The sequence below is a fragment of the Haloferax sp. AS1 genome, from assembly GCF_014530665.1.
GTDB classification, from domain to species: domain Archaea; phylum Halobacteriota; class Halobacteria; order Halobacteriales; family Haloferacaceae; genus Haloferax; species Haloferax volcanii.
This window is the reverse complement of sequence record NZ_SPSA01000001.1, coordinates 131,292-186,161: the sequence shown is the minus strand read 5'-3', so window position 1 is coordinate 186,161 and position 54,870 is coordinate 131,292. Positions and strand designations below refer to the sequence as shown.

57 protein-coding genes (1 of these 57 cut by a window edge) are annotated in these 54,870 nt (G+C 67.4%); 35 read left to right on the top strand and 22 right to left on the bottom strand.

All coding sequences use genetic code 11. The annotated features are described in order from the left end of the window. Positions 1-95 precede the first annotated feature (95 nt). Positions 96-650, bottom strand: coding sequence for an RNA 2',3'-cyclic phosphodiesterase (thpR, locus tag E4P24_RS00915; protein ID WP_008605908.1), 555 nt, complete (start codon positions 648-650; stop codon positions 96-98). Positions 651-676: 26 nt separating this feature from the next. Next, the gene (locus E4P24_RS00910) at positions 677-1,291 is read right to left on the bottom strand and encodes a histidine phosphatase family protein (RefSeq protein WP_188147984.1); all 615 of its coding nucleotides are present in this window, start codon (positions 1,289-1,291) and stop codon (positions 677-679) included. A 91-nt stretch (positions 1,292-1,382) separates the two neighbouring features. On the opposite strand from E4P24_RS00910, the gene E4P24_RS00905 reads away from it, so the two are divergent. Both E4P24_RS00905 and E4P24_RS00900 read left to right on the top strand, forming a co-directional pair. Then, positions 1,383-2,123: a tetratricopeptide repeat protein gene (locus E4P24_RS00905; RefSeq protein WP_188147983.1), complete on the top strand. Its 741-nt coding sequence runs from the start codon at positions 1,383-1,385 to the stop codon at positions 2,121-2,123. After that, positions 2,124-2,426 carry a DUF424 domain-containing protein gene (locus E4P24_RS00900; RefSeq protein WP_004065714.1) on the top strand — a complete coding sequence of 101 codons (303 nt, stop codon included), beginning with the start codon at positions 2,124-2,126 and terminating at the stop codon, positions 2,424-2,426. It abuts the gene before it with no gap. A 45-nt stretch (positions 2,427-2,471) separates the two neighbouring features. Here E4P24_RS00900 and E4P24_RS00895 read toward each other — a convergent pair whose 3' ends face one another. Further along, positions 2,472-3,605, bottom strand: a complete 1,134-nt coding sequence (locus tag E4P24_RS00895) for a PAS domain-containing sensor histidine kinase (RefSeq protein ID WP_188147982.1) — start codon at positions 3,603-3,605, stop codon at positions 2,472-2,474. Between the two features lie 213 nt (positions 3,606-3,818). On the opposite strand from E4P24_RS00895, the gene sufS reads away from it, so the two are divergent. From sufS to sufU, 3 genes are all read left to right on the top strand, one after another. Beyond that, on the top strand, positions 3,819-5,093 hold the full coding sequence (sufS, locus tag E4P24_RS00890) for a bifunctional cysteine desulfurase/selenocysteine lyase SufS (RefSeq protein WP_345776369.1): 1,275 nt from the start codon (positions 3,819-3,821) through the stop codon (positions 5,091-5,093). Positions 5,094-5,203: 110 nt separating this feature from the next. Further along, positions 5,204-5,791, top strand: coding sequence for a mechanosensitive ion channel domain-containing protein (locus E4P24_RS00885; protein ID WP_115802010.1), 588 nt, complete (start codon positions 5,204-5,206; stop codon positions 5,789-5,791). A 72-nt stretch (positions 5,792-5,863) separates the two neighbouring features. After that, positions 5,864-6,292 carry a Fe-S cluster assembly sulfur transfer protein SufU gene (sufU, locus tag E4P24_RS00880; protein WP_004045199.1) on the top strand — a complete coding sequence of 143 codons (429 nt, stop codon included), beginning with the start codon at positions 5,864-5,866 and terminating at the stop codon, positions 6,290-6,292. A gap of 56 nt (positions 6,293-6,348) precedes the next feature. Here sufU and E4P24_RS00875 read toward each other — a convergent pair whose 3' ends face one another. The 5 genes from E4P24_RS00875 to htpX all read right to left on the bottom strand — a co-directional run bounded on the left by E4P24_RS00875 (position 6,349) and on the right by htpX (position 10,943). Beyond that, on the bottom strand, positions 6,349-6,762 hold the full coding sequence (locus E4P24_RS00875) for a DUF1641 domain-containing protein (RefSeq protein ID WP_115802009.1): 414 nt from the start codon (positions 6,760-6,762) through the stop codon (positions 6,349-6,351). A 10-nt stretch (positions 6,763-6,772) separates the two neighbouring features. Further along, positions 6,773-7,918, bottom strand: coding sequence for an NAD(P)/FAD-dependent oxidoreductase (locus E4P24_RS00870; protein WP_006600821.1), 1,146 nt, complete (start codon positions 7,916-7,918; stop codon positions 6,773-6,775). 241 nt (positions 7,919-8,159) lie between these two features. After that, positions 8,160-9,191 carry a DNA repair and recombination protein RadA gene (gene radA / locus E4P24_RS00865; protein WP_008605306.1) on the bottom strand — a complete coding sequence of 344 codons (1,032 nt, stop codon included), beginning with the start codon at positions 9,189-9,191 and terminating at the stop codon, positions 8,160-8,162. 258 nt (positions 9,192-9,449) lie between these two features. Continuing rightward, positions 9,450-10,055 carry a hypothetical protein gene (locus tag E4P24_RS00860; protein WP_006600823.1) on the bottom strand — a complete coding sequence of 202 codons (606 nt, stop codon included), beginning with the start codon at positions 10,053-10,055 and terminating at the stop codon, positions 9,450-9,452. 6 nt (positions 10,056-10,061) lie between these two features. Beyond that, entirely contained in the window at positions 10,062-10,943 is an 882-nt protein-coding gene (gene htpX, locus E4P24_RS00855; RefSeq protein WP_006600824.1) for a zinc metalloprotease HtpX, read from the bottom strand. A 124-nt stretch (positions 10,944-11,067) separates the two neighbouring features. Here htpX and E4P24_RS00850 point away from each other — a divergent pair, with 124 nt between their 5' ends. Both E4P24_RS00850 and E4P24_RS00845 read left to right on the top strand, forming a co-directional pair. Then, entirely contained in the window at positions 11,068-11,706 is a 639-nt protein-coding gene (locus E4P24_RS00850) for a phosphoribosyltransferase (protein ID WP_115891725.1), read from the top strand. A 77-nt stretch (positions 11,707-11,783) separates the two neighbouring features. Further along, positions 11,784-12,911: a 60S ribosomal export protein NMD3 gene (locus tag E4P24_RS00845; protein ID WP_006600825.1), complete on the top strand. Its 1,128-nt coding sequence runs from the start codon at positions 11,784-11,786 to the stop codon at positions 12,909-12,911. Between the two features lie 136 nt (positions 12,912-13,047). Here the strand turns inward: E4P24_RS00845 and E4P24_RS00840 are convergent, their stop codons facing one another. The 3 genes from E4P24_RS00840 to E4P24_RS00830 all read right to left on the bottom strand — a co-directional run bounded on the left by E4P24_RS00840 (position 13,048) and on the right by E4P24_RS00830 (position 15,842). Beyond that, on the bottom strand, positions 13,048-13,242 hold the full coding sequence (locus tag E4P24_RS00840) for a UPF0175 family protein (RefSeq protein WP_004045182.1): 195 nt from the start codon (positions 13,240-13,242) through the stop codon (positions 13,048-13,050). A gap of 404 nt (positions 13,243-13,646) precedes the next feature. Next, a complete protein-coding gene (locus E4P24_RS00835) occupies positions 13,647-15,557 on the bottom strand; it encodes a helicase C-terminal domain-containing protein (protein ID WP_115891724.1) in 1,911 nt (636 codons plus the stop codon). An 81-nt stretch (positions 15,558-15,638) separates the two neighbouring features. Beyond that, positions 15,639-15,842 (bottom strand): hypothetical protein, encoded by a 204-nt coding sequence (locus E4P24_RS00830; protein WP_004045177.1) that lies wholly within the window; start codon positions 15,840-15,842, stop codon positions 15,639-15,641. 117 nt (positions 15,843-15,959) lie between these two features. Here E4P24_RS00830 and E4P24_RS00825 point away from each other — a divergent pair, with 117 nt between their 5' ends. The 3 genes from E4P24_RS00825 (at position 15,960) to E4P24_RS00815 (ending at position 18,700) form a co-directional block, all read left to right on the top strand. Continuing rightward, positions 15,960-16,844, top strand: a complete 885-nt coding sequence (locus E4P24_RS00825) for a YkgJ family cysteine cluster protein (RefSeq protein ID WP_188147980.1) — start codon at positions 15,960-15,962, stop codon at positions 16,842-16,844. 124 nt (positions 16,845-16,968) lie between these two features. After that, positions 16,969-17,901 (top strand): NAD(P)H-binding protein, encoded by a 933-nt coding sequence (locus E4P24_RS00820; RefSeq protein ID WP_115802004.1) that lies wholly within the window; start codon positions 16,969-16,971, stop codon positions 17,899-17,901. A gap of 103 nt (positions 17,902-18,004) precedes the next feature. Next, positions 18,005-18,700 (top strand): hypothetical protein, encoded by a 696-nt coding sequence (locus E4P24_RS00815; RefSeq protein ID WP_115802003.1) that lies wholly within the window; start codon positions 18,005-18,007, stop codon positions 18,698-18,700. Positions 18,701-18,727: 27 nt separating this feature from the next. Here the strand turns inward: E4P24_RS00815 and E4P24_RS00810 are convergent, their stop codons facing one another. Beyond that, positions 18,728-18,904: a DUF5786 family protein gene (locus tag E4P24_RS00810; protein WP_004045169.1), complete on the bottom strand. Its 177-nt coding sequence runs from the start codon at positions 18,902-18,904 to the stop codon at positions 18,728-18,730. 165 nt (positions 18,905-19,069) lie between these two features. On the opposite strand from E4P24_RS00810, the gene E4P24_RS00805 reads away from it, so the two are divergent. After that, the gene (locus E4P24_RS00805) at positions 19,070-20,077 is read left to right on the top strand and encodes a DUF5784 family protein (protein WP_004065752.1); all 1,008 of its coding nucleotides are present in this window, start codon (positions 19,070-19,072) and stop codon (positions 20,075-20,077) included. A 162-nt stretch (positions 20,078-20,239) separates the two neighbouring features. On the opposite strand, the gene E4P24_RS00800 is transcribed toward E4P24_RS00805, so the two are convergent. Then, a complete protein-coding gene (locus tag E4P24_RS00800) occupies positions 20,240-20,524 on the bottom strand; it encodes a hypothetical protein (RefSeq protein ID WP_004045161.1) in 285 nt (94 codons plus the stop codon). Between the two features lie 132 nt (positions 20,525-20,656). Between E4P24_RS00800 and E4P24_RS00795 the strand changes: the two genes are divergently transcribed. Together E4P24_RS00795 and E4P24_RS00790 are read left to right on the top strand one after the other, a co-directional pair. Then, entirely contained in the window at positions 20,657-21,451 is a 795-nt protein-coding gene (locus E4P24_RS00795; RefSeq protein WP_188147979.1) for a PHP domain-containing protein, read from the top strand. A gap of 75 nt (positions 21,452-21,526) precedes the next feature. After that, positions 21,527-21,691: a DUF6757 family protein gene (locus E4P24_RS00790; protein WP_004045157.1), complete on the top strand. Its 165-nt coding sequence runs from the start codon at positions 21,527-21,529 to the stop codon at positions 21,689-21,691. Positions 21,692-21,771: 80 nt separating this feature from the next. On the opposite strand, the gene E4P24_RS00785 is transcribed toward E4P24_RS00790, so the two are convergent. After that, the gene (locus E4P24_RS00785) at positions 21,772-22,284 is read right to left on the bottom strand and encodes a DedA family protein (RefSeq protein WP_004065754.1); all 513 of its coding nucleotides are present in this window, start codon (positions 22,282-22,284) and stop codon (positions 21,772-21,774) included. Between the two features lie 105 nt (positions 22,285-22,389). Between E4P24_RS00785 and hemB the strand changes: the two genes are divergently transcribed. From hemB to E4P24_RS00755, 7 genes are all read left to right on the top strand, one after another. Then, complete coding sequence (gene hemB / locus E4P24_RS00780) at positions 22,390-23,373, top strand: porphobilinogen synthase (protein WP_188147978.1); 984 nt, start codon at positions 22,390-22,392, stop codon at positions 23,371-23,373. Between the two features lie 340 nt (positions 23,374-23,713). Next, positions 23,714-25,132: an ammonium transporter gene (locus E4P24_RS00775; protein ID WP_115891721.1), complete on the top strand. Its 1,419-nt coding sequence runs from the start codon at positions 23,714-23,716 to the stop codon at positions 25,130-25,132. Further along, positions 25,129-25,488 (top strand): P-II family nitrogen regulator, encoded by a 360-nt coding sequence (locus tag E4P24_RS00770; protein ID WP_004045143.1) that lies wholly within the window; start codon positions 25,129-25,131, stop codon positions 25,486-25,488. Before E4P24_RS00775 ends, E4P24_RS00770 begins: the two co-directional genes overlap by 4 nt. Positions 25,489-25,867: 379 nt before the next feature. After that, entirely contained in the window at positions 25,868-27,238 is a 1,371-nt protein-coding gene (locus E4P24_RS00765; RefSeq protein WP_115802000.1) for an ammonium transporter, read from the top strand. A gap of 3 nt (positions 27,239-27,241) precedes the next feature. Beyond that, positions 27,242-27,613 carry a P-II family nitrogen regulator gene (locus tag E4P24_RS18940; protein WP_004045139.1) on the top strand — a complete coding sequence of 124 codons (372 nt, stop codon included), beginning with the start codon at positions 27,242-27,244 and terminating at the stop codon, positions 27,611-27,613. Positions 27,614-27,805: 192 nt separating this feature from the next. Further along, positions 27,806-28,510: a type II CAAX prenyl endopeptidase Rce1 family protein gene (locus E4P24_RS00760; RefSeq protein ID WP_115860675.1), complete on the top strand. Its 705-nt coding sequence runs from the start codon at positions 27,806-27,808 to the stop codon at positions 28,508-28,510. A 142-nt stretch (positions 28,511-28,652) separates the two neighbouring features. Next, positions 28,653-29,990: a glutamate-1-semialdehyde 2,1-aminomutase gene (locus tag E4P24_RS00755; protein ID WP_115801997.1), complete on the top strand. Its 1,338-nt coding sequence runs from the start codon at positions 28,653-28,655 to the stop codon at positions 29,988-29,990. A 33-nt stretch (positions 29,991-30,023) separates the two neighbouring features. On the opposite strand, the gene E4P24_RS00750 is transcribed toward E4P24_RS00755, so the two are convergent. Next, positions 30,024-30,209 (bottom strand): hypothetical protein, encoded by a 186-nt coding sequence (locus E4P24_RS00750; protein ID WP_223173859.1) that lies wholly within the window; start codon positions 30,207-30,209, stop codon positions 30,024-30,026. A gap of 123 nt (positions 30,210-30,332) precedes the next feature. Then, positions 30,333-30,722, bottom strand: a complete 390-nt coding sequence (locus tag E4P24_RS00745) for a hypothetical protein (RefSeq protein WP_115801996.1) — start codon at positions 30,720-30,722, stop codon at positions 30,333-30,335. A gap of 124 nt (positions 30,723-30,846) precedes the next feature. Here E4P24_RS00745 and hemC point away from each other — a divergent pair, with 124 nt between their 5' ends. From hemC to E4P24_RS00720, 5 genes are all read left to right on the top strand, one after another. Further along, complete coding sequence (gene hemC / locus E4P24_RS00740; RefSeq protein ID WP_188148645.1) at positions 30,847-31,920, top strand: hydroxymethylbilane synthase; 1,074 nt, start codon at positions 30,847-30,849, stop codon at positions 31,918-31,920. A gap of 1 nt (position 31,921) precedes the next feature. After that, positions 31,922-32,803, top strand: a complete 882-nt coding sequence (gene cobA, locus E4P24_RS00735) for a uroporphyrinogen-III C-methyltransferase (protein WP_115801994.1) — start codon at positions 31,922-31,924, stop codon at positions 32,801-32,803. Further along, the gene (locus E4P24_RS00730; RefSeq protein WP_188147977.1) at positions 32,800-33,543 is read left to right on the top strand and encodes a uroporphyrinogen-III synthase; all 744 of its coding nucleotides are present in this window, start codon (positions 32,800-32,802) and stop codon (positions 33,541-33,543) included. The genes cobA and E4P24_RS00730 overlap by 4 nt, the downstream gene beginning before the upstream one ends. 1 nt (position 33,544) lies before the next feature. Further along, positions 33,545-34,750 (top strand): MFS transporter, encoded by a 1,206-nt coding sequence (locus E4P24_RS00725; protein WP_188147976.1) that lies wholly within the window; start codon positions 33,545-33,547, stop codon positions 34,748-34,750. A 163-nt stretch (positions 34,751-34,913) separates the two neighbouring features. After that, complete coding sequence (locus E4P24_RS00720) at positions 34,914-36,344, top strand: DHH family phosphoesterase (protein ID WP_188147975.1); 1,431 nt, start codon at positions 34,914-34,916, stop codon at positions 36,342-36,344. Here E4P24_RS00720 and ppk2 read toward each other — a convergent pair. Next, complete coding sequence (ppk2, locus tag E4P24_RS00715) at positions 36,341-37,171, bottom strand: polyphosphate kinase 2 (RefSeq protein ID WP_188147974.1); 831 nt, start codon at positions 37,169-37,171, stop codon at positions 36,341-36,343. The genes E4P24_RS00720 and ppk2 overlap by 4 nt on opposite strands. A 779-nt stretch (positions 37,172-37,950) precedes the next feature. On the opposite strand from ppk2, the gene E4P24_RS00710 reads away from it, so the two are divergent. From E4P24_RS00710 to E4P24_RS00695, 4 genes are all read left to right on the top strand, one after another. Then, positions 37,951-38,172, top strand: a complete 222-nt coding sequence (locus E4P24_RS00710) for a hypothetical protein (protein WP_004065778.1) — start codon at positions 37,951-37,953, stop codon at positions 38,170-38,172. A 158-nt stretch (positions 38,173-38,330) separates the two neighbouring features. Next, entirely contained in the window at positions 38,331-38,648 is a 318-nt protein-coding gene (locus E4P24_RS00705) for a DUF5783 family protein (RefSeq protein WP_115801990.1), read from the top strand. Positions 38,649-38,692: 44 nt separating this feature from the next. After that, positions 38,693-39,070, top strand: coding sequence for a NifU family protein (locus tag E4P24_RS00700; protein ID WP_004045112.1), 378 nt, complete (start codon positions 38,693-38,695; stop codon positions 39,068-39,070). Positions 39,071-39,148: 78 nt separating this feature from the next. Further along, the gene (locus E4P24_RS00695; RefSeq protein ID WP_006600839.1) at positions 39,149-40,696 is read left to right on the top strand and encodes a sulfatase; all 1,548 of its coding nucleotides are present in this window, start codon (positions 39,149-39,151) and stop codon (positions 40,694-40,696) included. Positions 40,697-40,727: 31 nt separating this feature from the next. On the opposite strand, the gene E4P24_RS00690 is transcribed toward E4P24_RS00695, so the two are convergent. Continuing rightward, the gene (locus E4P24_RS00690) at positions 40,728-41,624 is read right to left on the bottom strand and encodes a ketopantoate reductase family protein (RefSeq protein WP_188147973.1); all 897 of its coding nucleotides are present in this window, start codon (positions 41,622-41,624) and stop codon (positions 40,728-40,730) included. 70 nt (positions 41,625-41,694) lie between these two features. Further along, positions 41,695-41,982 carry a rubredoxin-like domain-containing protein gene (locus tag E4P24_RS00685; protein WP_004065787.1) on the bottom strand — a complete coding sequence of 96 codons (288 nt, stop codon included), beginning with the start codon at positions 41,980-41,982 and terminating at the stop codon, positions 41,695-41,697. Positions 41,983-42,158: 176 nt separating this feature from the next. Here E4P24_RS00685 and E4P24_RS00680 point away from each other — a divergent pair, with 176 nt between their 5' ends. Continuing rightward, the gene (locus E4P24_RS00680) at positions 42,159-43,421 is read left to right on the top strand and encodes a PQQ-binding-like beta-propeller repeat protein (RefSeq protein ID WP_188147972.1); all 1,263 of its coding nucleotides are present in this window, start codon (positions 42,159-42,161) and stop codon (positions 43,419-43,421) included. 157 nt (positions 43,422-43,578) lie between these two features. Here the strand turns inward: E4P24_RS00680 and E4P24_RS00675 are convergent, their stop codons facing one another. The 3 genes from E4P24_RS00675 to E4P24_RS00665 all read right to left on the bottom strand — a co-directional run bounded on the left by E4P24_RS00675 (position 43,579) and on the right by E4P24_RS00665 (position 47,858). Then, complete coding sequence (locus E4P24_RS00675) at positions 43,579-47,184, bottom strand: DNA polymerase II large subunit (RefSeq protein ID WP_115801987.1); 3,606 nt, start codon at positions 47,182-47,184, stop codon at positions 43,579-43,581. A 2-nt stretch (positions 47,185-47,186) separates the two neighbouring features. Continuing rightward, entirely contained in the window at positions 47,187-47,606 is a 420-nt protein-coding gene (locus E4P24_RS00670) for a PPC domain-containing DNA-binding protein (protein ID WP_004045093.1), read from the bottom strand. A gap of 84 nt (positions 47,607-47,690) precedes the next feature. Continuing rightward, positions 47,691-47,858 (bottom strand): hypothetical protein, encoded by a 168-nt coding sequence (locus tag E4P24_RS00665; RefSeq protein WP_004045091.1) that lies wholly within the window; start codon positions 47,856-47,858, stop codon positions 47,691-47,693. 235 nt (positions 47,859-48,093) lie between these two features. Between E4P24_RS00665 and E4P24_RS00660 the strand changes: the two genes are divergently transcribed. From E4P24_RS00660 to E4P24_RS00640, 5 genes are all read left to right on the top strand, one after another. Next, complete coding sequence (locus tag E4P24_RS00660) at positions 48,094-49,932, top strand: ABC transporter substrate-binding protein (protein ID WP_004065794.1); 1,839 nt, start codon at positions 48,094-48,096, stop codon at positions 49,930-49,932. 212 nt (positions 49,933-50,144) lie between these two features. Further along, the gene (locus E4P24_RS00655) at positions 50,145-51,194 is read left to right on the top strand and encodes an ABC transporter permease (RefSeq protein ID WP_004065796.1); all 1,050 of its coding nucleotides are present in this window, start codon (positions 50,145-50,147) and stop codon (positions 51,192-51,194) included. 6 nt (positions 51,195-51,200) lie between these two features. Next, positions 51,201-52,640 (top strand): ABC transporter permease, encoded by a 1,440-nt coding sequence (locus E4P24_RS00650; protein ID WP_004065798.1) that lies wholly within the window; start codon positions 51,201-51,203, stop codon positions 52,638-52,640. After that, entirely contained in the window at positions 52,637-53,716 is a 1,080-nt protein-coding gene (locus E4P24_RS00645) for an ABC transporter ATP-binding protein (protein WP_115801986.1), read from the top strand. The genes E4P24_RS00650 and E4P24_RS00645 overlap by 4 nt, the downstream gene beginning before the upstream one ends. Further along, a protein-coding gene (locus E4P24_RS00640; protein ID WP_115801985.1) for an ABC transporter ATP-binding protein crosses the window boundary here: on the top strand, positions 53,713-54,870 show its 5' portion. The gene runs 177 nt beyond the window's last position; the window shows 1,158 of its 1,335 coding nt (coding positions 1-1,158); the start codon lies at positions 53,713-53,715; its stop codon lies beyond the right edge, outside the window. The genes E4P24_RS00645 and E4P24_RS00640 overlap by 4 nt, the downstream gene beginning before the upstream one ends.

Here is a 54,870-nt window from a genome sequence, read left to right as displayed (position 1 = left end):
GTGTGAGGGGCGTCCGCACGCCCGAATCGGCTGAAACGCGGCTCTCCGCGGGGGTCGGCGTCGCGGGCGGCCGACCGACCGACGACTGACGCGCCTCACAGCGAGACCCGCGCCACCGTCTCGTACTCGGGGCCGTCGGGGCCGAGGTCGCTCTTCTTCAGGCGTACCTCGCGCACGCGAAACGACCCGACCGTCGGTGACTCACCCCCGACGACGCGCCGCACGAGGTCCTTCCCGCGGGCGTCGTCCATGCGGGCGAGCGTGACGTGCGGCGTGAACTCGTGGTCTTCGGGGTCGAAGCCGAGTGCCGTCGTCTCGCGCTCGATGGCCTCGTGGAGCCGCGTCAACTCGGCCCCGCCGTCGTCGACGCCGAGCCAGACGACCCGGATGTAGTCGAGCGAGGGAAAGACGCCCAGCCCGTCGACCGAGGCGTCGAAGGGGCCGACCCCGGCGGCGTCGACGGCCGATTCGACCGCATCCTCCACCGCTCCGACGCGGTCCGGCGCCACCTCGCCGAGGAACTTCAGGGTGACGTGCGCACTCTCGGGGTCGGTGAACCGAAGCCCGTCCGCGTCCGAGAGCCGGTCTTGTACCGCGGCGACGCCCGCCGCGAGCGAGTCGGGGAGGTCGACGGCGAGAAAGCAACGCATGGCAGGTGGTTGACCCGAACCGGACGTTAACGTTCCGCCGGGTCGCGGTCGGCGTCGGCGCGGTCGTCCTCCTCGGGCGTCCACGTCCGGGCGATGCTGAACGCCTCGCCGCCCACGAACGTCACCTCGTACACGTCGGGCGTCGTCAGCCCCGTCCAGAACTCGCGGCCGTAGCGCGGGTCGTAGGCGTTGAACACGAGCGCCATGAGCGTGGCGTGGGTGCCGACGACGACGTGGCGGTCGGGGTACGCCTCGACGAGGCGGTCCACGGCGGCGACGCCGCGGGCCTGCGCCTCGGCGTGGGACTCGCCGCCGGGGTGCGACGCGTTCGGGTTCGCCCAGAGATGTTCGACGGCCTCGTCGAAGTCTTCGATGGGTGAGTCAGCGAGTTCGCGTTCGCGGAGGTCCTCGTCGACGATGAGCGGGGCGTCCGCCGCGTCGGCGACGCCCTCGACGGTCGCGCGGGCGCGCTCGGCGGGGCTGGTGGCGACCACGTCCGCGAGGTCCGCGAGGCGGGCGGTGACGCGCGCGGCGTCGCGGCGGCCGTGACGCGAGAGGCCGGGGGTGCGCTCGGCGTCGGAGACGGACGGGACGTGGGCGTGCCGGACGAACGACACGACCGTCGTCGGGGGCGCGGACATTCGGAGACGCTCGCCCGCGGGAGGCTAAAAAGCGGTCGGTGTCGTCCCGCTGACGCAGCGTTTAACCGCCGTGACGCCCAAGCGCGGCTATATGACCGACGACGGCAATCGACCCCACCGCTTCTCCGAGGGACAGGGGTTCGACGAGGACTACTCCGACTTCTCGCTCGACCCGCCCGAACTCTCGGTGGACCCGACGAAGGTCGACCCGGTCGACTCGCGCGTCCTGACCGACATCCTCGACCAGCGGAACATCGACCCCGAGGACGTCGACGTCGAGAAACTGCTCGACGTGGCGCTCTCGTACATGCAGATTAACCGCTTCGAGGAGGCCACCGAGGCGTTCGAGCGCGTCGCTCGGTTCGCCGGCGACGACGAGGACATCGCCCAGGAAGCGTGGGTGAACAAGGGCGCGGCCCACGGCCAACTCGAAGAGTGGGACGAGGCCATCGGCTCCTACCGGGAGGCGCTCAAACTCGACGACGACAGCGAACACGCCGCGACGGCCCACACCAACCTCGCGTACGCGCTCTGGGAGGCCGGCCAGACGGCCGACGCGCTCGACCACGCGGAGCGCGCCGTCGAACTCGACCCGCGGTTCCCGCAGGCGTGGTACAACCGCGGCTTCTTCCTCCACGAGCGCGGCCTCAACGAGGACGCCGTCAACGCCTTCGACAACGCCATCCGCCTCGGGATGCGCACCCCCGGCGTCCACGAGGAGAAGGCGCGCGCGCTCGAAGAACTCGGGCGCGACGAGGAAGCAGAACAGGCCCAGCAGCAGGCCGACGACCTCCGCGAGCAGGCCGAAGCGGAACTCGTCGAGGAGTACTAGATGCTCCTCCGCGAGCGGGAGACCCCCGAGGGGCTCCTCGTCTCGGTCTGCGACCCCGACTGCATCGGCGAGACCTACACCGACGACGGCGTCTCGCTGGACGTGACAGAGGACTTCTACGGCGGCGACGAGGCCGAGACCGCCGACGAAGACGCCGTCGTGGACAGCCTCACCCGCGCGACCGTCGCCAACATCGTCGGCGAGGAGTCCGTCTCGGTCGCCATCGACGCCGGCCTCGTAGACGAGGAAACCGTCCTCGAAGTCGACGGCACGCTCCACGCGCAACTGCTCTGGCTCCGCTGAGCCGCCGTCGAAAATCGGTGTGCTCCGCGCTTCCGCGCCGGTACGTTACGCCGGGCGCTCGACGCCCGTTATCTCGAAGCGAGCGCCGCCGTTTTCGGCCTCGGTGACGTCGATATCCCAGTCGTGCGTGTGAACGGCCTGCGCGACGATTGACAGGCCGAGTCCCGTCCCTTCTTCACCCGTGGTGTAGCCGGCCTCGAACACCTCGTCGCGCTCCTCCGCGGGGATGCCGACGCCGTCGTCCTCGACGTAGAACCCCGTCTCGTCCGCGTCGCCATAGAGCACGCCGACCGTCACGGTCAGGTCGTCGCTCGCGCCGTGCTCGACGGCGTCACCAGACGCAGTCTGGTTGCCCGTGGAACCGTGTTCGACAGCGTCGTCGGGAGTATCCCGACTGCCCGTGGAACCGTGTTCCACGGCGTTCCGAAACAGGTTCTCGAACACGTGTCCCAACAGACTCGGGTCCGCGCGGAACTCGACGGTGTCGGCGACGACGAGGTCGGTCGAGCCGGTTGCGACGTGCTCCCACGCGGTCGTCGCGCGCGTTTCGAGGTCGACGGTCGAGAGCTCCTCGACCGCGTCGTGGCGGGCCAACACCAGCGCGTCGGTGATGATGTCGTCCATCCGGTCGAGCGCGCCGGCGACCTGTTCGAGTCCGTCGGCGGCGACCACGTCGTCGAGGAGCGATTCGACGTAGCCCACGGCGACCGAAAGCGGGTTTCTGAGGTCGTGCGAGAGCATCCGCGCGAGGTTCCGGAGGCGCTCGGCCTTCTCTTCGGCCTCCAGTTCCGCGCGCTTCCGGTCGGTGATGTCGAGGTGTGCGATTTGAACGTACGTCTCGCCGTCGTCGGTGAATCGAGTCGCCCGCATGGTGAACCAGAGGCGCTCTTCGGGCGTCTCGCAGGGGTATTCGAAGGAAAACTCGTCTCTGTCGTCGTCGATGACGGCGCGGATGCCCTCGCTGGCCGTCGTCGCGTCGGCGTCGGCACTGAGGTCGCAGACGCCGAGGTAGTTCATGCCGACGGAGCTACTGTCGCCCTGATAGCCGTGTTCGTTGCCGAACTCCTGCCACGCGCGGTTGGTGTAGACGATGACGCCGTCCTCGTCCAGAATCGCGAGTTGCGTCGGAAGCGCGTCGAGGCTCGAAAACGCGAGCGAGGACGAGGTGACGTGCGACATTGTTACACAAACGAACGTGAGCTACTTGATTCGTTCGGGTGGGGAGCCGACACGTCCCCGCCGCGCCGCGGTCGCTGTCCTCGTCGCCGTTGCGTCGCCGTCGCGTCACCGTCACCGGCCACAGTTGCCGGCTGACGAAACCGAAATCGGTTGCAGCGCCGCGTGCGGACCGAAGACGTGTTGTGCCTACGGGGGTAACTCACACCAATGAGAGTGCAGGAGTCGTACCCCGTCGACGTCGACGCCATCCGCACGGATTTCCCCATCCTCCAGCGGAAGGTCGGCGGCGACATCTCGACGCCGGGTGAACACGACGACGACACCACGCCGCTGGTCTACCTCGACAACGCCGCGACGAGCCACACGCCGGAACAGGTCGTCGACGCCATCGTCGACTACTACCACGGCTACAACTCGAACGTCCACCGCGGCATCCACCATCTGAGCCAGGAGGCCTCGGTCGCCTACGAGGACGCCCACGACCGCGTCGCGGAGTTCATCGGCGCGTCCGGCGGCCGCGAGGAGGTCGTCTTCACGAAGAACACCACCGAGTCGATGAACCTCGTCGCCTACGCGTGGGGCCTCGACGAACTCGGGCCGGGCGACTCGGTCGTCATGACCGAGATGGAACACCACGCCTCGCTGGTCACGTGGCAGCAAATCGCCAAGAAGACCGGCGCTGAGGTGCGCTACATCCGCGTCGACGACGACGGCCGCCTCGACATGGAGCACGCGAAGGAGCTCATCGACGACTCCACGAAGATGGTCTCGGTCGTCCACGTCTCGAACACCCTCGGAACCGTCAACCCGGTCTCCGAACTCGCGGACATGGCCCACGAAGTCGGGTCGTACATCTTCGTCGACGGCGCGCAGTCGGTCCCGACCCGCCCCGTCGACGTGGAGGCCATCGACGCCGACTTCTTCGCCTTCTCGGGCCACAAGATGTGCGGCCCGACCGGCATCGGCGCGCTCTACGGCAAGCGCGACATCCTCGACGAGATGGGGCCGTACCTCTACGGCGGCGAGATGATTCGGAGCGTCACCTACGAGGACTCCACGTGGGAGGACCTCCCGTGGAAGTTCGAGGCCGGCACGCCGCCCATCGCGCAGGGCGTCGGCTTCGCCGCGGCCGTGGACTACCTCGACGACATCGGCATGGAGAACGTCCAGGCCCACGAGGAACTGCTCGCGGAGTACGCCTACGACCGCCTCACCGAGTTCGACGACATCGAAATCTACGGCCCGCCGGGCGACGACCGCGGCGGCCTCGTCGCGTTCAACCTCGACAGCGTCCACGCCCACGACCTCTCCAGTATCCTCAACGAACAGGGCGTCGCCATCCGCGCCGGCGACCACTGTACCCAGCCGCTCCACGACAAACTCGGCGCAGCGGCCTCGACGCGGGCGTCGTTCTACATCTACAACACGCGAGAGGAAGTCGACGCGCTGGTCGACGCTATCGATACGGCCCGCGAACTGTTCGCCTGAGAGCGAACCGTTCCGCGAACCAACAGTTCGCCTGAGTACGGCCGCGTTCCCCTTTTTCCCGCCCGGCCGCCCCCAAATACCTTTGTCCCGCTGACACGTCGTCGGAGCGTATGCTTCAATCGCTGACCGGCTTCCTCGTCGAGACGCTCCGGGAGACCGTCGCGGAGTTCGGGACGGCGGTGCAGGACGCCGCGCCGAAGGTGCTCACGGCGGTCGTCTTCCTCGCGCTCGCCTACGTCGGCATCAGGGCGATACTGTTCGTCGTCCGGGGCGTGCTCGACGGGCTGTACCCCGAAGAACAGGACCTCGTGGTCGAACTCGGCGTCGCCGTCGCGGGCGTGTTCCTGTGGTTCGGCGCGGCGCTCGCGCTGTTGAACATCGTCGGCATGACCGAGGTCGCCGCGAGCCTCGGCACCGCGACCGGCTTCGTCGCGCTGGGCGTCTCCTACGCGCTGTCGAACATGATAGCCGACACGGTGGCGGGCGTCTACCTACTTCGGGACCCCGATTTCAACCCCGGCGACCGCGTGAAATCGGACCCGGTGACGGGGACGGTCAGCTCCATCGAACTCCGAAAGACACGCTTCGAGAGCGACGAGGGCGACACCGTCGTCGTGGCCAACCGCGACGTCGAAAAGAAGTGGACGAAGTACGACGCGCCGGCGGCCGAAGACGCGTCAACGGCCGACGCGACGTAAGCGACGAATTCGGCCGAATCGCCGGCCCCGGAATCCTTTTACGGCGCTCGGGCGTACCCCCGACGAACACCAATGGGCATTGGCTCAGACATGTATCGTCAGCAGATAATGGACCACTACAAGAACCCCCGGAACCACGGTCGGCTGGAGTCGCCGACGTTCACCCACACCGGGGAGAACCCCTCCTGCGGCGATACGATTACGATGGACGTGCAGCTCGCCGACGACGGCGAGACCATAGAGCGCGTCGCGTTCTCCGGCGATGGCTGCGCCATCAGTCAGGCGTCCGCGAGCATGCTCACCCAGCGACTGCCGGGCACGACGCTCTCGGAGCTGGAAGCGATGGACACCGACGACATCACCGAGATGCTCGGCGTCGACATCTCGCCGATGCGAATCAAGTGCGCCGTCCTCGCGCGACAGGTCGCACAGGACGGCGCGAAGATTCACGACGGCGAGATAGAAATCGAGAAAACGAAGACCGAAGACGGCGACGACTGAGCCGGCTTCGGCCGACTTCGGCCGGCAGCGGCACGGCGAACCGAACGCGATTCGAGTTATTCTTCGTCCGTCCCCGCGCCGAGCGCCGCCGCCAGCGCGACGAGGTAGCCGAGCCCCGCCTTGACCTCGGGGTCGCGAGTGGCCCGCAGGAGGCCGACCGCGCCCACGGGCGTCGCCTCCGCCTCCTCCGCGTCGCCGACGGCGCGGAGCAGGCGCTTCATCCCGGCGACGGTGTCGGGGTCGGAAGCGTCGTCTGCGACTTCCGCGAGGGAGGTGCCGGTCCGCGCGAGCGACCGGACCATTTCGTCGTCGAGCGCGCCGACGCCGAGTTCGAGCACGTCGATGAGGTCGTTGACGAGACCCATCCGCTCGACGAGGAGCGCGACCTCCTCGGGGTTGTTCTCGATGGCCCGTACGAGTTCGTCGGGCACCTGCTGTTCTGTCGTCGTGGTTGGTTCGTGGTCCTGCATTGGTCTCACCTCAGAGCATCCCCCTGGCGGTCAGCCAGTACGATTCGTTGTAGGCGTGTTTCGCCCAGTGGACGGGCTTCGACGGCTGGCGCATCGTCGCGGGCGTCTCGTAGTCGAACGAGACGAACGACGCCTCGTCGAGGCCGGTCTCGACGAAGCAGACGGTCTTGCCGTCGTAGCGCTTCGTCGGCGTGCGACCCCGGACCTCCGCGGCGATGCGCTCCGCGACCGCAAAGGCCTGGAAGTGCGCCGCGCTCCCGGCTTTCGGGATGGGCAGCGCCGCCGTGTCACCGATGGCGTACACGTCCTCGGCGGCGGTCGCGCGGAGGGTCCGCTGGTCCACGTCGACCCAGCCGGCGTCACCGAGGCCGGAGTCGGTGATGAGTTCGTCACCGCGGTGCGGCGGGATGCCGACCAACAGGTCGTAGTCCACCTCCGCGCCGCTTTCCGCCGAGACGACCCGTTCGTCCGGGTCGACGGCGTCGACGACGAAGTCGGTCTCGACGCGGACGCCCCGTTCGGCCAGAATCGGGTCGGCCCACTCCGCGACCTCGGGCTTCCCGTGGCTCCGCTCCATCGGGTAGGTGTAGACGAGGTCCGTGTCCTCGCGCAGCCCGCGGCTCCGGAGCCAGTCGTCCACGATGAACGTGAATTCGAGCGGCGCGGCCGGGCACATGTGGGGCGTCCCGACGACGCTCAACACGAGGCGACCGCCCTCGAACTCCGCGAGCGCGTCGCGGAGCCGTTCGGCCCCATCGGCGTTGTAGAAGTGGTGTGCGCCCTCCCGGAAGCCGGGAACCGCGTCGGGGTCGAGCTTCGCGCCGGTCGCGAGGACGAGCGTGTCGTAGTCGAGTTCCTCGTCGCCGTCCTGACAGTAGAGGCGCTTTTCGTCGGTGTCGACCCGGCGGACGCGGTTGGTGACGATGTCCACCCGCTCGTCGACGAGGTCCCGCAGGTCGCGGACGCCGTCGTCCGGCTCCGCGACTCCGAACGGGACGTACAAGAACACCGGCTTGTAGACGTGTTTCGTATCGTCGGAGACCAGCGTTACCTCCACGTCGCCGTCGTCTATCTCCGATTCGAGTTCCTCGGCGAGACGGTTCGAAACGACCGTCCCACCCGTGCCACCGCCAACGACTACGATTCGGTGCGTCATGGAGTTCACCTACCTAAACGGTGGGCCGCCGACGGGATAGTATTGCAATCTGTTTCCAACATTGTGAGAACCGCGAGATGGGGCGGCCGCTCTGAGGAACGAGACGACGAGGAGAATGTGGTGGGGTGGGGAGGGGTGGAGTGGAGTGGAGTGAGACGGAGGGTGTGGGGGAACGGGGACCGCGGAGTCGTGTGAAGTCGGCCGGCCGAGCGAGTGATTGAGCGGCCGACCGAGCGACGGTTTACTCGGGCTTGAGACCGGCGTCCTGTACGCGCATGATGGCCTCGCCGTCGGCGAGGTTCGGCGCGTCCACGAGGCGGACGATACGCTTGTCGCCCTTGGACTTGCGGAGGTAGATGCGGAACGTCGAGGTGTGGCCGAGGATGTTGCCACCGATGGGCTGGGTCGGGTCGCCGAAGTAGGAGTCGGGGTTCGACGCGACCTGATTCGTCACGAGGATGCCCGTGTTGAACAGGTCGCCGATGCGCATCAGGTCGTGGAGGTGCTTGTTGAGCTTCTGCTGGCGCTCTGCGAGTTCGCCGCGGCCGACGTACTCGGCGCGGAAGTGAGCGGTGAGCGAGTCGACACAGAGGAGGCGGACCGGCCACTCGGTGTCCTCGTGCTCGCCGGCGAGCTCCTTGGCCTTCTCGGCGAGGAGAATCTGGTGGTTGGAGTTGAACGCCTTGGCGACGTGAATCTTGTCGAGGAAGTCGTCGACGAGCGCCTGCATCGTCTCCTCGTCGTCGATGGAGCCCTCCATCTCGCGGTCTTCGAGCGTCGCTTCGAGCGCCTCGTCTTCGAGCCCGCGGACCATGTCGTCGATACGCTCGGGGCGGAACGTGTCCTCGGAGTCGATGAAGATACAGCCGCCGCCGAGGCCGCCCTGTTCGGGCGGAAGCTGGACGTTGACCGCGAGCTGGTGGGTTATCTGGGACTTCCCGGCACCGAACTCGCCGTACACCTCGGTGATGGACTGCGTTTCGAGACCGCCGCCGAGGAGTTCGTCCACTTCGTCGATTTGCCAGCTCAGCTTGCCGATCTGCTGGCGTCGTTCGAGGACCATCGAACCGGTCTCGAAGCCGCCCACGTCGGCCGCGTCGCGGGCCGCGTTGATGATGTCGGAGGCCGTGCTGGAGCCGATGTCGGCCTTGTTCGACAGTTCGCCGGGGCTGGCGACCGCGATGGACTGGTAGCTGTCGTAACCGCTCTCGACGAGTTTGTCGGCCGTCGCCGGGCCGACGCCGGGGAGACTTTCGAGGTCGTCTTCTGCCATACCCAGTCGTTCCGCCTATACCCTCATAAACCCTCGTTAACAGCAAGGTGAAAGTGAAAACGGGGGACGTGGTGGGGTCGGCAATCGGGCCGGTGCGGAGATTCAAGGGCGATATCGCGAGGACGGGGGCGGACGGGAGAGACTGGGTCGGCTCCGAACTCGGCTGAGAGCGCGGGCTGGCGCGGAAGTAGAATCGAACAGAAAGGAAAGGGGGCGGGGGCTGACGACGAGAGCGTCAGGCGCGACGGGCGAGCGCGGTTAGTCCCACGGATGGCCGTTCGGCGTCGACGGCCACAGCGGGTACCAGTAGCTCTCGTCGCCCTCGATTTCGAGTTCGCCGTCGAGGACGGATTCGAGTTTGAACTCCAGACTCTGGTTCCGCGAGGAGGTGCCCTGCGGGGCGAAGGGATAGTACGCGCCGCGGCGGAACGAGTAAATCCAGTAGGCGCGGTCGCCGTCGCGCTCGAAGCCGAACAGGGCGGCGAGCAGGCGCGAGCCGTAGCCGCGCTCGATGAACTCGTCGGCGGCGAAGTGGACGCTCGTCACGAGGTCCTCGGGGTCGTCGTCGGCGAGGACGACCCAGTTGTAGCCGTGGCCGTCGGTGTGGCGGCTGAACTCGGTCCCGGTCTCCTCGCTTCCGGCGGTGAGGATGTCTTCGACGGCGTCGACGGTGTCCGCGAAGTCGGTGCTATCGACCGAGGAGAAACACAGGGCCGCCTCGTCGGCCGAGTCGAACCGGAGGTCGGCCTCCATCGTGAGGTACGCCGTGCTCATCCCGAAGAGGTCCTCGGGGTCCGCTTTCGTGGTCGCGTCGGACTCGGCGCTGATGCCGAGCATGGCGCGGAATGAATCGAACAGCCCCATCGGAACTCAGGCGGTCTCCATCTCGCGCTCCAGGTCGCGGAGGCGCTCGACGCGGTTCTCGGTGGAGGGGTGGGTGCTGAACAGGCGACCGATGAAGTCGGACTTGATGGGGATGATGAAGAACGCGTTCATCTCCGAGGTGTCGCGCATGTCGCGCTTCGGGACGTTGTCCATCCGACCCGAAATCTTGAGGAGCGCGGACGCCAGCGCCGAGGGGCGGCCGGTGATGACGGCGGCTCCGCGGTCGGCGGCGTACTCGCGGTAGCGCGAGAGCGCCCGAATCAGGAGGTACGAGATAATCCAGACGACGAGCGACGCGATGATGGCGACGATGACCGGCGCGTTCTGGCGGTTGTCGTCGCCGCCGAAGAGCCAGCCCCAGCGGACGATGAGGAAGGCGATACTGGAGAGGAACGACGCGATGGTCATGACCATCACGTCGCGGTTCTTCACGTGCGCGAGCTCGTGGGCGATGACGCCCTCCAGTTCGTCGTCGTCGAGGGTCTCCATCAGGCCGGTCGTGACGCAGACGGCCGAACTCTTCTGGGAGCGCCCCGTGGCGAAGGCGTTCGGGACGCGCGTGTCGGCGATGGCGACTTTCGGCTTCGGGAGGTCGGCCTGCTGAGAGAGCCGGCCGACCATCGCGTGGAGCTTCCGCGCCTGCGGGCCGTCGTCCTCGTCGACGACGCTCGCGCCCATGCTGTACAGCGCGATTTTGTCGCTGAAGAAGAACTGCGCGAAGAGGAAGACGCCCATGAACCCGGCCATGACGGCGAGGCTCTGGAAGTAGGCGAACAACACCCCCGCGAAGACGATGTAGAGGGCGAACAGGAGGAACATCGTGAGCGCCATCCGCCCGCGAAGTCCCCAGTCCGGTTTCCAGTTCATACCACGTGATTAGTAATCCGGCTAATAAACGCTGTTGGAGTGCGAAGCCCTCGCACGCGACCGCCCCAGTCGTGAAGAATCGGGATATACCGTTTTGCCGCCGGAGCGCGTAGCTCCGGGTGACATGTTCGCCGATAGGGAAGACGCGGGCCGCCGGCTGGCGGACCTGCTCGACGAGCGAGAAGAGACGGCGGACCTCGTGTTGGCCATCCCGCGGGGCGGTCTCCCCGTCGGTAGGGAGGTCGCAGACCGCCTCAGAGCGCCGCTCGACGTGGTGGTCGCCTCCAAGGTCGGCGCGCCGGACAACCCCGAACTCGCCGTGGGGGCGGTCGCCGGCGACGGGAGCGCGTGGTGGAACGAGGACCTGCTTTCGTACCTCGACGTGGGCGAGGACTACCTCGACCGCGAGCGCGAGCGCGAGGCCGAGGCGGCCAGAGAGAAGGTGTCGCTGTACCGCGGCGGCGACCCGCTTCCCGACGTGGCCGAAAAGCGCGTGGTCGTCGTCGACGACGGCGTCGCCACGGGTGCGACCGCCCGGGCGTGTCTCCGTCAGGTCGCCGCCGGCGGCGCAGAGCGCGTCGTTCTCGCGGTCCCGGTCGGCCCGCCGCACACGCTCTCGGAACTCGAAGCCGAGTGTGACGCGGTCGTCGCGGTCGAGTCGCCGGAGACGTTCGGGGCCGTCGGCGCGTTCTACCGCGACTTCGCGCAGGTGTCCGACGAGGAGGCCGCGACGTACCTCCGCGACGGGGCGGGCGAGCACTGAGGCGAGTTGCTGACGGCCGAGGTTCACCGGCGCGCCGTGACGCCGAACTTAAGCGGTCGAACGGACTAGAGCCGTCAATGAGCGAATCCCGCGACTTCTGCCCTCGGTGCGGCGACCCGGTTCCGGAGCGACCGGAACCGCTCCCCGGGATGCCGCGCGAGCGCGACGACGTGCTCTGCGACTCGTGTTACTTCGAGGACTTCGACCTCGTGGACGCGCCCGACGAGGTGCAGGTCCGCGTCTGCGCGCAGTGCGGCGCGATTCACCGGGGCAACCGATGGGTCGACGTCGGCGCGCGCGACTACACCGACATCGCCATCGAGGAGGTATCGAACTCCCTGGGCGTCCACCTCAACGCCGAGGAGGTCCGCTGGGGCGTCGAGCCCGAGCAGGTCGACGAGAACAACATCCGGATGCACTGCCACTTCTCGGGCGTCGTCCGCGGCACGCCGCTGGAGGAGTCCATCGTCGTCCCGGTGAGCATCGCCCGCGAGACGTGCCAGCGCTGCGGCCGCATCGCCGGCGGCTACTTCGCCAGCCTCGTTCAGGTCCGCGCCGACGACCGGACGCCGACGACCGAGGAGGCCGAGACGGCCATCGAAATCGCCGAGTCCTACATCGCGGAACGCGAGGACAAAGGCGACCGCAACGCCTTCATCACGGAGGTGAATCGGACGCCCGACGGCCCGAACATCAAGATATCGACCAACCAGATGGGAAGCGGCGTCGCGAAGCAGATTCGCGAGCGCTTCGGCGGCACCATCGAGGAGCACCCGACGCTCGTCACGGAGGACGGCGACGGCAACGAGGTCTACCGCGTCACGTTCGTCGCCCGCCTCCCGCGGTACACCGCCGGCGACGTCATCGACCCCGAGGACGGCGACGGGCCGGTCCTCGTGCGGAGCAACCGCGGCCGACTCAAAGGAACGCGGCTCACTTCCGGCGACCTCTACGAATCGGAGTTCGAGGAGGGCGAACGACCCGAGGCCGAAGACCTCGGCTCCGTCGAGGACGCGGCGGAGACCACCGTCGTCACCGTCGAGGACGAACACGCCGTACAGGTGCTCGACCCCGAGACGTACGAGGCGAAGACCATCCCGCGGCCGGACTACTTCGACCCCGACGCGTCGATGGTGCCGGTCCTCAAGAGCCCGTCGGGGCTGCACATCCTCCCCGAGGAAGTCGTCGACGACGACGAGGAGTAAGCGAGAAGCGGCGAGGAGAGAGGCAGAACACGACGAAATCGTCGTTTTCGATTTGTACGACTCGCGGTCCGAGCCAGCGAGAGCGCCCAGAGAGCGGTCGCTAAGAGACGGGCGATAATCGAACGACGAAGCAGAATCAGTCGGCGCTGGCCGGCCGGTCAGCCGAGAGGGACGCGGCCGGAGCGTCGTCTTCGTGCACGGGCACACCGTGGCGCTGGAGGGCGAGGAGCAGGTCGTCTTCGGAGTAGCCGGAGCGAGCGGCCGCCTGCGAGAGTGTGAGTGCCCCACTACGATACAGTGTCATCGCCGTGGCGAGTGCGTTGGTGTGCATGACCGATACTCCACCATTCAGGGGCATTGGTGTTAACTATTTCGTGAGAAAGCGTATCAAAGACAAAGTTAGTGGAAATATAGCTTTACAAACGTTGCGCTATTCCCCATCTACACTCTCTAAACGGTTAAACGCATTAACAATCATTGAGGAAACGTGGCGGAGGCGGCGGCTCTCCTGGACACTATGGCGATTTTTGCCGGACAAACGAGATGTGATGGCATGACATCGTGAGGATGGCACCGACTGTCGGGCGGGGTTATCACTCGTGGGAACCGGTTCAGAAACGTTAATTACCGGCCGACCGACCCACACCCATGGATAGACAGCAGTTCCTCGCGTTGACGCTCGTCGCGCTCATGATCGGGTCGACGCTGTTCTCCGCGGCCAGTGTCATTCTGTAATCACTCGCCCCACACGTCGGAAAGCGGGTGATTACTCCGGCCGCTGTCGTCAGCGCTCCCGTCCGAGCCACCGGTCTCGCGGCCGTCGGAACCGCCGGACGACGTACCGCCGGAGCCGCCCGCGCGACTCCCAGCGGACCTCGAACCGCGAGTCGAGTCGCGCCGCGAGTCGGAGCCGGGACCCGACGCTCCTCGCGACCGACCCGTCGAGCCGCCGAGATTCGCGGTCCCGCCGGTTGCGTTGCCCGCGTTGCTCCCGCGGCCGCCCGCCGCGACGGGGTCGAACTCGGGGAGGTCGGGGTTCGTCATCCGGTCGACCTGCGCCGCGAACCAGTCGGGCATGTCGGTCCGCGTCTTGTCGAACAGTTGCAGCAGACTGCTGTCGGCGACGTAAGTGTCGCCGTAGTCGTCGGGCGCGCGCACGACCCGGCCGCAGGCCTGAATCACGGTTCGGAGGGCGGCGCGGCGGTACCACGCCCACTGGCCGTCTTCGAGGCGGCGGGCGACTCTGGAGTCGTTCGTGTTGAGGTAGGGCGCTTTGCAGAGCACCTGCCAGCGACAGAGGTCGCCGTTCAGGTCCAGCGCCTCCTCCATCTTCACCGAGAGGAACACCTCCGGGCGGTCGGTCGCCTTCCACGTCTCCAGTTCCGCGTTTCGGTCGTCGCGGTCGTGGCCGCGGACGCGGTTGCCGAGGCCCATCTCGGCGAGTCGGCGGCGAAGCTCCGCCTGAATCGCATACGAGTGGCAGTGAATCAACCCCTTCTCGTCGGGATGTTTCGCCATCAGGCGAACGACGAGGCGGGCGATTTTGGGCAGCGTCTCGTCGCGGTGCTCGTAGGTCATCTTCCCCCGCGTCACGTCGTACAGCGGCCGGTTCTCGACGGGGAAGGTGTGCTCGACGTCCACGAGCGCGACCTTCGAGGGGTCGAGACCGACCGAGCGGCAGAACGCCGCCTTGTTGAGGATGGTCGCAGACAGGAGCGCGAACTTGTTTCCGCGGTCCCAGACGGTGTGTTTGAGGTACTTCGCGGGGTCGAGCGGCTTGATGGCGATGGGCGACCCCTCGCCGTCGTGCTGGTCGACGACCCACGTCGTCGGGCTCTGGGGGTCGCGGTAGTCCTCCACGAACCAGTTCAGCTCGCCGATGAGCTCCTGTAAGCGGTCGCGGCGGGCGGCCTCCTCGGGCGTCAGTTCGGACTTCGTCAGCAGCTCGTCTTTCTCGCGCTTGCAGACGCCGACGAGCGTCTCCGCGAAGCGCGAGGCGCGCTCGACGGGGTCGCCCGCGGCCGCCACGTCGGGGACGCCGATGTCGTCCCACACCGGGACGGTCCGGGGTTTCAGGTCGATAGTCGCGTACATCTCGGCCCACTCGGCCAGTCCGTGAGCCTCGTCGACGACGACCACGTCGCGCTTTCGGAACACGTCGGAGCCGGCGGTCTGCATGAAGTACGCGAGCGTCATCGCCGCGATTTGGCGGTTCGAGGCGATGGCGCGGTCGGAGAAGTACGGACAGCGGTGCCGAACCGAGCAGTCGAAGCCGCGCTTGCGGGCGCAGGGGGCGCGGTCGACCGGCGTGTCTTCCTCGCCGCGGATGATGCAGTTGTAGTTGGACTTGCCGCGGATTATTTTGAGGTCCGAAAGCAGGTCGTCTTCGGCCACGTCGTCCAGTTGCGACACCTGCGGGGTCGTGTAGTAGGCGTCGGTCGCCTGCGCGGGCGAAGTCTCGTCCACGGTCGCCGCCGACCCCGCGATGGCGCGGGCGAGAAGCGACTTGCCGCTCCCGGTCGGCGCGCGGACCAAGACCACGTCGTTGCCGTCGGCGAAGGCGTCGCGGATGTCGCGCAGGGCCTGTTCCTGCGCGCCGCGGAAACTGGGGGCCGGAAACGAGTCGATGATGCGCGACGGGTCCACGGTCGATGGAGTCCTCGGACGGGCCTAAATCCACCGCTCCGGGGTGCGGTCGCGGCATCGACAAGGCCGAGAAATCGGAGCCTAAAGCGCCGCCACGTCCTCGGCCGTCGGTTCGCGGTCGCCCGGCAGTCGCTCCATGCAGTCGAAACAGAGGAAGTGCTCGGAGCCGTCGACGAGTTCCAGCGTCATCCCGCCGGACGAGGAGGTGGGGAAGTTCCAGAGGTCGCCGATGCCGCCGGCGATGCGGACGCCCTTCCCGCAGGCGTCGCACGGTTCGGAGGTCATGAGGGAACCGAAGAGCCGAGGCGGCAAAAGCGCCCCGCCGCGTCGGCGGAAACGTAATCGGCCGGCGCCGCCGACCCGGCGAGAGGTTCTTGTCGGTTGGCGTATAACTTTCGTCCCATGCGCGTCGACTGCGAAGGCTGTGCGGGCTGCTGTATCGACTGGCGGCCGGTCGCGCCGGTCGCGCTCGACCACGAGCGCCGCGGGCCGCGCGCGCCGCTCGACGACACCTACAACCTCGTCCCGCTGACCCGCGACGAGGTTCGCGACTTCGTCGAGGCCGGGTTCGGCAGTGCTCTCTCCCCGCGGCTGTGGGAAGCGCCGCCGGGCGAGGGCGTCGAAATCGACGGCGTCGAACTCGCGGCCGTCGACGGGAAGCCGGCCTTTTTCGTCGGCATGCGCAAGCCGCCGAAGCCCGTCGCGCCGTTCGGACTGGAACGGACGTGGCTCCGCGCCTGCGCGTTTCTCGACCCCGAAACCCTCCAGTGCCGCATCCACGACACCGACTTCTATCCCGACGAGTGCGCCGAGTACCCCGGGCACAACCTCGTCCTCGAACAGGAGACCGAGTGCGAGCGCGTCGAGCGACACCACGGCGGCGAGCGCCTGCTCGACGACGCGGCCCCGGACGACCTTCACGGCCTGCTCCTCGGCCCCCACGCCCTCGGCGCGAAACTGTTCGTCCACCCGGATCCCGAGCGGTTGGCGGGGACTATCGACCACCTCAAAACCCGCGAACTGACGCCCGAAGACCGCGCGGAGTTCGTCGGCGTCGCGGTCGGGTCGCACCCCGGTTCGACCGAGGTCGACGACGACCGCGCCTCGCGGGCGCGTGCGAAGACGCTCGAAAGCGAGTCGTGGGCGGGCGAAGCGGTCGCCGCGTGGGACGCGGTCGCCGGTCGCCTCGGGAGCGCGGCCGGCGACGCGCCCGGCCCCGACGAGGTCGAAGTCGCTCGCGGCGCGCCCGAAACCCCCGGCTGGGACGCGGTTCGCGACGACGGCTGAGTCGCGGGCGGCGAGCGGCGGGGGAGACGGCGGTCCGCGGTCAGGTCAGCGAGCAGTCGGTGGTCGGTCGGTGGTCGGTCGGACGGGCGATACGTTAACATCGTGAGCGGCGCTACCGTATGGCATGAAAGTGCTCGTGACCGGTGCGACCGGGTTCGTCGGCCGGCACCTCGTACCCCTCCTCCTCGACGCCGACCACGACGTGATCGTCTTCGTCCGCGACGCGGCGCGCTACGACGGTCCGCCCGGCGTGGAGGTGGTCGAGGGCGACATCTTCGAACCGGCGACGCTCGACCCCGCGATGGCGGGGGTGGACGCGGCGTACTACCTCATCCACTCGATGCACGCCGGCGGCGACTTCGAGGCGCGCGACCGGCTCGCCGCCCGCAACTTCGTGGACGCCGCCGGGTCCGCCGGCGTCGAACGACTCGTCTACCTCGGCGGCCTCGGCGAGGACCGCGACCAACTCTCGGCGCATCTGCGGTCGCGCCGCGAGGTCGAACACATTCTCGCGTCGGGCGCGCCCGCACTCACGACGCTCCGGGCGGCCATCATCGTCGGCGCGGGGAGCGCGAGCTTCGAGATGGTCCGCCAGCTCGCCACGCGTCTCCCGGTCATGGTGACGCCGCAGTGGGTCGAGACGCGGTGTCAGCCCGTCGCCATCGCGGACGTGGTCGCCTACCTCGCGGGCGTCCTCGACCACCCCGAGACGGCGGGCGAGACCTACGAAATCGGCGGCCCCGACGTGCTCACCTATCGGGAGATGCTCCAGCGCGTCGGCGCGCAGTTGGGCCACGCGCCGCGAATCGTCCCCGTGCCCGTGTTGACGCCGCGGCTCTCGTCGTACTGGATCGGCCTCGTGACCGACGTGGACACGGGCGTCGCCCGCCCGCTCATCGAGGGGCTGAAAAACCCCGTCGTCGTGGGCGACGACCGCATCCGCGACATCGTCGCGGTGGACGAGACGCCGTTCGACGCCGCGGTTGAGCGGGCGCTCCGCGGGGAGCGCGAGCAGCGGGAGAAAACCGTCGAACCGGCGTCGACGACCCCGACGTGAACGGGACCCGGACCGCCCGTCCGCGCGCCTCGACCGCCCCGACCGCCCCGAGCATCCCGAGCGCGGCGGCGATTGATATACCGCGGGGCCGTAGGAGCGGGACATGAACGACGCCCCGGAGTACGGCGAGACGTGGGTGTACGAGAGCATCGTCGGCGCGCTCCCGGGCGTGAACATCGGTGAGGCGGGCGCTATCGCCCTCCAAATCGCCGTGTTCGAGGTCGCGGTGCTCGTCTTCGCGTGGGTGTACGACCTGTGGGCCGCGGCGGTCGCGGGCACCGCGGCCATCGTCGTCGCGGCCGCGGGGAGCGTCGTGATGCTCCGCATGGGCGAGTGGACCCGCGCCGCGAGAGTGCCCGCTCCCTATCGACGCCTGCTGTTCGGGTCGAGCATCGAAGTCGTGCTGGGCGTGCTCGCGTTCGTCGCGCTCGTGACGCATCTGTTCGTCTTCGACCCGCGACAGCCGGGGACGCCGCTCATAACGACGCTGTTCGGCCCCGAGCCGCCGGTCGTGGTCGTCTACCTGACGCTGCTCGTCCTCTGGGACCTCTGTTACCGAATCGGCACGTCGTGGTGGGCGGCCGTCGTCGGCCTCTGGGGGGCCGTTCGCTACCGATTCGACGGTCCGACCGCCGAGACAGTCAGGCGAGTGAACCTCCTGAACGTCGGCTTCGCGGCCGCGCAGGTGCTGTTGCTCCCGTTCGTCGCGGACCAGCCGGTGCTGTTGCTCGCGGTCGGCGGGCACGTCGTCGCCGTGACCGTCGTCTCGGTGACGGCGGCGGCGCTGACGAGGACGTGAGGGACGCAGGAACAGGAGAGGGACGGGTCAGTCGTCGGACTTCATCCGCTTGAACTGTTCGAGCAGCGCGTCGGTCGAGTCGCCGGAGTCGTACTCGACGCTGCCGTGGTACGTCTTCCGGTCGTCGTCGGTACCGGGTTCGACCTGACTCGTCATCCGCTCGCGGCGTTCGTGTTCGGCTTCGTCGTATGCCCCCATTGACATGGTTCGACTTACCATGTGGTAGAGTACCACATATAACTATCGGAGACGTTCACAATCGTGATATTCTGGAGACGGGGGACCGGAGCGCCGAACCGAGCGGGGATGGAGCCGAAATTCGGGGCTGTCGCAGGAAAGCGTAAAAACAATCGCCGAACTACACCGTGTGTGGCACGCCCGCTTCGCTTTCGTTACGCCCCCGGTCGCTGGGACGAGTCGCGCATCGGCCGCGACGTCTTCCAGCCGCTCGACGCCAACCTCGGTGCCGAGATGGGTGCGCCGTGGTACGCACCGCCCGACGGCTACGAGGCCCGACGGTTCGATATGGACAACGGCGACACCGCGCTGTTCGCGTGGACCGACGACCACGCCTACTGGATCGGCAACACCGAGACGCCGAGTTCGCTGTGGCGGACCGACAAGGAGGGCTTCGACGAGGCCCCCTTCGAGGTCTCCCGGTGGGCCCAGCGCGAGCTCATCGCCGAGCTGTTCGACCAGTCGCCGTGGCTGAAGCCCTATCCGCACCTCTCGTGGTTCTTCCTCCCGGTGTTCCTCTCGAAGGACGGCCGCGAGACGACCCGCGAGTTCTTCCACGACCACGCCGCGGGCTTCCCGGACGCGACCCGCGAGGAGGCCCTAGAGTTCTACGAGTCGTTTTTCGCCACGGGCGTCCTCGACGAGTACCGCGAGGTCATGGCCGGAAAGCTCGGCACCTCGGAGTACTTCGACCCGATACGGATGGCCGCGGCGATGGGCGAGTTCGACGTGGCGTACCTCCTCGACGACGCGGGCTACGACATCACGCCCGAAATCGCCGTGGCGACCGGCCACTCCATCGACTTCCGCGCCGAGAACACCCGCGCGGGCGGCGCGCTCATCGAGGTGACGCGCCCGCTGCCGCCGAACCGACGCTCCGTGAGCAACCCCGTCGCCGCCATCCGCGACACGGCTCAGACCAAGACCAACGGTGAAGGCCAACTCGCGGAACACGGCGGCGGCGTGACGCTGTTCGTCGACTGTTCGTCGTTCCCCGACGACGACTGGGCCGCCATCATGGGCGAGAAGCCCGACGTTCGGCACCGACCGGCCGTCGTCTTCCGCCTCCGGCCGTCGGGAGCGGTCGAAGGCTACTCCAAGGGGTCGGTCCCGGTGGACCTGCCGTGGCTCACCGAGTGACGGGGCGGACTCCTGTCGGCCGTCGGCTGTCGGCCGCTTCGGCCCGTGAACGGCGGTGATACGGGCGAATCAGCGAATGAACGAATCAACGAGCGGGACGCCGAGCCGACGGCTCGGGGATCGCGGGGAGAAAGAAAAATCGGAGCGAGACGAGAGCCGACCTCAGAACGAGACCATCTCTGGTCCGTTCTCACCGAGCGGGGACGGGTCGCGGTCACTGTAGTAGCGGCGACCGATTGCCTCGTGTCCGACACCGGTCAAGAGGGCGTCCCGCACGTCCTGCGGGCACGTGTACGTCTCGTCGCCGAGACGGGCCAGGATTTGTGCGACGGTCTCCTGACCGTTCTGGAGCTCGATTACTTCGTCGCCGTGACGTTGGGCGAAGTCGGTCGAGCTAATCGGGTATTCGTGGCGATCAATCGCGTCGCCGAGTCCGTTCAGGCGCATTACACCCACAACTGGACCGCCACCATCCTTAATGATTTTCCATGTATTTGATTAGTGGCATTGGAGTCCTTAATCGTCCTTAATGACGTACTGGGCGCAACGTTTGTCTCCCCCTCGCCCCGACCACGAGACATGGACGAAAGCCCGCCGGTCGCGGACCTCCATCTCCACACGACCGCCTCGGACGGCCGGCTCACTATCGACGCGCTCCCGGACGCGGCCCGCGCGGGCGGGGTGGACGTGGTGGCCGTGACGGACCACGACCGCTATCACCCGGAGCTCGACGCGCCGGTGGTCGAACGCGACGGCGTGACAGTCGTCCGCGGCATCGAACTGCGCGTCGACGCCGGCGACCGCCGGGTCGACCTCCTCGGGTACGGTCTCAGGGAGCGGCCCGCTCTCGTCGAGACGGTCGAACGACTCCAGCGGAACCGCGTCGAACGGGCGCGCGAAATCGTCGCGGCGGTCGAGGAAGAGACCGGAGTCCGCCTCGACATCGACATCCACGACGGCGTCGGCCGGCCGCACGTCGCCCGCGCAATCGACGCCAGCGAGGCACCCTACGACTACCAGGGCGCGTTCGACGAACTCATCGGCGCGGACGGTCCCTGCTACGTCGCGCGCGAACTCCCGACGTTCGACGACGGCGTGGCGGCCCTGCGAGACGCCTGCGACGTGGTCGGCCTCGCACACCCGTTTCGCTACCGCGACCCCGCCGGCGCGCTCGAACTCTGTGCCGACCTCGACGCCGTCGAACGCTACTATCCCTACGGCTTCGATGTCGAGGCGGACCTCGTCGAGGAGGCCGTCGAGCGCTACGGCCTGCTCGCCACGGGCGGGAGCGACGCCCACGACGAGACGCTCGGCCGCGCCGGGCCGCCGGAGACCGACTTCGCCCGGTTCGTCGCGGCGGTAGACGGTCTCTAACCGTGTTAGTCCGTGAATAACCCGGAACGTGCCGTGGGGCGTAGAGTTAAATCCTATCGGAACTGAAGGGGCGGTATGCAGTGTCACTACTGCGACCGTGAGGCCGCATACGCCGCGGAGAAAGACCACATTAAGGTCGGCCTCTGCGAGCGACACTTCCGCAAGCGGGTCGAGGAACTCGCCGAATCCGAGGAACTCGCCGCCCTGAAGGAAAAACTCGATATTAACCGAACAAAGTGACGGCCACCCCACAGCAGTCCCTCCACTAACGTCAACCTACCGCCGCCGCGCCGACCCGCCTCGGTCGGCGGCGCGTCCGCTCACGCGAGCACTTGGCCGCCGAACACGTACAGCGCCGCGAGCGCGCTCTCGAACACGACGGTCCCGAGCGCCGAGAGCGCGAGGAACCGCTTTACCGACATCCCGGACAGCCCCGCCGGCACGGTGAGCATCCCGCGGGTGAACAGCATCGCGTTGCTCAGCGGAACGACGACGGGACCCCAGCGGTCGAACCAGCCGTCGAACCGGTCGAGGGAGTCTTCGCTGACGCGGAACCACGGCCGCGACAGGAGATACTCGCGGCCGCCCCGCTTGGCGACGAGAAACAGTCCGACCTGACCGACGGTCGCGCCGAGCACGGCGACGGCGAGAATCGGAAGCAGCAGTCGCTCGCCGACCAGCACCAGCGCACCGGGGACGAGGAGTTCGCTCGGCGCGACGTAGAGGAGCATCGCGCCCTCCAGCACGAACACGAAAAAGAGGGCGACGAGGGCGAGGTCGGACGCGAGGAGTTCGCGGAGGAAGTCGGGGAGTTGGGCGGTGAAGGCGCTCATGTCGTATGCGTGTTTCGAGCGGAATCATGTTCATTATGGTTTGGATAACGCGGCGCGAACCGACGGGAGCGACGGCATTTTGCCGCCGCCGACCGAACCCGGCGTATGAAGCTCACCGACCGCCCCCGCAGGCTTCGAACCGACGGGATTCGGCCGCTCGTCTCGGAGACGACCCTCGACGCGACCGACCTCGTCGCGCCCGTCTTCGTGGACGCGACGACCGACGAGCGCGTCCCCATCGAGTCAATGCCGGGCCACGAGCGCGTGCCGGTGTCCGAGGCGGCCGACCGCGTCGCCGAGGTGCGCGAGGCCGGCGTCGAAGCCGTCATCGTCTTCGGCATCCCCGAGTCGAAAGACCCCGAGGGGTCTCGCGCGTACGCGCGAAACGGGGTCGTACAGGAGGCCGTCAGCGCCATCACCGCCGAGACGGACGCCTACGTCATCACCGACGTCTGTCTCTGCGAGTACACCGACCACGGCCACTGCGGCGTGCTGGAGGACCACGCCGAGGACGACCCGACGCTGACGGTCGAAAACGGGCCGACGCTGGACCTGCTCGCGGAGACGGCCGTCTCCCACGCCGAGGCGGGCGCGGACATGGTCGCCCCCTCGGCCTCGATGGACGGGATGGTCGGCGCGATTCGCACGGCGCTCGACGACGCCGGCCACGACGAGATACCAATCATGTCCTACGCCGCGAAGTACGAGAGCGCCTTCTACGGACCCTTCCGCGACGCGGCCGACGGCGCGCCGGCGTTCGGTGACCGACGGCACTACCAGATGGACCCCGCGAACGCCCGGGAGGCGCTGCGCGAGGTCGCCCTCGACGTCGAACAGGGCGCGGACGTGCTGATGGTCAAGCCGGGCCTGCCGTATCTCGACATCGTCCGCGCCATCCGCGAGGGCTACGACCACCCGGTCGCCGCCTACAACGTCTCCGGCGAGTACACGATGCTCCACGCCGCCGCCGAGAAGGGCTGGCTCGACCTCGACGCGGTCGCCCGCGAGTCGCTCCTGTCGATGAAGCGGGCGGGCGCGGACCTCATCATCACGTACTTCGCGGAGCACGTCGCGCGGCAACTCGACTGAGACGAGCGGCGAATCGACCGCTCACGACCGACCGGTTCGAGACGCGCACCACGGGACACGATACCGCGGCGCGCACGGCCAAAACACACTTGTCAGGCAACATTTTCCTGAACGTTCGTCCAGAGAACGCCCGAGAATCTCAAAACCCTTGGACGATATACAACCTTATATGCGTAATATTCTAGCCCATTTTGTGCAGTTGTGGTATTACGCCCCAGTAAATTTGACAAAACCAACCCCACACTTTATGTACTAACTCACCATGAAGCCGAACCGTGATGAAGCACCAGAATCCACACGGATACGGAGCAAAAGTAACTGAACGGTCACCGGAGACCGCATGGGGTGGGCAGTCGTGATACCGCTCCAAGTCGACCCGAGCGTTATCGCGCAGGGGGTCAACTACGTCTGGATCCTCGTCGTCTCGTTCCTCATCTTCTTCATGCAGCCGGGCTTCGCGCTCTTAGAGGCAGGGCAGGTACGCGCGAAGAACGTGGGCAACGTGCTGATGAAGAACATGACCGACTGGGCGCTCGGCGTGCTCGTCTACTTCCTCGTCGGCGCGGGGGTCGCGACAATCGTCGGCGGCCTCACGTCGCCCGGCGGCTTCGACGTCGCCGCCGCGTTCTCGTACATCGGAGACTCCGGCGCGTGGATTGACTGGCTGTTCGGGGCCGTCTTCGCCATGACCGCCGCCACCATCGTCTCCGGCGCGGTCGCAGAGCGCATGGACTTCCGCGCGTACATCGTCTTCGCGGCGACCATCACGGGGTTCATCTACCCCGTCGTGCAGGGCCTGACGTGGTCCGGTGGTCTCCTCTCGAGTGGCGGCTACATCGGTGCCGCGCTCGGCGTCGGCTACCTCGACTTCGCCGGTGCGACCGTCGTCCACATGTGCGGCGGCGTCGCCGGCCTCGTCGGCGCGAAGATGGTCGGCCCGCGTAAGGGCCGCTTCGACTCGAACGGCAACAGCCAGCCCATCCCGGGCCACTCGATGCTGCTCGCCGTCCTCGGCACGCTCATCCTCGCGTTCGGCTGGTACGGCTTCAACGTCGGCACGCAGGCGACCGTCCTCGCGGCCACCGAAAGCGGCGGACTGGAGTTCATGGGTGCCGCGCTCGGTCGCGTCGCCCTCGTGACGACCCTCGGCATGGGCGCCGGCGCGGTCGCCGCGATGATCGTCTCGACGAGCTACCAGGGCAAGCCCGACCCCCTCTGGATGGCGAACGGCCTGCTCGCCGGGCTCGTCGCAGTCACCGGCGCTGTCCCCCACGTCACGTGGTGGGGCGGCCTCATCCTCGGCGCGCTCGGCGGCGCAATCGTCCTGCCGGCGTACCGCTGGACCGTCGACTCGCTCAAAATCGACGACGTGTGTGGCGTCTTCGCCGTCCACGGCGTCGCGGGCGCGGTCGGCACGGCGCTCATCCCGGTCTTCGCGGTGAGCGGCTTCTCCGGCACCCAGCTCGTGATGCAGGTCGTCGGCGTGGTCGTCATCGCCGCGTGGACCATCATCGCCTCGGCCGTCGTCTTCGCCATCGCGGACGCCGTCTTCGGCCTCCGCGTCTCGGAAGAAGAGGAAGAAGAGGGCCTCGACGCCGGCGAACACGGCGTCTCGGTCTACCCCGAATTCGTCGGCGACGCCGGTCCCGACGGCGCGCTCGGCTCGCCCACGGCGACCGACGGCGGCAGCGACGTCCGCACCGACGGTGGCGTCGAGCAAGACGAGACCGTCGAAGCCAACGGAGGTGACAGCCAATGAGCGACGGAGAACAGGGCATCAAGATGGTGATGGCCATCATCCGCCCCGACAAGCTCTCGGACGTGAAGACCGCGCTCGCAGAGGTCGGCGCGCCGTCGCTCACCGTCACCAACGTCTCCGGCCGCGGCTCCCAGCCCGCGAAGAAGGGGCAGTGGCGCGGCGAGGAGTACACCGTCGACCTCCACCAGAAGGTCAAAGTCGAGTGCGTCGTCGCCGACATCCCCGCCGACGACGTGGTCGACGCCATCGCCGACGCCGCCCAGACCGGCGAGAAAGGCGACGGCAAGATATTCGTGCTCCCCGTCGAGAGCGCGGTGCAGGTCCGTACCGGCAAGGAGGGCGAGACGGCGGTCTGAGCGCGCAACTGCGACCGAAGCCGACTGGAAGTCTCCTTTCGCCGCTCTCGTCGTGGTCCGCGCGAGTGCGCACCTGACCGGGGTTCGACGAACGCCCCACGTCGTTCTGTTTACTTTTCCGACACTACGTTCGTAGGGTTGTGTGGCAACATTTGTTCACTGAGTGCCAACCTTACGACCTTATACAAGACATATTTCATCTTATATCGGACATACGTCTCTAAGAACACCATTTTGTAGACGTTTGTCAACGCGAACCGTTATATGAACGTCTTGAGATAGCATCTCTCATGGTTCGCGAGACATTCGGTCGCGAATCGAGCACCAATATGAACGACTGTCCAACTTCCCAGCTCGAACCGCTCGCCGGAGGCATCGTATGTTGACACCCTTGCAGACCGACCTCGCCTCGGTCGTCGAGGGCGTGAACCTCGTGTGGGTCCTCACGGTCACGTTCCTCATCTTCTTCATGCACGCCGGCTTCGCCATGCTCGAAGCCGGGCAGGTCCGCGCGAAGAACGTCGCCAACCAACTGACCAAGAACCTGCTGACGTGGAGTATCGGCGTCATCGTGTTCTTCCTGCTCGGCGCGGCCGTGTCGTCCATCGTCGCCGCCCTCACCAGCGGCTCCGCGCTGGACATCACCGGGGCGTTCATGAGCCTCTACGCGCCCGACGCCTCGGCGACGACGGCGTGGGTCGACTGGCTGTTCGGGGCCGTCTTCGCCATGACCGCCGCCACCATCGTCTCCGGTGCCGTGGCGGGTCGCGCCCGGCTCCGCGCGTACCTCACGTACACCATCCTCATCGCGGGCGTCATCTACCCCGTCGTGGTCGGCTTCACGTGGGGCGGCGGCTTCCTCGACGCCCTCGGCTTCCACGACTTCGCCGGCGGCATGATCGTCCACGGCATGGGCGGCATCGCCGGCCTCACCGCGGCGTGGATTATCGGCCCGCGCATGGACCGCTTCAAGCCCGACGGCACCGCGAACGTCATTCCCGGTCACTCCATCACGTTCGCCGTCCTCGGTACGCTCATCCTCGCGTTCGGCTGGTACGGCTTCAACGTCGGCACCGCCGCCGCGCCGCTCGCGTACGCTGACGGCGCGGTCACGCTCGGCTCGTTCGCCTACGTCGGCCGGGTCGCCCTCGTGACGACCCTCGGCATGGCCGCGGGCGCAATCGGCGCTGGCGGCGTCGCCATGTACAAGACCGGCAAGGTCGACACGCTCTACGTCGCCAACGGCGTCCTCGCCGGCCTGGTCGGCATCACCGCCATCGCCGACGACATCGTCTGGCCGGGCGCGCTGGTCGTCGGCCTCCTCGCCGGCGCGCAGCTCCCGGTCGTCTTCGAGTTCGTCGAAAAGCGCCTCCGCATCGACGACGTGTGCGCGGTCTTCCCCGTCCACGGCTCCGCGGGCGTCCTCGGGGCGCTGCTCTACCCCGTGTTCGCCGTCCCGCTGTGGCACGACGGCGCGTCGTTCGTCTCGCTGGCCGTCCCGCAGGTCATCGGCGTCGGCGTCATCGCCATCTGGACGTTCGTCGCCACCGCGGTCGTCTTCGGCGGCTTCCGCGCCCTCGGACAGGTCCGCGTCTCCTCGGACCACGAGCGCGAGGGCCTCGACACGGCCGAACACGGCGTCGACACCTACCCCGAGTTCGGCTCGCCCGACCACGACACCGGCATCCGCACCGACGGCTCCGGCGTCCCGAGCGGGGATGGATTCATGACGACGGGACGGGAGGACTAACCCATGAGTGATGCAGACGCTCCGAACGACGGCGAAATCAAGATGGTGATGGCGGTCATCCGCCCCGACAAGCTCTCGGACGTGAAGACCGCGCTGGCCGAAATCGGCGCGCCGTCGCTCACCGTCACCAACGTCTCCGGCCGCGGCTCCCAGCCCGCGAAAAAGAGTCAGTGGCGCGGCGAGGAGTACACCGTCGACCTCCACCAGAAGGTCAAAATCGAGTGCGTCGTCGCTGACATTCCGGCCGACGACGTGGTCGACGCCATCGCCGACGCCGCCCAGACCGGCGAGAAAGGCGACGGGAAGGTGTTCACCCTCCCCGTCGAGAGCGCGGTGCAGGTCCGCACCGGCAAGACCGGCCGCGACGCGGTCTGAACGCCGCCGACCGCTGTTTTCGTTCGGTTCGGTCGCGCCGAGCCGTCCCCGGCGTCGTCAGCCTGACGGGCGACGGGGTTATACGCGCTCGGCCGAACGTACCGGTGGCCCCCCACGGGGCGAGAGCCGAACCCACGCGAAACCGTTTTTCCCCTCCGCACCGAGCGTCGTGACGATGAGCGGTGGCTCCACGTGGTGACTGTCGCTGTCCTCGGCGGACTCGCCGTCGCGCTGTTCGGGATGGCCGCCGTCGGCCTGCTCGCCGACCGATATCTCGCCGAGCCCGACGACCTCCGCGCCGACCTCCTCGTCAGCGACGCGAACAAGTGGGCCGTCTTCGCCCTCCTGTGCGGCTACGTGCTCGTCGTCGAGGGGCGGCCGCTGTCCTCGATGACCGGCCGCTCGCTTGCCCCCCTCGCGTTCGTCGCGGTGGTCGGCGGCGGCGTCTTCGTCCTGTTCGCCGCGAACGCGGTGACGACGCCCGTCTTCGACCGACTCGGCGTGGGCGGCCTCGACGAGGGGATGTCCGGGTTGGGTTCGCTGTCGGTCAGACACCGACTGTTCGTGTCCGGGACCGCCGGGATTACGGAGGAAGTGCTGTTCCACGGCTACGCTATCGAGCGCCTGCTCGAACTCACCGGCAGTCCGCTCCTCGCGGGCGGCGTCTCGTTCGCCGCGTTCACCGCGAGCCACGCCGTCGGCTGGGAGCGCGGCGCGGTCGCCAGAATCGCCGTCCCCGCGCTCCTGACGACGATTATGTACCTCCTCGTGCGCGACGTGGTCGCGCTCGTCTGCATCCACGCGCTCAACGACGCGGTCGGACTGCTGTTGGCCGGGTCGGTCGAGGCTGGCGACGCCGACGGCGCTGACGCGGCCGCGGACGGAACGGCGCGGTAGGTCGCCGCCGCCGGAGCGAACCGATAGGTCGCCGCAGTCCCGCGACGCCGGCCGGGTGGGCGTCGCCCCGTCTACTGGTTCGCCGGCGGCAGGTGCGGCCGGCCCAGTAAGGTCTTTCCCGCGAGCGGCCGAACCGCCGCGCATGAACCACGACGAGTCAAGGGCGCTGTACGACCGCGCGCTGTCCGTGCTCGCGGGCGGCGTGAACTCCTCCGTCCGGGCGACCCAACCGTACCCGTTCTTCGTCGAGCGCGGCGACGGCGCGCACGTCATCGACGCCGACGGGAACCGCTACGTCGACTACGTGATGGGCTACGGGCCGCTGCTGTACGGCCACGACGCACCCGAACCCGTCCAGTCGGCGGTCCAGAAGCACGCCGCCGCGGGGCCGATGTACGGCGCGCCGACCGAAATCGAGGTCGAACACGCCGAGTTCGTCGCGCGGCACGTCCCCTCCGTCGAGATGCTCCGATTCGTCAACTCCGGCACGGAGGCGACCGTCTCGGCGGTCCGCCTCGCCCGCGGCGTCACCGGCCGCGACAAAATCGTCGTCATGCAGGGCGGCTACCACGGCGCACAGGAGTCCACCCTCGTCGAGGGCGGCCCCGACGGCGCGAAGCCCTCGACGCCCGGCATCCCCTCGTCGTTCGCTGACCACACCATCCCCGTCCCGTTCAACGACGAGGAGACCGTCCGCGAGGTGTTCGCGGAACACGGCGAGGACATCGCTGCGGTGCTGACCGAGCCGATTCTGGCGAACACGGGCATCGTCCACCCGGTCGACGGCTACCTCGAAGCCCTCCGCGACGTGACCGAGGCACACGGCGCGCTCCTCATCTTCGACGAGGTCATCACCGGCTTCCGCGTCGGCGGCCTCCAGTGCGCGCAGGGCAAGTTCGGCGTCACGCCCGACCTCACGACGTTCGGGAAGATTATCGGCGGCGGCTTCCCCGTCGGCGCGGTCGGCGGGAAGGCCGAACTCGTCGAGCAGTTCACCCCCGGCGGCGACGTGTTCCAGTCGGGCACGTTCTCGGGCCACCCGGTCACGATGGCCGCGGGCCACGAGTACCTGAAGTACGCCGCCGAAAACGACGTGTACGGGCACGTCGACCGCCTCGGCGAGAAGCTTCGGGCGGGTATCACGGACATCCTCGAAGACCAAGCACCCGAGTACACCGTCGTCGGCACGGACTCGATGTTCAAGACGGTGTTCACGCGCCACGGCGCGACCGAGCGCGCCGACGCCTGCGCCGACGGCTGTTCGCAGGTCGAGTCGTGTCCCAACTACGACGCCTGTCCGAAGACCGGCGCGGACGTGTCGAACGCCGAGACCGACCGCTGGGAGCGCGTCTTCTGGCAGGAGATGAAAGACCGGGGCGTGTTCCTCACGGCGAACCAGTTCGAATCGCAGTTCGTCTCCTACGCCCACACCGACGAGGACATCGAGAAGACGCTGGAAGCGTACAAAGCGGCGCTATAACCAGAATCGACGATTCGCCGGTCGCGCGCTTTTTCACGACTCCGACCCGCTCGCCCGAGAGAGCCCGAAGTACACCGGCAGTCCGAAGACGGCGGCCAGTCCGGCGGTGAGGAACAGCGGGGCGATGCCGGTCGGGTCCGGCGCGAAGATGAAGCCGAGCGGGAGCGCGACGACGAACGCGACGCCGAAGGTGAGGGCGAGACGGGCGGACCTGTTCACGTCGGCGTCGTCGCCGCGGAGGCCGATAACTGTTCGGCACTTCGACACGGCTGCGAGGCGGCCGAGGCGAGCGAGGACCGTCCGCCGCGACTTCGACCCGGCCCGGCCCGGGCCGAACGCGCCTCACTCGACCCGCAGTCGCGCCTCGGCCGCCCGCCACAGCGGCGGGTAGGTCAGGGCGACGCCGACGCCGAGCGCGGCCGCCCACGAGACGAGGATGCCGACCGGGTCTCCTTGGAGTTCGAGGAAGACCAACAGCGGAATCCAGACGGCGGTCACGACGAGACCGACGCCCCAGACGCGGGCGACGAGTCGGAGGCGGAGGGGGCGCGCGAGGAGGAGCGCGAGCGCGACGAGCGCGGCCGCGACGAGGCCGGCGAACCACGGCGGTTCGACGCCGACCGACGAGAGAAACAGGTCGAGGGGCGCGACGACCGAGGTCAGGCCGAACAGGAGGAGGGCGACGACCACGAAGTCACCGACCTGCCGGACGGCCGAATCGAGGGCGGGCATCGTCCGGGTCGTCGCGCGGGGACCGTATCGGTCTTCCGTTCGGATTCGACCCGGCGCGCGGGAGCGAACTGGTGGGCTTTTCAACGCGGGGGCCGGACTGACGCGTATGACTACAACACTTCGCTTGGCGACGCGAGGGTCGGCGCTCGCTCGCGCGCAGGCCGCGAGCGTGCAGGGGGCGCTCGCGGGCCGCCGACTCGACGTCGAACTCGTCGAAGTCGAGACCACGGGCGACCGGATTCAGGACGAACTCATCCACCGACTGGGCAAGACCGGCGCGTTCGTCCGCGCGCTCGACGAGCGCGTCCTCGACGGCGAGGTCGACGCCGCGGTCCACTCGATGAAGGACATGCCGACCGAGAAGCCCGCCGACCTCGTCGTCGCCGGCGTGCCCGAGCGCGCGCCCGCTGGCGACGTGCTCGTGACGGCCGAGGGCCACGACATCGACGACCTGCCCGAGGGAGCCGTCGTCGGCACGTCGTCGCTCCGCCGACAGGCCCAACTGCTGAACTACCGCGAGGACCTCGAAGTCGAGCCGCTCCGGGGCAACGTCGACACCCGCATCGAGAAACTGCTGGCGACGCACCTCCAGCGCGAACACGAGGCCCGCGTCGAAAACGACAAAGAGCGACAGGGCAAGAAGGGCAAGACCGACCACGACGAGGCGTTCGACGAGACCGCCGACGAGTGGTTCGAGGGGCTCACCGAACTCGAACGGCAGGCGCTCGGCCGGCAGGTCGAAACCGAGTACGACGCCATCGTCCTCGCGGAGGCCGGGCTCAAGCGCAGCGGGCTCACCGAGAAGGTGAACTACGAGCGCCTGCCGCGGACGACGTTCGTCCCCGCACCCGGACAGGGGGCCATCGCCGTGACCGCCGCGGACTCGGAGGTCATCGAACTCATCCGCGACAAACTCGACCACCCGCGGACCCGCGTCGAGACGACCGTCGAGCGGACCATCCTCGCGGAACTCGGCGGCGGCTGTATCGCCCCCGTCGGCGTCCACGCCCTCCTGCAGGGCGAACACGTCCACGTCGACGTGCAGGTGCTTTCGACCGACGGCTCGGAGTCCATCAAGACCTCTCGCGACCTCCCCGTCGGCAACCACGCCAACGCCGCCCGCGAGTTCGCGGCGGCCCTGCGCGACCGCGGTGCGGGTCAGTTAGTCGACGCCGCCCGCGAGGAGGCCGAGGAGTGAGATGACGGGCGACGACCAGCGCGCGGGAGCCGACGAACACTCGAACGACGACGCGACCGACGGCGACGGCGTCGGCACGGTCCACCTCGTCGGCAGCGGCCCGGGCGACCCGGAACTGCTGACGATGAAGGCCGCCCGCCTCATCGACGAGGCGGACGTGGTGCTCCACGACAAGCTCCCCGGCCCGGAGATTCTCGAGATGATTCCGGTCGAGAAGCGCGAGGACGTGGGCAAGCGCGCCGGCGGCGAGTGGACCCCGCAGGAGTACACGAACAACCGACTGGTCGAACTCGCCCGCGAGGGCAAGGACGTGGTCCGCCTGAAGGGCGGCGACCCGTTCGTGTTCGGCCGCGGCGGCGAGGAGATGGAACACCTCGCAGACAACGGGATTCCCTTCGAGGTCGTGCCGGGCATCACCTCGGCGGTCGCCGGGGCCGGTGCCGCGGGCATCCCCGTCACCCACCGCGACCACGTGTCGTCGGTGTCGTTCGTCACCGGCCACGAGGACCCGACGAAAGACGAGTCCGCGGTCGACTGGGACGCGCTCGCCGCGACCGGCGGGACGCTCGTCGTCCTCATGGGCGTCGGCAAGCTCCCGCTCTACACCGCCGAACTCCGCGAAGCGGGGCTGGCCGGCGACACGCCGGTCGCCCTCATCGAGCGGGCGACGTGGCCCGATATGCGCGTCGCCACCGGCACGCTCGACACCATCGTCGACGTGCGCGATGAGACCGACATCGAGCCGCCCGCGATTACCGTCATCGGCGAGGTCGCGGCGACCCGCGACCGCGTGAAGGGGTTCCTGCAAGGCGGCGGCGCGGACGCCATCGAGGCGGGCGCGGACGCGAACCCGACCTCCGGAGGTGCGGGAGGGGACGAATGAGCCAGCAGGTCCGCGCGGCCGTCTTCCGCCCCGACGACGACCGCATCGAGCGCGCCGTCGAACTCCTCGACTCGCTCGGCGCGACCCCCGTCCCCGACCCGATGCTCGCAATCGAGCCGACCGGCGCGACGCCCGAACCCGGCGCGTTCGTCGTCCTGACGAGCAAGACCGGCGTCGAACTCCTCGACGAGGCCGGCTGGAACCCCGGCGACGCGGTGCTGTGCTGTATCGGCCCCGCGACCGCCGACGCCGCCCGCGACGCCGGCTGGACGGTCGACCGCGTCCCCGACGAGTACACCTCGGCCGGACTGGTCGACCACCTCGCGCCCGACGTGGACGGCGCGACGGTCGAAGTCGCCCGGAGCGACCACGGCAGTCCGGTTCTCACGGACGGCCTGCACGACGCGGGCGCGGACGTTCACGAGACGGTGCTCTACCGGCTCGTCCGCCCCGAGGGAGCCGGCGAGTCGGCCGAGCTGGCCGCCGCCGGCGACCTCGAAGCCGCCCTGTTTACCTCGTCGCTCACGGTCGAACACTTCCTCGACGCCGCCGCCGAGCGCGGTATCCGCGAGGAGGCCATCGCCGGCCTGAACGACGCCGTCGTCGGCGCAATCGGGCCGCCGACCCGCGACACCGCGGAATCCCACGGCATCGACGTGACGGTCGTCCCCGACGAGGCGACGTTCGAAGCGCTCGCGGTCGCCGCGGTCGAGACCGCCGCGCCGACGTATCACGAGTGACGTGACGGGAAGCGAGACGAAAGACGAGACGAGAGATGACTCGGGAGACGGCTCGTGGCGCGCCGTCGGCTCGGTCGCCGGCTGGCAGACCGCCGCGAGCCTCTGTTACTACGCCATCTTCGCGGCGACCGGCTTCGTCCGCGACGCGTTTTCGGTCTCCGAGTCGCTGGTCGGACTGTTCCTGACCGCCGGCCTGCTCGGTTACACGGTGTTTCTCTTTCCGAGCGGCGCGGCCGTCGACGGCTACGGCGAAAAGCCCGTGATGGTCGTCGGCCTGCTGGCGCTGTCGGTCGCGCTCGTCGGCGTCACGTTCGCGCCGCCGTCGTATCTCCTGTTGTTGGTGACGGTGGCGCTCCTCGGGGCGGCCTACTCGACCGCGATGCCGGCGTCGAACCGCGGCATCGTCGCGGCCGCGCCCGCCGGGAGCAAGAACCTCGCGATGGGGCTGAAGCAGGTCGGCGTCACCGTCGGCAGCGGGGCGTCGTCGCTCGTCGTCACCGGCGTCGCCGTCGTCGCGGCGTGGCAGGTCGGCTTCTGGGCCATCGCCGTCTTCGCCGCCGGCTACGCGCTCGTCTTCGCGACGCGCTACCGCGGAAACCCGGGAACCGGCCGGCTCGAACGCCCCCGGCTCGCCGGCCTCGGCGGCAACCGCGCCTACGTCGCGCTCGTCGCCGCCGGACTGTTCATCGGCGCGTCCATCTTCTCGATGCTCGGCTACACCGTCCTCTACGTGCAGGACGTGGTCGGAACCGGTCCCGCGCTCGCCGGGGGCGTCCTCGCGGCGACGCAGGTGACCGGAAGCGTCGGCCGCATCGGCGCGGGAAGCCTCGCGGACCGCCTCGGCGGGCCCCGCGGCGCGGCCACCGTCGCGCTCGTCCAACTGGCCGGCGCGGTCGCGCTCTTTTCGCTCCTCGTCGGAACCGGCGGCTCGTTCGCGCCCACCATCGCCGTCTTCGTCGCGCTCGGGCTCACCATCCACGGCTCGACCGGCGTCTTCTACTCCTGTCTGAGCGGCGTCGTCGACGACGGCGATATCGGCGCGGCGACCGCCGGCGGCCAGACCGCGCTCAACGTCGGCGGCCTCGTCGCCCCGCCGCTTTTCGGCTTCGTCGTGGAATCGACGGGCTACGGGGCCGGCTGGGCGCTCGTCGCCGGTTCGACGGTGCTGGCGACCGTCCTCCTGTTCGTCGTCAGGCGGCGAATCTGACCGGCGGTCGCCGTCGACCAGTGCCTCGCTCCGCAGGCGAGCCTTCTTATACCGAACCGCGGCAACCACGACACATGTTCGCCGTCGAACTGGAGTGGAAACGAAGGGGTCGCGTGGCCGGACTACTAGCGTTTATGCCGGAGAGGGCGTGAGTACCACACCAATGGACGGACCCGTCCCCGAACTCACAGAGCACGCGGCGGCCTGCGCGGCCCGCCTCCGCGACGCCGACCGGGTGCTCCTCGCCTCGCACATCGACGCCGACGGGTTGACGAGCGCCGGCATCGCCTCGACCGCGCTCGAACGCGCCGACATCCCCTTCGAGACGGTGTTCTGCCGCCAACTCGACGAAGCCGCCGTGGCCGACATCGCGGCGACCGACTACGACACCGTGCTGTTCACGGACTTCGGCAGCGGCCAACTCGACATCATCGCCGACCACGAGGCGGCGGGCGACTTCCACCCCGTCATCGCCGACCACCACCAGCCCGCCGAGGGCGTCGAGACCGACCACCACCTCAACCCGCTCCGGTTCGGTCTCAACGGCGCGAGCGAACTCTCCGGCGCGGGCGCGAGCTACGTCCTCGCGCGGGCGCTCGAACCCGACGCCGGCGACAACCGCGACCTCGCCGCCCTCGCCGTCGTCGGCGCGGTCGGGGACATGCAGGACACGAACGGCGAACTCCGCGGGGCCAACGCGGGCATCGTCGACGAGGGCGTCGAAGTCGGCGTCGTCGAGGAGGGCACCGACCTCCGCATCTACGGCCGCCAGACCCGCGCGCTCCCGAAACTGCTCCAGTACGCGACGGACGTACGCATCCCCGGCATCTCGAACAACGAGGCCGGAGCCATCGAGTTCCTGACCGAACTCGACGTGCCCTGCCGCGATGACGACGGCGAGTGGAAGCGATGGGTCGACCTCACCGGCGACGAGCGCCAGACGCTCGCCAGCGCCCTAATGCGCCGCGCCATCGCCAGCGGCGTGCCCGCCTCCCGCATCGACGACCTCGTGGGGACGACCTACGTGCTCTCTCGGGAGCGGGAGGGGACCGAACTCCGCGACGTGAGCGAGTTCTCGACGCTCCTGAACGCGACCGCGCGCTACGACCGCGCCGACGTGGGCCTCGCGGTCTGTCTCGGCGAGCGCGACGCGGCGCTCGACCGGGCGCGCAGGCTCCTGCGAAACCACCGCAAGAACCTCTCGAACGGCCTTCAGTGGGTGAAGGAACACGGCGTCCGCGTCGAGGACAACCTCCAGTGGTTCGACGCGGGCGACGAGATACGCGAGACCATCGTCGGCATCGTCGCCGGGATGGCCGTCGGCACCGACGCGACCCGAAGCGGGATTCCCGTCCTCGCGTTCGCCGAGAAAGAAGACGGCGAAGTGAAGGTCTCCTCGCGCGGGTCGTACGTGATGGTCAGAGACGGGCTCGACCTCTCGGCGGTCATGCGCGAGGCGTCCCGTGCAGTCGGCGGCGACGGCGGCGGCCACGACGTGGCCGCGGGCGCGACGATTCCGAAGGGCGAAGTCGAGGCGTTCATCGCCGAGGCAGACCGCATCGTCGGCGAGCAGTTGGCCGAGGACGCGGACTAATCGTCGACCGGGTTCTCCCCGAACCGCGCGGGCACCCAGTTTTGGCTGTCGATTGGCGGCCGCTCGTATCCGGTGTCGTCCTGTCGCGGCGGGAGTTCGATGGGGTCGGGCGTGAGGTCCTCGTAGTCGATTTGGTCCAGCAGGTGCGAGATACAGTTGAGCCGCGCGTGGCGCTTCACGTCGGCGTGGACGACGTGCCACGGGGCCTCGTCGATGTCGGTGTGTTCGAACATCCGGTCTTTCGCCTTCGAGTACTCAACCCACCGAGAGCGCGCTTCGAGGTCCATCGGACTCAGCTTCCACCGTCGCTTCGGGTCGTCTGTTCGTTTCTGGAACCGCCGTTCCTGCTCCTCGTCGCTGATGGAAAACCAGTACTTGACGAGGATAACGCCCGAGCGGACGAGCATCCGCTCGAACTCGGGGCAGGACCGCAGGAACTCCTCGTACTCCTCGTCGGTGCAGAAACCCATCACCCGCTCGACGCCCGCGCGGTTGTACCAACTCCGGTCGAAAAGCACCATCTCGCCCTCTGTCGGAAGCTGTTCGACGTACCGCTGGAAGTACCACTGGCCCTGTTCGCGCTCCGTGGGTTTGCCGAGCGCGACGACCCGCGCGACCCGCGGGTTGAGCCGGCGGGTGATGCGCTTGATGACGCCGCCTTTCCCCGCGGCGTCGCGCCCCTCGAAGACGACGCAGACCCGGAGGTCGCGTTCCTTTATCCAGTACTGGAGTTTCACCAGTTCCTCCTGAAGGCGGTGCAACTCCCGTTTGTACTGTTGCTTCTTCAGGACCCCCTCGTCGTCGTAGCGGGGCTCGTCGGCGGACATACGAGAACTGCGTGCGCTGTGACCAAATAGCAAGCGGGGGCGGGCGGCGCGCTCGACGCCGGCGACGACGAACGCCGCGGGCGACGAGCGGTCTGACCATCCGCCAGAACAACGGCCTGTGTGCCAGCGCGTCGATGAGAATGCGACGGTCGTACATCAGGGGGCGCGGACACCTCGGGAGAGCGCCTGTCGGAGTCGTGCGGCCCGCAATCGCGACAGATCGAGCTGCTCGACGAGTAGAACGTGATAAAGTACACTTCTGGAGGAATTTGACTCGTGTCTGAGAACATATTTACCCACCTATTTAGAGTTCGACAATCTATCGAGTATAAAATCGGTTGTCCTCAAACAACCCACTCCGGCTATGACTCCCTCGACTCGGCACAACCTCGGAGGATGGAAGTGTTGCGTGCCTTCTATTCAAGCACAACAACGGAGAAATAGGCGCAGTCTATCGGTTTTGACTTCATATCACTCAGAAATCCTTTCCACGCTTTCTCACCGTGACGAACTCGGAAATCACGAGACGAGGGCCTAATCAAACACAAACCATGTGAAAATAAGACACGCAACAGAACCCAAACTCCGAAACTCTGCGACTCGGATACGGAAGCAATTCGATATAGCGGAATGTGATTTATTATGGCCGAGGTGGGGGAAGAAACGGCCGAGTGTAGACCGCGTTCGCGTTCGCCCTCGGGGTCGAAGCCCGCGAAATCCTCATATCGGATGCTTGTGTATGTCATGGCACCGGCACGCATGCCGGAGTGGGGTGAACGATGGCGACTGCCAACTCGAACGAGGCCGAATACGACTACCCGGTCGGCTACGAACCGGAGGTACAAACAGAGACGGTCGAACTGGACCGTCGAACCGTCGAGCGACTCGACGCGCTGCGCGAGGACGACGAGTCGTACGACGAACTGATAACCGAGCTCGCGTCCATCTTCGCGGCGAGCGAACTCTCCGCCGCGCGCGTGGACAGCCCGCTCATCGAGTGACGCCCCGCGTCGCTCGATTTTCCGTATTTGAGACGCGCTAAGAGAGGAATCGCCGTTCAGAGGACGAACAGTCGATAAATGCTACGTTGCTATACAGAATCCACAATTCCGACGAACTAACCGTCCGATTTTTTGCTCAGAGCGCGAAAGCTCCGAGTATGACCGAGTTCGACCCCGAGAAGTTCGAGGACAAGTACGCCAACTACTTCCCCGAACTCCAGCGCGCGTACAAGAACGCCTTCGAGACGATGAACGACGAGTTCGACTCGTCGCTCATCCACGGGGTCGACCAGCAGATTCTCAACGAGTCCGAGCCGTTCTACGATGACGGCGACTTCTCCGTGCAGCTCCCCGACGACCCCGCGGAGCGGCTGACGGCGGTCGAAATCGACGACGACGAGCTCGACGCCGTCCTCGACCGCTACGTCGACGAAATCGAAGGCGAGCTTCGGCGGGTCTTCGGCGTCGAGGCGTAACCCCGAACCAAAGGCCTAAGCACGTTCACCTCGAAGCCGCGTGCATGAGCACGGAGACGCAGGACGGCGAGGACGACCTCAAAGAGCGTGTCGTGAACTTCCTCCGTCGGAACTTCCCGCAGATCCAGATGCACGGCGGCAGCGCGGCCATCCGCGACCTCGACCGCGAGACCGGTGAGGTTACCGTTCTCCTCGGCGGCGCTTGCTCCGGGTGCGGCATCTCCCCGATGACCATCCAGGCCATCAAGACCCGCATGGTCAAGGAGATTCCCGAGATCAACGAGGTCCACGCCGACACCGGCATGGGCGGCGACGGCGGGATGGGCGGCGACAGCCGCGGCGGCAGTCCGTCGTTCCCCGGCGACACCAGCGACGACACGACCGATATCGAGGACGACCAGGGCCCGCAGGCCCCGTTCTAACTCGGCGGTTCGGACGTTTTCGTCGCGGCGGCGGCCGAGAACAGGAGTTTTATCGGCAACTACTCCCCACCCTCGGGTATGACTGCCGAGTCGCCCGAGAACGTCCTCTTCGTCGTCATGGACACCGTCCGAAAGGACCATCTCACGCCGTACGGCTACGACCGCCCGACGACGCCGGGCCTCGACCGGTTCGCCGACGAGGCGACCGTCTTCGAGCAGGCCGTCGCGCCCGCGCCGTGGACGCTTCCGGTCCACGCCTCGCTTTTCACCGGGATGTACCCCAGCCAGCACGGGGCCGACCAGGAGAACCCCTACCTCGAAGGCGCGACGACGCTCGCCGAGACGCTCTCGGCGGCCGGCTACGACACCGCCTGTTACTCCTCGAACGCGTGGATAACGCCCTATACGCACCTGACCGACGGCTTCGCGGAGCAGGACAACTTCTTCGAGGTCATGCCCGGCGAGTTCCTGTCGGGGCCGCTGGCGAAGGCCTGGAAGACGATGAACGACAGCGACGCGCTGCGGACGCTCGCCGACAAACTCGTCAGCCTCGGCAACACCGCCCACGAGTATCTCGCCGGCGGCGAGGGCGCGGACTCGAAGACGCCCGCGGTCGTCGACCAGACCATCGACTTCATCGACGACTCCGAGGGGTTCTTCGCGTTCGTCAACCTCATGGACGCGCACCTGCCGTACCACCCGCCCGAGGAGTACAAAGAGCGCTTCGCGCCGGGTGTCGATTCGACCGAGGTCTGCCAGAACTCCAAGGAGTACAACGCCGGTGCCTACGAGATTGACGACGACGAGTGGGATGACATCCGCGGGCTCTACGACGCCGAAATCGCCCACATCGACGACCAGCTCACCCGGCTGTTCGACCACCTCAAAGAGACCGACCGCTGGGACGACACGATGGTCGTCGTCTGCGCCGACCACGGCGAACTCCACGGCGAACACGGCCTCTACGGCCACGAGTTCTGCCTGTACGACCCGCTCATCAACGTCCCGCTGATGGTCAAACACCCCGACCTCGACGCGGAGCGACGCGACGACCAGGTCGAACTGGTCGACCTCTACCACACGGTGCTCGACTCGCTCGGCGTCGAAGGCGGCGAGCCCGCGACCCCCGGCGACGACGCGGTCGGCCTCGACCGCACGCGCTCGCTCCTGTCGGCCGATTACCGGGAGTTCGCGCAGGCGTCGAACGACGACCCCGGTCAGCGCCGCGACGGTCAGTACGCCTTCGTCGAGTACTCCCGTCCCGTGGTCGAACTCAAGCAGCTAGAAGAAAAGGCGTCGAGCGCCGGCATCACCCTGCCTGAAGACTCGCGGTTCTACTCCCGGATGCGGGCGGCGCGGCGGACCGACGCCAAGTACGTCCGAATCGACCGCATCCCCGACGAAGCCTACCGCATCGACGACGACCCCGAGGAGACCGAGAACGTCGCCGACGCCGACACGGGCGACGAGGCCATCGCGGAGACCGAGGTCGCCCTCGCGGAGTTCGAAGACGCAATCGGCGGCGCGTGGACCGACGCGCTCGACACCGACGTGTCGGACGACTCGGTCGACCAGATGGACGACGAGGCGCAGGACCGACTCCGCGACCTCGGCTACCTCGAATAGCTCGCACACGGGCGTCTCGGGTCCGACGCGACTACCGAAGCCCTGCTCCCCGCTCCCACGCCCGGAGGAGCGCCGCGAGCGTCCGGTTCGTCGGCACCTCGAAGCCGTGGTCGGCGGCGATATCCACTACCGCACCGTTGATAGCGTCCACCTCGGTCCGCTTTTCGGCCGCCACGTCCTGCAACATCGACGAGCGGTTCGCGGCGGTCTTTTCGACCACGCGGTCGACCGCCTCGCGGGCGACGCGGTTCGGGAGCGACACGCGCTCTAATCGGGCGACTCGGGCCGTTTCGCGGGCCGCTCGGTGTGCGAGTTCGCCGGCGTCGTCGCCCGCGAGCGCGCCGTTTTCGACCCGCGCGAGCGCGGTGACCGCGTTGATGCCGGCGTTGACGGCGAGTTTCTCCCAGCGCCGTCGCGGCATGTCGGTCGCGACGAGCGTGTTGAGCCCCGCGTCGCGGAACGCCTTCCCGACGCGCTCCGCGAGGGGGTCGGGCCCGCCGTCGAGCGCGCCCAAGACGACCCGACCGACGCCGGTGCACTCGACGCGGCCCGGCTCGACTAATCGCGCTCCGTAGGTCGCCGTTCCCGCGAGGACCGGCGCGTCGAGGCGAGAGGCGAACGTCTCCTCGGTGAGTCCGTTCTGGAGCGACAGCACCGCGTCCACGTCGCAGTCAGCGAGCGCGTCGGCAGCGGTCGCGGTGTCGAACGACTTGACCGTGACGAGCGCGAGGTCCGCCGAATGGCCCGTCTCGGTCGTCGTCGCGGCCGGCGAGATGTGCGCCGACCCGGCACCGACGATATCGAGCCCGGCCGCCGACACCCGGGCCGCGTGCGGGTCGCGGGCGACGAGCGTCACGTCGTGGACCGACGCGAGGAGACCGCCGACGAGCGTGCCGAGGCTGCCCGCGCCGAAGACGAGAATACGCATGGCTACCCGTACTCGGCGGGCGACAAAAATAGCGAGTTTCGCGGCGCAGCGGTCGAATCGGGGCGACCCCTCAGTCCTCGGTCCAGTAGTAGAGTTGCTCGCGCTCGGCACCGCAGTTCGGGCAGGCGTCGGGCAGTTCGTCGAGGTCGCCCATTTCGCCGCAGTCGCTACACCGCCACATCAACTCGGCCTCACCGAACTCGTGGCCGGCGCGCTCGTGTTCGACGGACATCCCCGCGAGTCCCTCGCGGGTCGTCACGAAGAAGCCGTCGTCGTCGAAACCGCGGACGCTCCCGAGTTCGGTTCCGTCCGCCGCGTACACCGTCATTCCCACCGTCGGCTGTGTCTCGTCAGCCATACGCGACTAGTCGTCGCGCGAGCGGATAAAAAGGAACGGCCGAATCCGCGTCGAGGTCGGGCGAGCCCAGCAATAGGCCGGCAGTGATGTCCGCATATAAATAATAAATCAAATACCGCGATATAGAATCTCGTGGCTCGACAAAGCACTTACCGCCACATCATAGATCCGACAGTATGCCCCGTCTTCGGAGCCGCCGCCGATTCCTCCAACTGCTCGGAAGCGCGTCGTTCGGTGTCGCCGGCTGTCTCGGCCGCGACGGCGGGTCGTCCGGTCCTACGACGACCGAGGCGACGACCACCACCGCCGAACCGTCTACGACTTACGGTCCGACCTCCGGGCCGGACGAACGCGTGACGGCCACGCCGCCGGGCGACCCCGCGCTCTCGCCGTCGGGGGCGTGGCCGCAGTACCGCTTCGACGCGGGAAACACCGGCTACAACCCCGACGTTTCGATTCCGACCGACGCCGAGGAGTACTGGCGGCTGAACGCCGGCGGCTCACCCGTCCTCGACGGCGACCGCCTCTACAACCTCCATGGGCGCGGGCGCGACGAGCGAGCGTTCGTCCGACGCGAGCCCTCGACGATGGGTGAGCGAGCGGTAACCCCGCTTGTCGGCTATGGCGTGAACTCGCCGCCCGTCGTCGCGGGCGACCGAGTCGTCGTCACGACCTTCATCGAGGTGTTCTGTCTCGCCGCCGACCGCGACGAAGTGCTCTGGCGCGGCCCCGAGATGGACGGCATCCACGGCCCGCCCGCGGTGGGCGACGGCGTCGCCGTCGTCTCAGGCGGCGGGTTCGACGGCGTCCCGACCCAGCTTCGGGCGTTCGAGCTCGCGGACGGGAGCGAACGCTGGCGCTACGACCTCGAAAGCGACGCGAAGGGCGCGCCCGCCGTCGCCGACGGTGCGGTGTTCGTCGTGACGAGCGACGCCGTCCACGCCGTCGACCTCGCGACCGGCGAGCGGCGCTTCCGCGTCGAGGCGCGAACGAGCGAGTGGACGACGCCGGTGGCGACGCCCGAGGCCGCGTATCTGCCCACCCGCGACGGAGAACTCCTCTCGCTCGCCCCGAGCGACGGCACCGAACGATGGCGGTCGCCGGGAAGCGGCGCGCCGGTCGTCACCGACGACGTGCTCCACGTCGCGGTCGACGGGGAGACCGCGACGCTGTCTCGCGACGACGGGAAAGAAGTGGCGACGCGATTCGTCGGCGCTCCGCACGCGCGCGCACGAGAAGCAGTATTGGTTTCCGATGAGCAGGGACGACTAGCAGCGTACAACACTGATGAAGAGCGTCAGTTATGGACGCACCAGACCCCGGAAGTGCAGGTGGCGGACGTGATTTCACAGGGCGTCGCCGCCGCAGTCCCCGTCGACGGCGCGGTGTACGTCGTCGCCGCCGACGGCTTCCACGGGTTAGGGGGGGCGCAGGACTGAGACGCCGAGCAGCGGAGTCGCTCGACTCGCAAAACCTGGAGGAAAAACCGACCGCTAAACTACATGAAGTCCGCGATGCCCGACTGCTCGTTCTCCACTTTTTCCGAGTCTCGCTCCGCTCGACTCGCAAAACCTGGAGGAAAAATCGACCGCTAAACTACATGAAGTCCGCGATGCCCGACTGTTTGTTTTTGTCGTTCTCGAAGACCGATTCGAGGCTCTTTTCGAGCACTTCGAGGCGCTGTTTCGTGTAGTCGCGGCAGTCGAACTCCTCTGCCACCTGAATCGCGGTGTCCATGTACTTGTTCACGGAGCCCTGGTGGACCGTGAGGTTCACCCGGCCGCCGCACTCCCGGCAGTCGCCCGAAAGCGGCATCCGGCGGTACTTCTCGCCGCAGTCGAGACACCGCGTCTCCTGTCGGGAGAAGGCGCGGAGGTTGCCGATGAGGTCCGGCAGGAAGTGGTACTCGATGACGCGCTCGGCCACGTCCGTCTCGTCGACCGCCCGGAGCTTCCGCGCGAGGAACAGTTGGGCGTCCATCTTGTCCATCATCGACCCGAGGGTCTTGTACGCAGAGAGGTCCGGGCCGGCGGCGATGTCCGTGGTGTCGTGGGTGTGGTCGAACCCGGTGTACTCGCGGTCGGTTCCGAGGTACTCCTCGGCGATGGTGACCTCGTCTTCCCAGTCGTCGGGGTCTTCCATCCGCAGGGTCGCCTCGTAGAACTCGCGGGGGTACTGCCGCACGATGTCCATGTTGTGCGCCTCGTCGTCGATCTCCGAGGGGTCGATGCGCGAGGACATGACGAGCGGCGCGTCCATCTGCCCGCCGCGCTTGTCGGGGAGATATTCTTTCGAGAAGTTGAGAAGACCGTCCATGAGCAGCATGACGCAGTCTTCGTCCCCGTCGCAATTCCGACGTTTCGCGGCGTGAAAGTACGGATGAGCGTATCCGACTGCTGCTGTCGTGAATCCGACAACTCTGCCGACGACCGCGGCGGAGGTGTGGGGGGCCATCCCGAAGACGAGTTCGCCGATGAGGTCGTCGCGCTCTTCGATTTCGTAGAACCGGTCGAGGCCGTAGAACTGGTCGAGGAGGTCGTCGACGAAGTCGGCGGTCTGCATCATGTGCTGCGCCGCGCCGTTCGAGAGGACGATGTCCTGTACTTTGAGTTCGACCAGTTGGTCGTCGAACCGGAGGGGTTCGCCGTCGATGTCGGTCTCGTAGCCGAGTTCGCGGAAGTGGTCGGCGGTCACGTCGAGTTCCTCGGGGCGGACCGCGGTGACGGGCAGGTCGGTCATGTCGTAGCGGACGGTGCCGTCTTTGAACGACGACACGTCGTGTTTCGCCCGCAGGACGCCTTTCTCGATGGGTTCGGGCGTCTTGTTCGCGGAGGTGAGGCCTTTGACGCCCTTGAGAATCTGGAACGACGACTCGCGCTCGCCGACGCGTTCGAGGGCGTCGCGGTACTCGCTGTTCAGGTCGACGTCCTGCCACTCGGCGCTCTCGACGTCCCACTCGCAGCGCTCGCAGTAGACGCGGCCCGACTCGTCGGGTTCGAGGACGGTCCCGCAGTCGTCGCACTCGTAGTGGGGTTCGGTGTGACCGCCGCAGTCGGGACATTTCGATTTGAAGCCGAACGCGCCGCAGTCGGGGCACTTGCGCTGACCGAGGCGGACCGAAATCTGGCCGCGCTTGCCGGACTCGCCGCGGTGTCTGGCGGCGTCGCCAACGTCGCGCTGGCTCCCGCCGGCCTCGCCGATGGGAAACAGCGTGTGGACCGCGGGCGAGAGGTCGCGGCGCTCGGACTTCTCGGGGCGACCCATCCGGTTGCCGATGCGGGTGGGCGCGCGCTCGCGGACGGTGAACGGCGCGACCTCGTTGACGGCCTCGACGGCGTTGTCGCCGTCGTCCCACGTGCGGGCGCGTTCGGAGAGGTCATCGAGTTCCCACGTCCGCTCGCGGTCGTCGGTGAGGCCGAGGCTCCGGGCGAGCGGTCGCCAGACGGGGACGCGGAGCGCCTCGTCGGTCTGTCGGTGAGCGACGAGCAGGTGTTCGAGCGCCTCCCGAATCTCGGGCGCGTTGTCGAGGACGAGCGTCCCCTCCAGTCCGCGCTCGGGTTCGTTGTCGTGTTCGAGCGCGGCGGTCGTGCCGCCGTCGGCTTCGGCGGCGACGATTTCACCGGCCGCGACGGCGTCGGCGAGCGCGTCGAACCGCTCGACAGAGATGTCGTGCCAGAGGTAGGTGTAGACGGGATGGAGCGGGGCGTCGAACTCGGTCGCCCACGAGAGGGCCTGTTCGACCGACGGCTCTTCGAGGTCGACGGCGGGGTCGTCGCGGAGCGCCTGCACGTTGGCCTCGGTCGCCTCGAACTCCTGAATCCACCACTCGAAGACGTACGAGGCGGGCGCGAGCGGGTGGTTGTTCTCGACGAACTCCCCGAAGTTGACGAGATACTCGCCGAGGTCGAGAATCTTCTCGACGCCGTTCTGGAGTTCCTTCGCCTCCTCGGGGTCGTCGATGCGGCGCACGTCGCCGTTAGCGAGTCTGACCGTCGGCCCCTCGATGGAGTCGACGGGGACGACGCCGCCGGCCTTGCCGGGACGCTCGGTCTTGATTTGGGTGCCGGTGGCGATGAAGTCGTCCACGATGTGCATCGTCGCGGGGTGGACGCCCGCGGTCGCGAAGCCGTGGTTGCGAGCGCGGCCGTAGCGCAGGCGGAAGCCGCCGGGCGCGGAGGGGTGGCCGAACACCGGGCGGCCCGCGATGAGGTCGCGGAGGAACTTGGTCGCGGGTTCGACGCGGGTCGGGCCGTCGGGGGCGTCGCTCTCGGCGTCGTCGGCCTCTGCGTCCGGGTCCTCGGCCTCGGCTTCGTCGCCGTCGTCGCCCGCGTCGTCGGCGTTCGCGGCGTTGTCGTCGTCCTTGCCGATGGTGCCGTCGATGAGGTCTTGGAGCCACGGCCAGTCGACCTCGTCGAGTTGGCGGGTGTAGCGCTGAATCTTCGGGGCCTTGAGCGCGATGCCCTCGGCCATGACGAGACACATGCCGCCGCGGGCGGAGTTGGTGTCGACGCGTTCGAGGTCGCGGTAGCCCGAGACCTCCTCGTCGCCCGTGGCTTCGCCGTCGAGCATGATGGGCATGTTCTCCGCGATGAAGCGCGACTCCTTGTCCTTCGGCGAGTACTGGAGGCCGGTCTCCTTGTCGTAGAGGTTTATCTCCTCGACGTAGCGCTCGACCTCGTCGGTTCGGGCTTTGTACTCGTCGATGTCGAGCAGCGAGCGGGCGTAGTCGGCGACGAGCACGGAGAGCGCCTGTGCGGTGCCGCCCGCCGAGCGAATCGGGCCGGCGTAGTAGACGTTGACGAACTCCGTGCCGTCGTCGTTTTCGAGGATTTCGACGCGGTCGATACCCTCGATGGGGGCGGCGACGACCCCCTCGGTGAGGAGGGCGACGGCGGTTCGGACCGCGCCCTCGACTTTGCCCTCGCGGGAGTCGTAGTCGCCGACGTTGCCGTCGACGAAGTCGGTCACGAGTTCGAGCGCGGCTTCCTCGCGGGACATCTCGCCTTCGAGTTCGCGGACGCGCTCTGCGACGCCGTCGATGCCGAGGATGTTCTCGACGCGGTCGGCCATGTCCTTGGCGACCGGAATCTCGACTTCGGTCTTCGGGTCGTACCCCGTCGCCTTCGCGGCCTCCGCGAGGTCGAACGCCTCGTCGAGGCGGGCTTCGATGCGACGGAAGTACCGGGTTTCCTCCTCGCGCACGGTTACAGCCAGAGGTCGAGGTCGGTCACCGCGTCGTGGTCGCGTTCGAGCGGTTCCTCGAAGGCGCGGAGGTTCAGTTCGCCGGCGAAGACGGTCGCAGAGTCGAGGTGTCCGGCGAGCGCCTGCCCACTACGCCGAGAAAGGATTGCGTGCGTGTGTGCGAAGGGTTCGCCGTCGAGGAGCGCAACGTTACCCACGCAGGCGGCGACTTCGAGCGGCTCGTCGAACGTCACGGACTGGTACTCCTGGTCCGTCTGGTCGTAAAACCAGAGTTCGGCGTCCTGGACGGCACCCATGGCGTTGAACCACGCGGACTCGATGTCCTTGCGCGCGCAGAACTCCTCGATCTCCTCGCGCCAGTCCGCACCGTGTTCGAGACGGGCGAGGTACTCCTCGCTCACCGTCACCGCTCGAGCGTTCATGCAGCGTACCACGAGCGAGTCGGACTAAAATGTGAATGGTCTGTCCGCCGGGCGTCCGGCGGCGGGCTTACGGGGCCGGTGCGATTACTGCCACTCGTCGAGCGCGAGCGCGTCGGCTACGTCAGCAGCGAGCCACGCGTCGTCGCGGGAGATATCCGCGATAATAAGACGCTGGCCCGTCTGAGAGCGATCCACCGAGGCCATGACCTCGGCGCCCGAGTCGTCGACGGAAGCCGTCGCATCCGGCGTCATGTATGATACATAGTGACACCCCTATATAAGTGGACCGAAACTGCGGGCCGAGAAGTGTCCCGTTGACTGATTCTGTCGCCTCGAAAGCGGGTTTAAAATGTAAAACGAGTTTTGTAGGGATTCTCGTGGCAGTTTTCGCCGCTTGGGTATGGAACTACCTCCCTTCCACGCTACACTATATCAAACAAATCGAATACGGTAAGTTTATCCACGCGCCGGGAAAATTTCGTTCTGAATGCCAGACACTAACAAACTCTCGCGTCGCCGCTTCCTGAAGGCAACGGGTGGGGCTGCCACGGCCGCCGCTCTCGCCGGTTGTACCGGCGGTGATGGTGAAGAGACGACGACGACCGAATCCGGTGGCGAGGAGACCACCACCTCGTCGACGACCCAAGAGGACACGGGCACGGAGCTGTCCGGGTCGGTGTTCAACCGCACCCTCTCGGGGACCATCACGACGATGGACCCCGTCGCCGCGACCGACACGTCGTCGGGCATCCTCATCCAGCAGGTCTTCGACTGCTTGATGTCCTACCAGAACGCCCTCCCGACGGTCGAAAACGAACTCGCCGCGGACTACACGGTCTCCGACGACTTCACGACCTACACGTTCGAGCTCGCGGACGCGACCTACCACAACGGCGACCAGGTCACCGCCTCGGACTTCATTTACTCGTGGGAGCGCCTCGCGGCCTCCGAGAACAGCCGTCGCGCCTACTTCATCCTCGACTCCGTCGGCGTCGAACACGAGACGGACGACGAGGGCGACTACGTGCCCGGGTCGCTCGGTCTCGAAGTCGGCGAGAGCGAGAGCGAACTCGTCGTCAACCTCTCGGAGCCGTTCCACGACACCCTCGAGATGTTCGCCTACACCTCCTTTGCCGCCCTTCCCGAGGGCGTCCTCGGCGACATCGAGGGTCACGACGGCGAGATGGAGTACACCGAGTTCGCGTCGAACAACCCCATCGGTGCGGGTCCGTTCGAGTTCGCGTTCTGGGAGCAGGGCACCGCCGCGGCCGTCTCCAAGTACGACGACTACTACGGGCAGGTCGCGCAGGTCGACAACGTCCGCTGGCAGGTCATCGAGGACGACACGGCCCGCTACAACTACGCGATGAACGAGAACGCGGACTACTTCACCCTGCCCACCGCGCAGTACGACCCCGGACTGGCTCAGGTGGAGTCGACCGACGAGTACGGTCGCGAAATCGGGACGTACGGGCCCGTCCGTAACGGGAAGACGCTCAACTACGTCGGCGTTCCGACCCTCTCCATCTACTACGTCGGCTTCAACATGAACAAGGTCCCGAAGGCGGTCCGTCAGGCGTTCGCCTACGTCCTGAACCAAGACCAGATGGTCTCGGAAGTGTTCAAGGGCCGCGGCTCCGCGGCGGAGCTCTTTACGCCGCCGACCATCTTCCCCGGCGGTGCGCAGGCCGCGAGCGACCTCGTCAGCTCCGACTACCCGTACAGCGCGGGCGAGACGGACATCGAGGCCGCCCGCCAGGTCATGGAGGAGGCCGGCTACGGTCCGGACAACCAGTTCGAGGTCCAGTGGACCCAGTACAACAACAACGCGTGGGAGGAGATGGCGAGCATCCTCCGCGACCAGCTCGCATCCGCCCACATCAACATGCAGATTCAGAAGGCCGACTTCTCGACGCTTCTCGAACGCGGCCGCAACGGTCAGCTCGAAGCGTACACCCTCGGCTGGATTGCCGACTGGCCGGCACCGGACAACTTCCTGCAGCTCCTGAATCCGCCGCAGACTGATACGTCCGAACAGGGCCCCATCTCGTACGTCAACTGGACGGCCGAAAACGGCGACGCCGCCCAGCAGGCGACCGACGCCTATCAGCAGGTCGTCAACAACCCCGCGCCGACCGACGAGGCCCAGCAGGTCCGCGACGAGGCCTACGTCGACATCGAGATGGCCAACTGGGAAGACGTCGCGATGCTGCCGGTCTACAACCAGAAAGAAGAGACGTTCTGGTACGACACCGTCGACATCGAACCGTTCGGTGGGATGGGTCCGAGCCGCCAGAAGCTCAACACCGTCACCCTCAACCGATAAAACCGAGGAACACGGGAACGCTTTCGCGTCCCGTCTCAATCGAAACGGCCGAATATTTTTGACAAGCGTACAATTAGTGGCCACTATATGAAATAATCTGGCATCAGAGTTGCTGAAACTGCGATATTTGGACCTCAAAGCGCAAGACATATCCATACCACTCAGTAAAAACTTACAACAATGTCCGCTCGAACGGTCTGCGAGGTGATGCCATGAGTCGATGGCAGTACTTCCTCCGCAGGGTACTGATGTCGATTCCTGTCGTCATCTTCGGGACGACGATTACGTTTGCCCTCATCCGCCTGGGGCCACTCGACCCCGTTTCAGCGATTCTGGGGACGCAATACAACCCACAGGCGGCAGAACAGATTCGAACGAACCTCGGGTTGAACCAGCCGCTATGGAGTCAGTACCTCGACTTCATGTACGACCTGTTCACCTTCCAACTCGGCCAGTCGTGGGTCATTGCGCCCGGGACGACCGCGTACGAACTCATCGAAATCTACGCGCCCCGGACGATTTGGCTCGGGTTCTGGTCGGTCGTCATCGCGCTGTTCGTCGGGATTCCGCTCGGCTTCTACGCCGGGCTGAACCCGAACACGCCCTCCGACTACGCCGCTTCCTTCGGCGGAATCGTCTGGCGCGCGATGCCGAACTTCTGGCTGGCCATCATGCTCGTCACGGCCCTCTCACAGCTCGGGTCGTGGACGAACGGCCTGTTCACGTGGCAGACGTGGATTGTCAGGACGAACGTCGTCACACCCCCAGCGCTCGGCTTCTTCCAGTCGCCGGTCGAACAGTTCCTCGCTGACCCCGGCGGGTGGATCGAGTCGTTCGTCCGAGCGACGAAGCAGATAGCCCCCGCGGCGCTGGTCCTCGGCTCTGCGTCGATGGGCAACGAGATGCGTATCGGCCGTACCGCGGTCCTCGAAACCATCAACTCGAACTACGTCGAGACCGCCCGCGCGAAGGGCGTCTCCGGGCGCTCGCTCGTCTGGAAGCACATCTTCCGGAACGCGCTCATCCCGCTCGTGCCCATCATCACGGGCGAGGCGTTCCTGCTTCTCGGCGGGTCGGTGTTCGTCGAGACGGTTTTCGCCATCAACGGCCTCGGCTGGCTGTTCTTCAACGCCGCCATCAACGGGGACCTGCCGCTCATCGGGACGCTGATGTTCATCTTCATCCTCATCCTGGTCGGCACGAACATCCTTCAGGACTTCCTGTACACGATTATCGACCCGCGCGTCGGGTACGACGGGTGAATCACAGTGAGCACGACAACCGAAACCGAAATTCCGCTCCGACAACGAGTCGCTGAGAACCCCCAGCCCGCGCTGATTTGGGCCGCCGTCGGTGCAGTCCTCGTCGGCGTCGAACTGGGCGCTATCCTCCAAGTCGTCGGTGCCGTCGCCGGCGTGGTCGTCAACCTCCTCCCCGGCGACCCCGGCGCGTCCGCCGTCCAGTCGTTGCAGGCGGCGTTCGACGCGATTCCGACGCTCGTCTCCCGCGACGTGATTCCGAACCAGGGCTACTGGAACGGGACTAGCTACCAGAACACGTTCCTCGGGCTCTCGCCCGCGGTCGCGTGGGCCATCCGCGTCGTGTTCGTCTACGCGTACGCCTTCGCGGTGCTGGCGTGGGCGTGGAACGGCTACAACCGGTTCCGCCGCCACTACCGCCGCGTCGACTGGACGCCGCGGGACGACGTGGTCAACCGCTTCCGGAATCACTCCTGGGGCAAGTTCGGGCTCATTATCGTCATCACGTTTGTGGTCATGGCGGTATTCGCGCCCGCGCTCGGTCCGACCACGATGGAGCGGAACATCCTCCAGCCGTACGACTACGAGGTGAGCTACTGGAGCGAAGACACCCAGAGCGTCGAGACCGTCCTCGTCGGCGAGGCCAACATCGGCTCCGGGTCGCAGGGAGCGGGCGACGAGAACGTCGCGCCGCTGACGTACGACGACTTCGGCAGGTTCCATCCGTTCGGCACGGCGACAAACGGGAAGGACTTGTTCACACAGGTGGTGTTCGGGGCCAGAATATCCCTGACAATCGCCGTCGTCGCCATGGGTATCGCCGGCCTCATCGGGCTCGGCTTGGCCATGATAACGGCGTACTACAAGGGACTGGCCGACTTGGCGACGGTGTTAGTCTCAGACTCGATACAGGCGTTGCCGGTCATCATGGTCCTCATCTTGATGCTCGTCATCTTCCAGAACACCTGGGTGAGGGAGTTGTACGACGGCGCGGTGCTCATCATCCTCATCTTCAGTATCGTCTACTGGCCGTTCATCTGGCGGTCGATACGTGGCCCGGCGCTCCAGGTCTCCGAGGAGGACTGGATCGACGCCGCGAAATCGTTCGGACAGACGCCGACGCAGGTCATGCGCAAGCACATGGCACCCTACGTGTTCAGCTACATGCTCATCTACGCCTCGCTCAGTCTCGGTGGTATCATCATCAGCGTCGCCGGGCTCTCCTACCTCGGGCTCGGTATCACCGCGCCGACCCCCGAGTGGGGCCGGCTCATCGCGAACGGACAGCAGTACGTCGCGAGCCCCTCGTGGCACATCTCGCTGCTTCCCGGCCTCCTCATCACGCTCGTCGTGACCGGTCTGAACGCCTTCGGCGACGGCATCCGCGACGCCATCGACCCGCAGGCGGACACCGGTGACGAGGCCGCGGCCACCGGAGGTGGCGCATGAGCACCGAACAGGCGCGCTCGGCCCGCACCGAGGGTGAGCCGCTGCTCTCCGTCGAGAACCTCCGAACGTCGTTCTACACCGACAAGGAGGTCATCCGCGCGGTCGACGGCATCTCGTTCGACATCTTCCGCGGCGAGACCGTGGGCATCGTCGGCGAGTCCGGGTCGGGCAAGTCCGTCACGGCCCGCTCCATCATGCGGCTGGTCGAAAAGCCCGGCCGCATCGAAAACGGCCGCATCATGTACGACGGCGAGGACCTCCTCGACAAGTCGGCAAAGCAGATGCGCTCCATCCGCGGCGGCAGCATCGCGATGGTGTTCCAAGACCCGCTGACGAGTCTGAACCCCGTCTACACCGTCGGCAACCAGATTAAGGAGGCGCTTCGCCTCCACCGCGGACTGAGCGGGTCGGCGGCGACGAAAGAGGCAATCGAGCTGCTCGAAGCGGTCGGGATTCCGGACGCCCACCGTCGCGTCCGCGAGTACCCCCACCAGTTCTCCGGCGGGATGCGCCAGCGCGCCGTCATCGCGATGGCGCTCGCGTGCGACCCCGAACTGCTCATCTGCGACGAGCCGACCACCGCGCTCGACGTGACTATCCAGGCGCAGATTCTGGAGCTCCTCGAAGAACTGCAAGAGGAACGCGACCTCGGCATCATGTTCATCACCCACGACATGGGCGTCATCGCCGAAATCGCCGACCGCGTCAACGTGATGTACGCGGGCGAAATCGTCGAGAGCGCACCCGTCGTCGAACTGTTCGAATCACCGAAACACCCCTACACGCAGGGGCTTCTCAACTCCATCCCCGGACAGGGGCTCGACGAGGGCGAACAGCTCGCGACCATCGAGGGCGACGTGCCGACGCCGAACGAGGACCCGACCTACTGTCGGTTCGCCCCCCGGTGTCCGAAGGCGTTCACCGAGTGCGACACGGTCCACCCAGAGCCCGTCGAAGTCGGGGACGGCACGGGCCGACACCGCGCGTCGTGCCTGCTGTACCCCGACGACCTCCCCACGGAGGAGGCGGTCGCCGTCCACCGCGAGGGCGGACAGCGCGGAGGTGACACGCGATGAGTACGACATCCACTGAAGAAGAACAGACTGCGAAGCCGCGCGGAGACACGCTCCTGGAGGTCAACGGCCTCAAGACCTACTACGAGGACGGCGGCATCCTCGGGAGCAACCCCGTGAAGGCGGTCGACGGCGTCTCGTTCGACATCCAGCGCGGCGAGACGCTCGGGCTCGTCGGTGAGTCCGGTTGCGGGAAGTCCACGCTCGGTCGCACGCTGATGCGCCTCGAAGAGGCCACCGCGGGCGAGGTCAAGCTCAACGGCACGGACATCACCACGCTGTCCGGCTCCGACCTCAAGCAGTTCCGCGAGGACGTGCAGATGGTGTTCCAGGACCCCGATTCGAGCCTCAACGAGCGGATGACCGTCGGCGAAATCGTCCGCGAGCCGCTCGACGTTCACGACTGGAAGACGCCGTCAGAGCGCCGCGAACGCGTCCGCGAACTGCTCGAAACCGTCGGGTTGCAGGAGCAGCACTACTACCGCTACCCGCACCAGTTCTCCGGCGGCCAGCGCCAGCGCATCGGCATCGCCCGGGCGCTCGCGCTCGAACCGGAGTTCATCATCCTCGACGAGCCGGTGTCGGCGCTCGACGTGTCCGTGCAGGCGAAGATTCTCAACCTGCTCGAAGACCTGCAAAACGAGTTCGGGCTGACGTACCTGTTTATCGCCCACGACCTCGCGGTCGTCCGCCACATCTGCGACCGCGTCGCCGTGATGTACCTCGGCAACATGATGGAAATCGGCCCGGCAGACGAGTTGTTCGACGAGCCGGCGAACCCGTACACTCACGCGCTGTTGTCGTCGATTCCGGAGCCGGACCCGACCGTCGAGCGCGACCGCATCACCCTCCGCGGGACGCCGCCGAGCCCGCGGGACCCGCCGTCTGGCTGTCCGTTCTCGACGCGCTGCCCGGTGAAGATTCGCCCGGCGGCGTACAGGGAGATGGACCCCGACCTCTGGGAGCGCATCGAAATCTTCCGCGAGGTCCTGCGCGAGCGCTCTCGCGCCGACCCCTCGCTGAGCGACCGCGTCCGGAAACTGCTCGGCCGGGAGACCCACCGCGCCGGGATGGACGAAATCATCCCCGAACTGTTCGGCGACTTCGACGCGCCCTCGGACGTGATGAACCACATCCACGAGGCCGCCGACTACGCC

What these genes read in the sequence shown, in the direction of transcription:
- thpR (WP_008605908.1), bottom strand. Translation starts at nt 650, where the DNA reads ATGCGTTGCTTTCTCGCCGTCGACCTCCCCGACTCGCTCGCGGCGGGC.
- E4P24_RS00910 (WP_188147984.1), bottom strand. Translation starts at nt 1,291, where the DNA reads ATGTCCGCGCCCCCGACGACGGTCGTGTCGTTCGTCCGGCACGCCCAC.
- E4P24_RS00905 (WP_188147983.1), top strand. Translation starts at nt 1,383, where the DNA reads ATGACCGACGACGGCAATCGACCCCACCGCTTCTCCGAGGGACAGGGG.
- E4P24_RS00900 (WP_004065714.1), top strand. Translation starts at nt 2,124, where the DNA reads ATGCTCCTCCGCGAGCGGGAGACCCCCGAGGGGCTCCTCGTCTCGGTC.
- E4P24_RS00895 (WP_188147982.1), bottom strand. Translation starts at nt 3,605, where the DNA reads ATGTCGCACGTCACCTCGTCCTCGCTCGCGTTTTCGAGCCTCGACGCG.
- E4P24_RS00885 (WP_115802010.1), top strand. Translation starts at nt 5,204, where the DNA reads ATGCTTCAATCGCTGACCGGCTTCCTCGTCGAGACGCTCCGGGAGACC.
- sufU (WP_004045199.1), top strand. Translation starts at nt 5,864, where the DNA reads ATGGGCATTGGCTCAGACATGTATCGTCAGCAGATAATGGACCACTAC.
- E4P24_RS00875 (WP_115802009.1), bottom strand. Translation starts at nt 6,762, where the DNA reads ATGCAGGACCACGAACCAACCACGACGACAGAACAGCAGGTGCCCGAC.
- E4P24_RS00870 (WP_006600821.1), bottom strand. Translation starts at nt 7,918, where the DNA reads ATGACGCACCGAATCGTAGTCGTTGGCGGTGGCACGGGTGGGACGGTC.
- radA (WP_008605306.1), bottom strand. Translation starts at nt 9,191, where the DNA reads ATGGCAGAAGACGACCTCGAAAGTCTCCCCGGCGTCGGCCCGGCGACG.
- E4P24_RS00860 (WP_006600823.1), bottom strand. Translation starts at nt 10,055, where the DNA reads ATGGGGCTGTTCGATTCATTCCGCGCCATGCTCGGCATCAGCGCCGAG.
- htpX (WP_006600824.1), bottom strand. Translation starts at nt 10,943, where the DNA reads ATGAACTGGAAACCGGACTGGGGACTTCGCGGGCGGATGGCGCTCACG.
- E4P24_RS00850 (WP_115891725.1), top strand. Translation starts at nt 11,068, where the DNA reads ATGTTCGCCGATAGGGAAGACGCGGGCCGCCGGCTGGCGGACCTGCTC.
- E4P24_RS00845 (WP_006600825.1), top strand. Translation starts at nt 11,784, where the DNA reads ATGAGCGAATCCCGCGACTTCTGCCCTCGGTGCGGCGACCCGGTTCCG.
- E4P24_RS00840 (WP_004045182.1), bottom strand. Translation starts at nt 13,242, where the DNA reads ATGCACACCAACGCACTCGCCACGGCGATGACACTGTATCGTAGTGGG.
- E4P24_RS00830 (WP_004045177.1), bottom strand. Translation starts at nt 15,842, where the DNA reads ATGACCTCCGAACCGTGCGACGCCTGCGGGAAGGGCGTCCGCATCGCC.
- E4P24_RS00825 (WP_188147980.1), top strand. Translation starts at nt 15,960, where the DNA reads ATGCGCGTCGACTGCGAAGGCTGTGCGGGCTGCTGTATCGACTGGCGG.
- E4P24_RS00820 (WP_115802004.1), top strand. Translation starts at nt 16,969, where the DNA reads ATGAAAGTGCTCGTGACCGGTGCGACCGGGTTCGTCGGCCGGCACCTC.
- E4P24_RS00815 (WP_115802003.1), top strand. Translation starts at nt 18,005, where the DNA reads ATGAACGACGCCCCGGAGTACGGCGAGACGTGGGTGTACGAGAGCATC.
- E4P24_RS00810 (WP_004045169.1), bottom strand. Translation starts at nt 18,904, where the DNA reads ATGTCAATGGGGGCATACGACGAAGCCGAACACGAACGCCGCGAGCGG.
- E4P24_RS00800 (WP_004045161.1), bottom strand. Translation starts at nt 20,524, where the DNA reads ATGCGCCTGAACGGACTCGGCGACGCGATTGATCGCCACGAATACCCG.
- E4P24_RS00795 (WP_188147979.1), top strand. Translation starts at nt 20,657, where the DNA reads ATGGACGAAAGCCCGCCGGTCGCGGACCTCCATCTCCACACGACCGCC.
- E4P24_RS00790 (WP_004045157.1), top strand. Translation starts at nt 21,527, where the DNA reads ATGCAGTGTCACTACTGCGACCGTGAGGCCGCATACGCCGCGGAGAAA.
- E4P24_RS00785 (WP_004065754.1), bottom strand. Translation starts at nt 22,284, where the DNA reads ATGAGCGCCTTCACCGCCCAACTCCCCGACTTCCTCCGCGAACTCCTC.
- hemB (WP_188147978.1), top strand. Translation starts at nt 22,390, where the DNA reads ATGAAGCTCACCGACCGCCCCCGCAGGCTTCGAACCGACGGGATTCGG.
- E4P24_RS00775 (WP_115891721.1), top strand. Translation starts at nt 23,714, where the DNA reads ATGGGGTGGGCAGTCGTGATACCGCTCCAAGTCGACCCGAGCGTTATC.
- E4P24_RS00770 (WP_004045143.1), top strand. Translation starts at nt 25,129, where the DNA reads ATGAGCGACGGAGAACAGGGCATCAAGATGGTGATGGCCATCATCCGC.
- E4P24_RS00765 (WP_115802000.1), top strand. Translation starts at nt 25,868, where the DNA reads ATGTTGACACCCTTGCAGACCGACCTCGCCTCGGTCGTCGAGGGCGTG.
- E4P24_RS18940 (WP_004045139.1), top strand. Translation starts at nt 27,242, where the DNA reads ATGAGTGATGCAGACGCTCCGAACGACGGCGAAATCAAGATGGTGATG.
- E4P24_RS00755 (WP_115801997.1), top strand. Translation starts at nt 28,653, where the DNA reads ATGAACCACGACGAGTCAAGGGCGCTGTACGACCGCGCGCTGTCCGTG.
- E4P24_RS00745 (WP_115801996.1), bottom strand. Translation starts at nt 30,722, where the DNA reads ATGCCCGCCCTCGATTCGGCCGTCCGGCAGGTCGGTGACTTCGTGGTC.
- cobA (WP_115801994.1), top strand. Translation starts at nt 31,922, where the DNA reads ATGACGGGCGACGACCAGCGCGCGGGAGCCGACGAACACTCGAACGAC.
- E4P24_RS00730 (WP_188147977.1), top strand. Translation starts at nt 32,800, where the DNA reads ATGAGCCAGCAGGTCCGCGCGGCCGTCTTCCGCCCCGACGACGACCGC.
- E4P24_RS00720 (WP_188147975.1), top strand. Translation starts at nt 34,914, where the DNA reads ATGGACGGACCCGTCCCCGAACTCACAGAGCACGCGGCGGCCTGCGCG.
- ppk2 (WP_188147974.1), bottom strand. Translation starts at nt 37,171, where the DNA reads ATGTCCGCCGACGAGCCCCGCTACGACGACGAGGGGGTCCTGAAGAAG.
- E4P24_RS00710 (WP_004065778.1), top strand. Translation starts at nt 37,951, where the DNA reads ATGGCGACTGCCAACTCGAACGAGGCCGAATACGACTACCCGGTCGGC.
- E4P24_RS00705 (WP_115801990.1), top strand. Translation starts at nt 38,331, where the DNA reads ATGACCGAGTTCGACCCCGAGAAGTTCGAGGACAAGTACGCCAACTAC.
- E4P24_RS00700 (WP_004045112.1), top strand. Translation starts at nt 38,693, where the DNA reads ATGAGCACGGAGACGCAGGACGGCGAGGACGACCTCAAAGAGCGTGTC.
- E4P24_RS00695 (WP_006600839.1), top strand. Translation starts at nt 39,149, where the DNA reads ATGACTGCCGAGTCGCCCGAGAACGTCCTCTTCGTCGTCATGGACACC.
- E4P24_RS00690 (WP_188147973.1), bottom strand. Translation starts at nt 41,624, where the DNA reads ATGCGTATTCTCGTCTTCGGCGCGGGCAGCCTCGGCACGCTCGTCGGC.
- E4P24_RS00685 (WP_004065787.1), bottom strand. Translation starts at nt 41,982, where the DNA reads ATGGCTGACGAGACACAGCCGACGGTGGGAATGACGGTGTACGCGGCG.
- E4P24_RS00680 (WP_188147972.1), top strand. Translation starts at nt 42,159, where the DNA reads ATGCCCCGTCTTCGGAGCCGCCGCCGATTCCTCCAACTGCTCGGAAGC.
- E4P24_RS00670 (WP_004045093.1), bottom strand. Translation starts at nt 47,606, where the DNA reads ATGAACGCTCGAGCGGTGACGGTGAGCGAGGAGTACCTCGCCCGTCTC.
- E4P24_RS00665 (WP_004045091.1), bottom strand. Translation starts at nt 47,858, where the DNA reads ATGACGCCGGATGCGACGGCTTCCGTCGACGACTCGGGCGCCGAGGTC.
- E4P24_RS00660 (WP_004065794.1), top strand. Translation starts at nt 48,094, where the DNA reads ATGCCAGACACTAACAAACTCTCGCGTCGCCGCTTCCTGAAGGCAACG.
- E4P24_RS00655 (WP_004065796.1), top strand. Translation starts at nt 50,145, where the DNA reads ATGAGTCGATGGCAGTACTTCCTCCGCAGGGTACTGATGTCGATTCCT.
- E4P24_RS00645 (WP_115801986.1), top strand. Translation starts at nt 52,637, where the DNA reads ATGAGCACCGAACAGGCGCGCTCGGCCCGCACCGAGGGTGAGCCGCTG.